At 71.1% G+C, this 56110-nt stretch carries 53 protein-coding genes (2 of these 53 cut by a window edge); 29 read left to right on the top strand and 24 right to left on the bottom strand.

Annotated elements, in window-relative coordinates; translation table 11 throughout:
- From ACTWPV_RS16300 to ACTWPV_RS16310, 3 genes are all read left to right on the top strand, one after another.
- On the top strand, nucleotides 1–176 hold the 3' end of the coding sequence (locus ACTWPV_RS16300; protein WP_443152389.1) for a sec-independent translocase. The gene continues 187 nt to the left of window position 1, outside the view; 176 of the gene's 363 nt are visible here — the last part of the coding sequence; its start codon lies beyond the left edge, outside the window; the stop codon is at nucleotides 174–176.
- A 159-nt stretch (nucleotides 177–335) separates the two neighbouring features.
- Nucleotides 336–803 (top strand): MarR family winged helix-turn-helix transcriptional regulator, encoded by a 468-nt coding sequence (locus tag ACTWPV_RS16305; protein ID WP_347646385.1) that lies wholly within the window; start codon nucleotides 336–338, stop codon nucleotides 801–803.
- A complete protein-coding gene (locus ACTWPV_RS16310; RefSeq protein WP_443152390.1) occupies nucleotides 800–1414 on the top strand; it encodes an NAD(P)-dependent oxidoreductase in 615 nt (204 codons plus the stop codon). Before ACTWPV_RS16305 ends, ACTWPV_RS16310 begins: the two co-directional genes overlap by 4 nt.
- 33 nt (nucleotides 1415–1447) lie before the next feature.
- Here ACTWPV_RS16310 and ACTWPV_RS16315 read toward each other — a convergent pair whose 3' ends face one another.
- Nucleotides 1448–2584 carry an Mrp/NBP35 family ATP-binding protein gene (locus ACTWPV_RS16315; RefSeq protein ID WP_347646387.1) on the bottom strand — a complete coding sequence of 379 codons (1137 nt, stop codon included), beginning with the start codon at nucleotides 2582–2584 and terminating at the stop codon, nucleotides 1448–1450.
- Between the two features lie 160 nt (nucleotides 2585–2744).
- Between ACTWPV_RS16315 and ACTWPV_RS16320 the strand changes: the two genes are divergently transcribed.
- Nucleotides 2745–3206, top strand: coding sequence for a MarR family winged helix-turn-helix transcriptional regulator (locus tag ACTWPV_RS16320; RefSeq protein WP_347646388.1), 462 nt, complete (start codon nucleotides 2745–2747; stop codon nucleotides 3204–3206).
- Here the strand turns inward: ACTWPV_RS16320 and ACTWPV_RS16325 are convergent.
- Nucleotides 3190–3657: a DUF1003 domain-containing protein gene (locus ACTWPV_RS16325; RefSeq protein WP_347646389.1), complete on the bottom strand. Its 468-nt coding sequence runs from the start codon at nucleotides 3655–3657 to the stop codon at nucleotides 3190–3192. The two genes, ACTWPV_RS16320 and ACTWPV_RS16325, sit on opposite strands and share 17 nt — an antisense overlap.
- Nucleotides 3647–4855: a magnesium transporter MgtE N-terminal domain-containing protein gene (locus tag ACTWPV_RS16330; protein ID WP_443152391.1), complete on the bottom strand. Its 1209-nt coding sequence runs from the start codon at nucleotides 4853–4855 to the stop codon at nucleotides 3647–3649. Before ACTWPV_RS16330 ends, ACTWPV_RS16325 begins: the two co-directional genes overlap by 11 nt.
- 96 nt (nucleotides 4856–4951) lie before the next feature.
- Between ACTWPV_RS16330 and ACTWPV_RS16335 the strand changes: the two genes are divergently transcribed.
- Nucleotides 4952–5917: an EamA family transporter gene (locus ACTWPV_RS16335; protein WP_443152392.1), complete on the top strand. Its 966-nt coding sequence runs from the start codon at nucleotides 4952–4954 to the stop codon at nucleotides 5915–5917.
- On the opposite strand, the gene ACTWPV_RS16340 is transcribed toward ACTWPV_RS16335, so the two are convergent.
- Nucleotides 5901–6269, bottom strand: a complete 369-nt coding sequence (locus tag ACTWPV_RS16340) for a hypothetical protein (protein WP_347646391.1) — start codon at nucleotides 6267–6269, stop codon at nucleotides 5901–5903. The genes ACTWPV_RS16335 and ACTWPV_RS16340 overlap by 17 nt on opposite strands.
- A gap of 50 nt (nucleotides 6270–6319) precedes the next feature.
- Between ACTWPV_RS16340 and ACTWPV_RS16345 the strand changes: the two genes are divergently transcribed.
- Nucleotides 6320–7252 (top strand): HpcH/HpaI aldolase/citrate lyase family protein, encoded by a 933-nt coding sequence (locus tag ACTWPV_RS16345; protein WP_347646392.1) that lies wholly within the window; start codon nucleotides 6320–6322, stop codon nucleotides 7250–7252.
- Here the strand turns inward: ACTWPV_RS16345 and ACTWPV_RS16350 are convergent.
- Together ACTWPV_RS16350 and ACTWPV_RS16355 are read right to left on the bottom strand one after the other, a co-directional pair.
- Nucleotides 7242–7787, bottom strand: coding sequence for a DUF6529 family protein (locus tag ACTWPV_RS16350; RefSeq protein WP_443152393.1), 546 nt, complete (start codon nucleotides 7785–7787; stop codon nucleotides 7242–7244). The two genes, ACTWPV_RS16345 and ACTWPV_RS16350, sit on opposite strands and share 11 nt — an antisense overlap.
- Nucleotides 7784–8515, bottom strand: a complete 732-nt coding sequence (locus ACTWPV_RS16355; RefSeq protein ID WP_443152394.1) for a hypothetical protein — start codon at nucleotides 8513–8515, stop codon at nucleotides 7784–7786. The genes ACTWPV_RS16350 and ACTWPV_RS16355 overlap by 4 nt, the downstream gene beginning before the upstream one ends.
- 98 nt (nucleotides 8516–8613) lie before the next feature.
- Between ACTWPV_RS16355 and ACTWPV_RS16360 the strand changes: the two genes are divergently transcribed.
- Both ACTWPV_RS16360 and ACTWPV_RS16365 read left to right on the top strand, forming a co-directional pair.
- Entirely contained in the window at nucleotides 8614–9600 is a 987-nt protein-coding gene (locus ACTWPV_RS16360; RefSeq protein WP_443152395.1) for a lysostaphin resistance A-like protein, read from the top strand.
- A gap of 140 nt (nucleotides 9601–9740) precedes the next feature.
- The gene (locus tag ACTWPV_RS16365; RefSeq protein ID WP_443152396.1) at nucleotides 9741–12689 is read left to right on the top strand and encodes a hypothetical protein; all 2949 of its coding nucleotides are present in this window, start codon (nucleotides 9741–9743) and stop codon (nucleotides 12687–12689) included.
- A gap of 7 nt (nucleotides 12690–12696) precedes the next feature.
- Here ACTWPV_RS16365 and ACTWPV_RS16370 read toward each other — a convergent pair whose 3' ends face one another.
- Nucleotides 12697–13092, bottom strand: coding sequence for an NUDIX hydrolase (locus ACTWPV_RS16370; RefSeq protein WP_443152397.1), 396 nt, complete (start codon nucleotides 13090–13092; stop codon nucleotides 12697–12699).
- 74 nt (nucleotides 13093–13166) lie between these two features.
- Here ACTWPV_RS16370 and ACTWPV_RS16375 point away from each other — a divergent pair, with 74 nt between their 5' ends.
- Genes ACTWPV_RS16375 through ACTWPV_RS16390 form a run of 4 tightly spaced genes read left to right on the top strand, consistent with a single transcriptional unit; the run spans nucleotide 13167 to nucleotide 16755 of the window.
- Complete coding sequence (locus ACTWPV_RS16375) at nucleotides 13167–13793, top strand: DUF6758 family protein (RefSeq protein WP_443152398.1); 627 nt, start codon at nucleotides 13167–13169, stop codon at nucleotides 13791–13793.
- A gap of 52 nt (nucleotides 13794–13845) precedes the next feature.
- The gene (locus ACTWPV_RS16380; protein WP_347646399.1) at nucleotides 13846–14565 is read left to right on the top strand and encodes an MBL fold metallo-hydrolase; all 720 of its coding nucleotides are present in this window, start codon (nucleotides 13846–13848) and stop codon (nucleotides 14563–14565) included.
- Nucleotides 14566–14619: 54 nt separating this feature from the next.
- Nucleotides 14620–15537, top strand: coding sequence for a RecB family exonuclease (locus ACTWPV_RS16385; RefSeq protein ID WP_347646401.1), 918 nt, complete (start codon nucleotides 14620–14622; stop codon nucleotides 15535–15537).
- A 42-nt stretch (nucleotides 15538–15579) separates the two neighbouring features.
- Nucleotides 15580–16755 carry an MFS transporter gene (locus ACTWPV_RS16390; RefSeq protein WP_443152399.1) on the top strand — a complete coding sequence of 392 codons (1176 nt, stop codon included), beginning with the start codon at nucleotides 15580–15582 and terminating at the stop codon, nucleotides 16753–16755.
- On the opposite strand, the gene ACTWPV_RS16395 is transcribed toward ACTWPV_RS16390, so the two are convergent.
- From ACTWPV_RS16395 to ACTWPV_RS16405, 3 genes are all read right to left on the bottom strand, one after another.
- A complete protein-coding gene (locus ACTWPV_RS16395; protein WP_443152400.1) occupies nucleotides 16706–17617 on the bottom strand; it encodes an oxygenase MpaB family protein in 912 nt (303 codons plus the stop codon). The genes ACTWPV_RS16390 and ACTWPV_RS16395 overlap by 50 nt on opposite strands.
- Before the next feature lie 13 nt (nucleotides 17618–17630).
- Nucleotides 17631–18521 (bottom strand): alpha/beta fold hydrolase, encoded by an 891-nt coding sequence (locus ACTWPV_RS16400; RefSeq protein ID WP_443152401.1) that lies wholly within the window; start codon nucleotides 18519–18521, stop codon nucleotides 17631–17633.
- 294 nt (nucleotides 18522–18815) lie between these two features.
- A complete protein-coding gene (locus ACTWPV_RS16405; RefSeq protein ID WP_443152402.1) occupies nucleotides 18816–20741 on the bottom strand; it encodes a DEAD/DEAH box helicase in 1926 nt (641 codons plus the stop codon).
- 353 nt (nucleotides 20742–21094) lie between these two features.
- Here ACTWPV_RS16405 and ACTWPV_RS16410 point away from each other — a divergent pair, with 353 nt between their 5' ends.
- Nucleotides 21095–21739 carry a ferritin-like fold-containing protein gene (locus ACTWPV_RS16410; RefSeq protein WP_347646406.1) on the top strand — a complete coding sequence of 215 codons (645 nt, stop codon included), beginning with the start codon at nucleotides 21095–21097 and terminating at the stop codon, nucleotides 21737–21739.
- A gap of 350 nt (nucleotides 21740–22089) precedes the next feature.
- Here the strand turns inward: ACTWPV_RS16410 and ACTWPV_RS16415 are convergent, their stop codons facing one another.
- The 5 genes from ACTWPV_RS16415 to ligD (ACTWPV_RS16435) all read right to left on the bottom strand — a co-directional run bounded on the left by ACTWPV_RS16415 (nucleotide 22090) and on the right by ligD (ACTWPV_RS16435) (nucleotide 25123).
- A complete protein-coding gene (locus ACTWPV_RS16415; RefSeq protein ID WP_347623185.1) occupies nucleotides 22090–22320 on the bottom strand; it encodes a DUF3107 domain-containing protein in 231 nt (76 codons plus the stop codon).
- A gap of 89 nt (nucleotides 22321–22409) precedes the next feature.
- Nucleotides 22410–23030, bottom strand: a complete 621-nt coding sequence (locus ACTWPV_RS16420; protein WP_165975053.1) for a TetR/AcrR family transcriptional regulator — start codon at nucleotides 23028–23030, stop codon at nucleotides 22410–22412.
- Between the two features lie 135 nt (nucleotides 23031–23165).
- Nucleotides 23166–23378: a hypothetical protein gene (locus ACTWPV_RS16425; protein WP_347646408.1), complete on the bottom strand. Its 213-nt coding sequence runs from the start codon at nucleotides 23376–23378 to the stop codon at nucleotides 23166–23168.
- Between the two features lie 33 nt (nucleotides 23379–23411).
- Complete coding sequence (gene ligD, locus ACTWPV_RS16430) at nucleotides 23412–24284, bottom strand: non-homologous end-joining DNA ligase (protein ID WP_443152403.1); 873 nt, start codon at nucleotides 24282–24284, stop codon at nucleotides 23412–23414.
- Nucleotides 24281–25123, bottom strand: coding sequence for a non-homologous end-joining DNA ligase (gene ligD / locus ACTWPV_RS16435; protein ID WP_443152404.1), 843 nt, complete (start codon nucleotides 25121–25123; stop codon nucleotides 24281–24283). Before ligD (ACTWPV_RS16435) ends, ligD (ACTWPV_RS16430) begins: the two co-directional genes overlap by 4 nt.
- Before the next feature lie 120 nt (nucleotides 25124–25243).
- Between ligD (ACTWPV_RS16435) and ku the strand changes: the two genes are divergently transcribed.
- The 3 genes from ku to ACTWPV_RS16450 all read left to right on the top strand — a co-directional run bounded on the left by ku (nucleotide 25244) and on the right by ACTWPV_RS16450 (nucleotide 27905).
- A complete protein-coding gene (gene ku, locus ACTWPV_RS16440) occupies nucleotides 25244–26110 on the top strand; it encodes a non-homologous end joining protein Ku (RefSeq protein ID WP_347646411.1) in 867 nt (288 codons plus the stop codon).
- 739 nt (nucleotides 26111–26849) lie between these two features.
- Nucleotides 26850–27155 carry a hypothetical protein gene (locus ACTWPV_RS16445; protein ID WP_443152405.1) on the top strand — a complete coding sequence of 102 codons (306 nt, stop codon included), beginning with the start codon at nucleotides 26850–26852 and terminating at the stop codon, nucleotides 27153–27155.
- Between the two features lie 444 nt (nucleotides 27156–27599).
- Complete coding sequence (locus ACTWPV_RS16450; RefSeq protein WP_347646415.1) at nucleotides 27600–27905, top strand: hypothetical protein; 306 nt, start codon at nucleotides 27600–27602, stop codon at nucleotides 27903–27905.
- Nucleotides 27906–28850: 945 nt separating this feature from the next.
- Here ACTWPV_RS16450 and ACTWPV_RS16455 read toward each other — a convergent pair.
- Complete coding sequence (locus ACTWPV_RS16455; protein ID WP_347646415.1) at nucleotides 28851–29156, bottom strand: hypothetical protein; 306 nt, start codon at nucleotides 29154–29156, stop codon at nucleotides 28851–28853.
- A 383-nt stretch (nucleotides 29157–29539) separates the two neighbouring features.
- A complete protein-coding gene (locus ACTWPV_RS16460) occupies nucleotides 29540–29872 on the bottom strand; it encodes a hypothetical protein (RefSeq protein ID WP_443152406.1) in 333 nt (110 codons plus the stop codon).
- Between the two features lie 694 nt (nucleotides 29873–30566).
- Here ACTWPV_RS16460 and ACTWPV_RS16465 point away from each other — a divergent pair.
- The 9 genes from ACTWPV_RS16465 (at nucleotide 30567) to ACTWPV_RS16505 (ending at nucleotide 40519) form a co-directional block, all read left to right on the top strand.
- Nucleotides 30567–31559: an alpha/beta fold hydrolase gene (locus ACTWPV_RS16465; protein ID WP_443152407.1), complete on the top strand. Its 993-nt coding sequence runs from the start codon at nucleotides 30567–30569 to the stop codon at nucleotides 31557–31559.
- A gap of 44 nt (nucleotides 31560–31603) precedes the next feature.
- Nucleotides 31604–32785: an adenylyltransferase/sulfurtransferase MoeZ gene (gene moeZ, locus ACTWPV_RS16470; RefSeq protein ID WP_443152408.1), complete on the top strand. Its 1182-nt coding sequence runs from the start codon at nucleotides 31604–31606 to the stop codon at nucleotides 32783–32785.
- A gap of 22 nt (nucleotides 32786–32807) precedes the next feature.
- The gene (locus ACTWPV_RS16475) at nucleotides 32808–33527 is read left to right on the top strand and encodes a hypothetical protein (protein ID WP_443152409.1); all 720 of its coding nucleotides are present in this window, start codon (nucleotides 32808–32810) and stop codon (nucleotides 33525–33527) included.
- A gap of 20 nt (nucleotides 33528–33547) precedes the next feature.
- On the top strand, nucleotides 33548–34756 hold the full coding sequence (locus ACTWPV_RS16480) for a S8 family serine peptidase (protein ID WP_443152410.1): 1209 nt from the start codon (nucleotides 33548–33550) through the stop codon (nucleotides 34754–34756).
- A 53-nt stretch (nucleotides 34757–34809) separates the two neighbouring features.
- A complete protein-coding gene (locus tag ACTWPV_RS16485; protein WP_443152411.1) occupies nucleotides 34810–35712 on the top strand; it encodes a hypothetical protein in 903 nt (300 codons plus the stop codon).
- The gene (locus tag ACTWPV_RS16490) at nucleotides 35706–36854 is read left to right on the top strand and encodes a S8 family peptidase (protein WP_443152412.1); all 1149 of its coding nucleotides are present in this window, start codon (nucleotides 35706–35708) and stop codon (nucleotides 36852–36854) included. Before ACTWPV_RS16485 ends, ACTWPV_RS16490 begins: the two co-directional genes overlap by 7 nt.
- A 48-nt stretch (nucleotides 36855–36902) precedes the next feature.
- On the top strand, nucleotides 36903–37262 hold the full coding sequence (locus ACTWPV_RS16495) for a hypothetical protein (protein ID WP_443152413.1): 360 nt from the start codon (nucleotides 36903–36905) through the stop codon (nucleotides 37260–37262).
- Nucleotides 37250–37564 (top strand): MGMT family protein, encoded by a 315-nt coding sequence (locus ACTWPV_RS16500; protein ID WP_347646425.1) that lies wholly within the window; start codon nucleotides 37250–37252, stop codon nucleotides 37562–37564. Before ACTWPV_RS16495 ends, ACTWPV_RS16500 begins: the two co-directional genes overlap by 13 nt.
- Before the next feature lie 207 nt (nucleotides 37565–37771).
- Entirely contained in the window at nucleotides 37772–40519 is a 2748-nt protein-coding gene (locus ACTWPV_RS16505; RefSeq protein WP_443152414.1) for a CDP-glycerol glycerophosphotransferase family protein, read from the top strand.
- Between the two features lie 15 nt (nucleotides 40520–40534).
- Here ACTWPV_RS16505 and ACTWPV_RS16510 read toward each other — a convergent pair whose 3' ends face one another.
- Complete coding sequence (locus ACTWPV_RS16510; RefSeq protein WP_443152415.1) at nucleotides 40535–41149, bottom strand: NUDIX domain-containing protein; 615 nt, start codon at nucleotides 41147–41149, stop codon at nucleotides 40535–40537.
- Nucleotides 41150–41322: 173 nt separating this feature from the next.
- On the opposite strand from ACTWPV_RS16510, the gene ACTWPV_RS16515 reads away from it, so the two are divergent.
- Both ACTWPV_RS16515 and ACTWPV_RS16520 read left to right on the top strand, forming a co-directional pair.
- Nucleotides 41323–44535 (top strand): ATP-dependent helicase, encoded by a 3213-nt coding sequence (locus ACTWPV_RS16515; protein WP_443152416.1) that lies wholly within the window; start codon nucleotides 41323–41325, stop codon nucleotides 44533–44535.
- A complete protein-coding gene (locus tag ACTWPV_RS16520) occupies nucleotides 44529–47825 on the top strand; it encodes an ATP-dependent helicase (protein ID WP_443152417.1) in 3297 nt (1098 codons plus the stop codon). Before ACTWPV_RS16515 ends, ACTWPV_RS16520 begins: the two co-directional genes overlap by 7 nt.
- Here the strand turns inward: ACTWPV_RS16520 and ACTWPV_RS16525 are convergent.
- From ACTWPV_RS16525 to ACTWPV_RS16540, 4 genes are read right to left on the bottom strand one after another with little or no spacing between them, the layout of a single operon-like run.
- Entirely contained in the window at nucleotides 47785–48855 is a 1071-nt protein-coding gene (locus ACTWPV_RS16525; protein ID WP_443152418.1) for a type III PLP-dependent enzyme, read from the bottom strand. The genes ACTWPV_RS16520 and ACTWPV_RS16525 overlap by 41 nt on opposite strands.
- Nucleotides 48852–50399 (bottom strand): IucA/IucC family protein, encoded by a 1548-nt coding sequence (locus ACTWPV_RS16530; RefSeq protein WP_443152419.1) that lies wholly within the window; start codon nucleotides 50397–50399, stop codon nucleotides 48852–48854. The genes ACTWPV_RS16525 and ACTWPV_RS16530 overlap by 4 nt, the downstream gene beginning before the upstream one ends.
- On the bottom strand, nucleotides 50400–51887 hold the full coding sequence (locus tag ACTWPV_RS16535; RefSeq protein WP_443152420.1) for an IucA/IucC family protein: 1488 nt from the start codon (nucleotides 51885–51887) through the stop codon (nucleotides 50400–50402).
- Entirely contained in the window at nucleotides 51884–53020 is a 1137-nt protein-coding gene (locus ACTWPV_RS16540) for a siderophore biosynthesis protein (RefSeq protein WP_443152421.1), read from the bottom strand. The genes ACTWPV_RS16535 and ACTWPV_RS16540 overlap by 4 nt, the downstream gene beginning before the upstream one ends.
- Nucleotides 53021–53163: 143 nt before the next feature.
- On the opposite strand from ACTWPV_RS16540, the gene nudC reads away from it, so the two are divergent.
- Nucleotides 53164–54138 carry an NAD(+) diphosphatase gene (gene nudC, locus ACTWPV_RS16545; RefSeq protein ID WP_443152422.1) on the top strand — a complete coding sequence of 325 codons (975 nt, stop codon included), beginning with the start codon at nucleotides 53164–53166 and terminating at the stop codon, nucleotides 54136–54138.
- Here the strand turns inward: nudC and ACTWPV_RS16550 are convergent, their stop codons facing one another.
- Nucleotides 54139–54387, bottom strand: coding sequence for a mycoredoxin (locus ACTWPV_RS16550; RefSeq protein ID WP_347646435.1), 249 nt, complete (start codon nucleotides 54385–54387; stop codon nucleotides 54139–54141). It abuts the gene before it with no gap.
- A gap of 91 nt (nucleotides 54388–54478) precedes the next feature.
- Complete coding sequence (locus ACTWPV_RS16555; RefSeq protein ID WP_443152423.1) at nucleotides 54479–55201, bottom strand: alpha/beta hydrolase; 723 nt, start codon at nucleotides 55199–55201, stop codon at nucleotides 54479–54481.
- Between the two features lie 346 nt (nucleotides 55202–55547).
- Here ACTWPV_RS16555 and ACTWPV_RS16560 point away from each other — a divergent pair, with 346 nt between their 5' ends.
- Nucleotides 55548–56110: the 5' portion of an ATP-dependent DNA helicase UvrD2 gene (locus ACTWPV_RS16560; protein ID WP_443152424.1), read on the top strand. The gene runs 1477 nt beyond the window's last position; the window shows 563 of its 2040 coding nt (coding positions 1–563); its start codon is at nucleotides 55548–55550; its stop codon lies off the right edge, out of view.

Genomic DNA, 56110 nt, shown 5'->3' on the forward strand with positions numbered 1-56110 from the left:
CCGCCGACCTCAACCCGCGCACGTTCGTCCGCAAGCATCTCCTCGACGACATCGAGGACGACTGGAACAACAAGCCGCGCGAGTTGGAGCCGGCGACCACGGCCCCCGCCACACCCGACCCGGTGGACGAGCTCGGCTACGGCGAGCTCCCCCCTTATGACTCCGAGGCCACCTGACGGCACCGGGTGACGCCGGCCGCCCCGGGCGATCCTGCTCGGCGGCGACGGTCGCGCCCTTGCGCCGGCCGTGGCCGGCGTGCTTTCCAGCGGTGATTGCGGCAACCCGTGCCGGGCAAATAGTTGCCACGGTTATAGTAATAGAGTTTACTACTTGATGTGGATCTCGAACGGGAGCAGGTGCCCTCGACCGGATGGCTGCTCTGGCAGGTGGCGTTGCGCTGCAGGACCGCGCTCGACCGGGCGCTGGCCCCCTTGGGGCTGACCAACGCGCAGTACGGCCTGCTGGCGGCCCTGTGCGAGCTGTCCCGTAACGGGGCGTCACCTTCCCAGCGCCGGCTCGCCGACTTCGCCGGCCTGGAACCGATGTACGTCTCCAAGCTCGCTCGCACGCTGGAACAGGCCGGGCTCATCGAGCGTCAGGACGACCCCGACGACACCAGGGCCGTCCGGCTCATCCTCACCGGCGCGGGCGCCGAGCTCGTCGGGGCCGCCCGGCAGAAGGTCGTGGCGCTCGACGAGCGCATGCTCGCTCCGTTCGGCGGAAGATCCAGTGACGACACCGCCGCCCTGCATGGCCTGCTGCTGACCCTGCTCCACCACCTCGACCAGGAGAAGCCATCATGAAGATCGTGGTTCTGGGCGCGACCAGCCGCACCGGGCTGTGCCTGCTGGCAGAGGCGCGGCGGCGCGGTCACCACGTCGTCGCGTTCACCCGACGGCCTGACGCGCTGGACGCGGTCGCTGCGCCGGCGGAGATCGTGCACAACGACGGCCGCGACCTCGACACGGTGCGCGCGGCCCTTGCCGGCGTCGACGCGGTGATCTCGCTGCTGCCCGGTGGCGGCCGTCGCGACCCCCACCTGGCGGCCGAGTCGGCGCATGTGCTCATCACCGCCATGGCCGACGCCGGTGTCCGCCGGCTGGTCGTCGTCAGCGCCTATCCCATTGTGGGCGTGCGGCCCCGCGTGCCGATCTGGATTCTGCGCCGCGTCCTGGCCACGCCGTACGCCGACGTGTCCCGGATGGAGCGGATCGTCTCCGCAGCCGACCTCGACTGGACCATCGCCCGCCTGAACCGGCTCGTCGACAGGCCCGCGACCGGCGCCATCACCACCGGCACCGGCCTGTTGGCGAAGCCCCGCCCGCACAGCCGAGCCGACACCGCCGCCATGCTCCTCGACCTCGCCGAGGACTCTCAGACGGCCCGGTCCGCGCTCAACGTCAGCGGTTCGTGAGCTCAGGCGCGGGCCGGGCGGCGGGGTCGCGGGTCAGCCGCGGGGCGCGAGGCCGAGCTGGAGGCCCTTGAGGCTCGAGGAGCGCTTGCTCAGGGCGCCGGCGATCGAGCGCAGCTCCGCGGCGGCCGGCGAGTCGGGGTCGGTCAGGACCAGGGGCTTGCCCTCGTCGCCGCCCTCGCGCAGCCGCAGGTCGATCGGCACTTGGCCGAGCAGCGGCACCCTGGCGCCGAGGGTGCGGGTCAGCGCGTCGGCGACCGTCTGGCCGCCGCCCTCGCCGAACACCGCGATGCGCTCGTCGCAGTGGGGGCACGGCAGCCACGCCATGTTCTCGATGACGCCGGCGATCTGCTGGTGCGTCTGCGCGGCGATGGAGCCGGCGCGCTCGGCCACCTCGGCGGCGGCCATCTGGGGCGTCGTCACGACCAGGATCTCCGCCGACGGCAGCCGCTGCGCCACCGAGATGGCGATGTCGCCGGTGCCCGGGGGCAGGTCGAGCAGGAGCACGTCGAGGTCGCCCCAGTAGACGTCGGCGAGGAACTGGTGCAGGGCCCGGTCGAGCATCGGCCCGCGCCACACCACCGCCGTGTTGCCCTCCGGCTTGAACATGCCGACCGAGATGACCTTGATGTCGTGGGCCACCGGCGGCATGATCATGTCTTCGACCTTGGTGGGCTTCTCGGCGGCACCCAGCATGCGGGGCACGCTGTGGCCGTAGATGTCGGCGTCGACGATGCCGACCTTGAGGCCGCTCGAGGCCATGGAGGCGGCCAGGTTGACGGTGACGGACGACTTGCCGACCCCGCCCTTGCCGCTGGCCACCGCGAAGACGCGGGTCAGCGAGCCGGGCTGGTTGAAGGGGATCTCCTTCTCCGGGCCCCGGTCGCCTCTCAGCTTGGTCTGCAGGGCCTTGCGCTGCTCGGTGCTCATCACGTCGAGCTCGAGCTGCACGTCTGTCACGCCGTCGAGCTTGGCGACGGCGTTCTTCACGTCGCGGCGGATGGTGTCCTTCATCGGACAGCCGGCCACCGTGAGGTAGACGCCGACGCGCACCGCGCCGCCGGAAGCGATCTCGATGCTCTTGACCATGCCGAGGTCCGTGATCGGGCGGCGGATCTCGGGGTCGATGACGGTGGCGAGAGCGGCCGTCACGGTTTCCTGGGTTAGTGCCATCGAAGTCTCGGCACGAGGGAGTGCCGTCCCTCCTTTGTCGGTATATGTGTGACAGGCGCTGGACGCCAGTGAGGATGCCCCTCCATCGTATGAACCGGCGGCCTCGCTGGGTTAATCCGAGCTGTTAGATGTTCGTGCAACAACGTCTTAAGGTTACTCCGTGACTCTTCTGCGCCACGAAGGCCTCACCGCCGACGAGCTGGCGGTCTGGCGGATGTTGCAGCGGGCCCAGGTGCGCATCACCCGTCACCTGGAGGCGGAGCTGCTGGTCGCCCACGACCTGCCGCTGGCGTCGTACGACGTGCTCATGCAGCTGGCCGAGGCGCCGGAGCGGCGGTTGCGCATGAACGATCTCGCCGAGCGCGTGCTGCTCTCCCGCAGCGGGCTGACCAGGCTCATCGACCGGCTGCAGCGCGACGGCCTGGTGGCGAGGGAGGCCTGCGCCGACGACGCGCGCGGGCTGTTCGCGGTGCTGACCGAGCGCGGGGAGGCCAGGTTGGCCGAGGCGACGCCGACCTACCTGCGCGGCATCAGGACCCAGTTCCTCGACATGCTGGGCCCTGACGAGATCGGCGAGGTGCGGTCGATGCTCGCCAAGCTCGACATCACCGGCGCTCCCTGAGCTCCTCCAGCAGGCGCCCGAGCTCGGAGCGCAGATAGTCGCGGGTGGCCACCTCGTTCAGGGCCAGGCGGAGCCCGGCGATCTCGCGGGTCAGATATTCGATCTCCGCCTGGTTGCGCTCGGCCGTCTCGCGGTCCTGCTCGTACTGGATGCGGTCGCGGTCGTCCTGGCGGTTCTGGGCCAGCAGGATCAGCGGCGCGGCATAGCTGGCCTGCAGTGACAACATCAGCGTGAGGAAGATGAACGGGTAGGGGTCGAACTTCAGGTGATCGGGCGCGGCCACGTTCCAGGTCACCCAGGTCGCCACGAAGACGGTCATGTAGACGATGAACCGGGCGGTGCCCAGGAAACGGGCGATCCGCTCCGACAGCCGCCCGAAGGCCTCGGGGTCATAGTGCGGCCGCAACGACCGCCGCAGGTCACGGGGCTGGTCGAGGCGTTCAGACGTCATGGTCGGCCCCTTCGCGCCAGTCTTCGGGAAGAAGGTGGTCGAGCACGTCGTCGACGGTCACCGCGCCGACGAGCCGGCCGAACTCGTCCACGACCGGGGCGGCCACGAGGTTGTAGTTGGCCAGGTAGGAGGTGACCTCGCGCAGCGTGAACTCCGGTTTGATGGGGTCGATCGAGGGGTCGAGCACGCCGCCGAGAATCGTGGACGGCGGCTCGCGCAGCAGCCGCTGGAAGTGCGAGACGCCCAGGTAGGTGCCCGTCGGCGTCTCCGTGGGCGGCCTGGTGACGTAGACCTGCGCCGCGACGGCCGGCGTCAGATCCTGCTGGCGGATGTGGGCGAGGGCCTCGGCCACCGTGGAGGTGGGCGGCAGGATCACCGGCTCGCTGGTCATCACGCCGCCCGCGCTGTCGACGGGGTAGGTCAGCAGGCGCCGCACCGGGGCGGCCTCTTCCGGCTCCATCAGCGCCAGCAGCCTGGCCGCCTGCTCCTGAGGCAGGTCGTGCAGCAGGTCGGCGGCGTCGTCGGGCGCCATCTCCTCCAGCACGATGGCGGCCCGCTCGGGCTCCAGCGTGCCGAGGATGCCGATCTGGTCGGCGGGCGGGAGCTCCTCCAGCACGTCGGCCAGCCGGTCGTCGTTGAGCGCGCGGGCGATCTCGACGCGGCGCTTGGTCGGCAGCCCGTGCAGCGCGCTGGCCATGTCGGCGGCCCTCAGCGACTCGAACGCGGCGATCAGACCGGCGGCCCCCTGGTCCTTCTGCAGCGTGTCGAACCCGGTCACCTCGGTCCAGTCGACGATCCGCAGGTCGCGCCGGCGGCCCCGGTGGAGCGCGACCTTGGTGATCTCCCACGTGGACGGCTTGACCTCCTCCATGGCCACGTCGTAGACGGTCATCGGCTGGTCGTCGCAGGTCACGGTGAGGTCGAGCATCTCGCCGATGACCAGTGTCTCCGTGGCCCGCTGCTCGAACCTGCGCATGTTGAGCCGGCCGGTGAAGACCACGGCGCCGGCCTCGATGCGGCGTACGCGGGTGATGGGCAGAAAGACCCGGCGGCGCGGCTGCACCTCGACCACCAGGCCGTGCACGTTGGGCCGGCGGGTGAGGCGCAGGCCCGCCACGACGTCGCGCACCCGGCCGATCTGGTCGCCGGCGGGGTCGAAGACCGGGGTGCCCTGCAGCCGGCCCACGAAGATCTGCACGTGGCCAGGCTAACAGGGCTATCCCGTTGCGCCCCGTACGCCGGACGTGTCAGTATCAAACCCGCTTAACGGTCATTACGGTTCGGATGGTGTGCGATGAGGTATGCGGGGCTGGCGCTCGCGTTCGTGGGGTCGTGGTGTTTCGCGTTCGCCGGGCCGATGGCCAAGTACCTCATCGCTGCCGGGCTGGCGCCGATGGAGGCCGTCTGGACGCGGATGGCGGGAGCGGGGCTGCTGCTGGTGGCCGTGCTCGCCGTGGTGAGGCCGAGCGCGCTGCGGATCGCCCGGTCCAAACTGCCGTTCTTCGGCCTTTACGCGCTCATGGGCGTCGCGGGCGTGCAGTCACTGTACTTCGTGGCCATCACCAGGCTGCCGGTGGGCGTCGCGCTGCTGCTGGAGTTCATGGCGCCGGTGATGGTGGTGGCCTGGGTGCGGGTCGTGCGCAGGATCAGGCTCGCCCGGGCCGCGTACGTCGGAGCGGTCGTGGCGGTCGTGGGCCTCGCGATCGTGGTCGAGGCCTGGCAGGGGCTGCGGATCGATGCGCTGGGCCTGCTGCTCGGCCTGCTGGCCGGGGCGTGCTGCGCCGGATATTTCCTGATGTGCGATGGCTTCGGCGACGACATCGACCCGCTGGGCCTGATCGCCTGGGGTCTGCTGGGCGCGGCCGTCCTGCTGATCCCGGTCTCGCAGCCCTGGAACATCCCCTGGGAGGCCTTCACGGTCTCCGCCACCCCGGAGGGCGCCGTCACGCTGCCGGTGATCGGGGCCTACCTCTGCATGGCGGTCGTCGCGACCTCGATGGCGTACATCCTGAGCATGTACGCCGTGCGGCGGCTGTCGGCCGCCGTGGGAGCCACGGTCGCGTCCCTGGAGGTCATCGCGGGCGCGGTGGTGGCCTGGGCGCTCGTCGGGGAGACGCTCGGCGTGTTCCAGATGGTGGGAGGGCTGATCGTGCTCTCGGGCGCGCTGCTCGCCCAGACCGCCACCGCCTCCGCCCAGCCCTCGGAGGCGCCCGAACCCCAGGTCATCGAGGAACCGGCCGCGGTCACCGCTCCGGGGTGAGGCGCACGACGGTGCACTCGCGGGCCCAGCGCTCGGTGAGGCCCTCGCCGTCGCGGGCGTTGAGCCGCTCCTTCGCCAGCACCGCCACGGCGTCGGCGTCCGAGGCCTGGTCGACGACCGACACCGCGGCGTCGAACTCCACCAGCCTGGCTCCGTTGTCCTTGCTGCGCAGCGTGACACGCACCCGGTCGAGCCGGTCGAGACCGGGCAACTGCTGCTCCTCGCCGCCCGTCACCACGTAGATCGCGCCGTCGTGCCAGGAGTGCCAGGCCAGCCGCGGGCGGTCGAGGGTGAGCCAGAGGATGCCCGACTTCTTCGCGCCCTCTTGGATCGCAGAGGTGTTGTCGCTCACAGCTCCGACTGTACGGCCGAGCCGGGGCCGCGGACGAGTACCGTGTGCGCATGCGCTCCCGTCGTTCGGTGCTCGCCGTGCCAGGCAGCAACCCCCGTTTCCTCGACAAGGCCCAGACCCTGCCCGTCGACGAGGTCTTCCTCGACCTGGAGGACTCCGTCGCGCCCCAGGCCAAGGAGGAGGCGCGCAAGAACATCGTGACCGCGTTGCGCGAGGGCGACTGGTCGGGCAAGACGCGGGTGGTCCGGGTCAACGACCTCACCACCCAGTGGACCTACCGCGACGTGATCGAGGTCGTCGAGGGCGCGGGGGAGTTCGTCGACTGCCTGATGCTGCCCAAGGTCCAGGACTCCACCGAGGTCGTCTGGCTCGACACGCTGCTCACCCAGATCGAGAAGGCCATGGGCCACGAGGTGGGCCGCATCGGCATCGAGGCGCAGATCGAGAACGCGCGCGGGCTGGTCAACGTCGACGCCATCGCGGGGTCGTCGCGGCGGCTGGAGACGCTGGTCTTCGGCCCGGCCGACTTCATGGCCTCGATCAACATGCGCACGCTCGTCGTCGGCGAGCAGCCGCCCGGCTACGTCGAGGGCGACGCCTACCACTACATCCTCATGCGCCTGCTCATGGCGGCCAGGATGCACGACCTGCAGGTGATCGACGGCCCCTACCTGCAGATCAAGGACGTCGAGGGCTTCGTGAAGGTGGCGCGCAGGGCGGCCGCGCTCGGGTTCGACGGCAAGTGGGTGCTGCATCCCTCCCAGGTCGACGCGGCCAACGAGGTGTTCTCGCCGGCGCAGGAGGACTATGACCACGCCGAGCTCATCTTGGAGGCGTACGACTACTACACCACGGTAGAGAAGCGCGGCGCGGTCATGCTGGGCGACGAGATGATCGACGAGGCCTCCCGCAAGATGGCGCTCGTCGTGGCGGCCAAGGGGCGGGCCGCCGGGCTGACCCGTACGACCTCCTTCACACCTTGAAGCCGATGGCGGTGAAGAACCAGAACGACGAGGTCAGCCAGAGCCCGACGAGCACCGTGAACGCCGCCCCGCCGAGCACCGGCAGCGTCCAGCCCGGCGCGCCGCGCTTGGGCAGGGCGAGCATCTTCGCGGTGAACACCCCGTAGAAGAAGCAGCCGAGCAGCGAGTGCACCAGCACCCTGGGCACGTCGTACTGCAGGCCCAGGGCATAGAGGCAGTGGAAGGCGACGGGGATCGTCAGCAGGAAGGCGATCCGGCCCGACCAGCGGTGCACGCCGGGCGGGACGGTGACGCCGAGCCTGCCCCACATCGACAGGGCCGAGACCACCTGCACGATCGCCAGGACGAACGCGCCCGTGGTGAGCCAGACCTTCATCGGCAGCGCGGCGGAGAAGCCGGCCACGCCGACCGCGAACCCGGTGGGCGTGTGGGCCCGCCCGAAGACGCCGAGCGCGACCACGACCAGCCCTCCGGCGATCAGCGGCCACAGCAGCGGGGTCAGGCTGCGGGAGGGCCGCTGGTGGATGGCTGTCATGACATCTCCTCGATGAAGCCGTCGACGTCCTTGGGGTAGACCGTGGTGTCGTCCACGGTGAGGGGGGTGGTGGGCCGCTCGCCGTCCAGCCGCGGGATGTCGAGCTGCTCCTCGCCGAGGACGGCGGCGCCGACCTGGGTGAAGCCGCCCTGCGGGTTCTTCAGGACGATCCAGCCCGCCCTGAGCTTGGCGCCCCTGACGATCGCGGTGGCGCGGTAGAGGCCCGACGGCTTGACGACCGTGGGCGCGACGAAGCTCCACTTCTCGCCGCCGAGGGCGACCGTGCCCCTGGCCTTGCCGCCTCCCAGCGCGGCCGTGACCTTGGCGCTGCCGAAGCCGGTCAGCGACAGCTCGCCCGCCGACTCCTTGCCCTTGAACCAGGCCTCGGTCCTTCCGTCGCAGAAGTAGCCGATGGCCTTGCCGTTCCTGATCGAGATGGCGATGAGGCCGCCGTTGCCCTTGACGCGCCCGCCGTAGTCGGCCCTGGTGATCTTCTTGGGCTCGGTGCGGGAGGGTGAGGGGGAGGGCTGCGCGGTGTTCGTCGCCGCGGGAGGCGACTCCGTGGTGTTCTCCTGCGCGGGGGTGGTCTCCTCTGCGGAGGGCGCCTCCGCGGCTGTGTGCGCGGCCGTGTTGTCGGCCGCGGGTGCCGCGTTGATGCTGGCGACACCGAGTCCCGCGGCGAGCACCGCGCCTGCCGCGAGGGTGATGACAGGTCCCAGCCTTGACATGGACTGCTCCCAGGTTCGAATGCCTACGATCCCGAGCATCCGCCTAAAAGAGCGCGCCGTCTGTGAACTAATGCTCACCAAGCGGACAGAATGGATGGATGCAGGAAAACCCAGGGCCACAGTTCCCGTACGGCGCGCCGCCGCCGGGCTACCCGTACCCGCCCCGACGCCAGCCCTGGTTCCTGCCGCCACCGCGTGGGGCCCGCTACGACCACATGGCCAGGACCGCCGCGTCCCATCCGTGGCGGGCGATCGTCGGGACGCTCACCATCGCCGCGGGGTTCTTCACGCTCGGCCTGGTGGTGGTGTTCGCGGGCATGCTGGTGTCGCTGCTGGCCGGCATCCCGTTCACGATCGAGCCCAGCGGGCAGCTCTCCGGCAATCCGGAGTTCGCTCTGGTGGTCCTGCTGCTGTCGCTCGCGCCGATGATCCTGCTCGTGCTCGGCACGGTGGCGCTCATCCAGCGCCGCCGCCCCGGCACGGTCTCGTCCGTGACCGGGCGGCTGCGCTGGTCCTGGATGGCGCGCTGCGCGGGGCTGGCGGTCCTGGCGCTGGCGGCCGGCCAGGGCACGCAGTTGCTGGTCATGTCGGCCTCGGGCGAGAGCAGCGAGATGTTCGGCTGGGCCGGTTGGGAGGGTTTCCTGCCGGCGTTGATCGTGATCGTGCTGCTGGTGCCCTTCCAGGCGGCCGCCGAGGAGTACGTCTTCCGCGGCTGGTTCGTGCAGGCGGTGGGCGCGCATGTGCGCAATCCGATCTGGTCGATCCTCATCGGGGCGGCGTTGTTCGCGTCGTTGCACGGGTATCAGCCGGCCGGGCTGGTCGACGTGTTCGTGTTCGGGGCGGTGATGGGATGGCTGACGGTGCGGACGGGGGGTCTGGAGGCGGCGATCGGGTTGCACGTCATGAACAACGTGCTCGCCTTCGGGCTGAGCGCGGCGGCCGGCAGCCTGGAGGAGGCCCTCGACCAGCCGAACGTGCCGGTGCCCTGGCAGGCGCTGCTGGGTACCGGGGTGCAGCTCGCGGTTTACGCGGGCGGTGTGTTGTATCTAGCCAAAAAGCGGTCAATAAGCACTGTTTCTGGATAAATCAGGCACGGGGTGCCGGGAATCTCGCTAGAGAGGTCTCGCTATTCCGGCCGAGTCATGCTGGTCTGGATCCTGTGGGGACGGCGAGGATTTCCCGGAGGTAGTCGTTTCGACCGTTCCCATGCCCGGACACGACCCGATTGATCGACGAGTTCCACCCGTACGACACGTTCGACGAGGAGGTACGGCGCGTGGCCTCCGGCCCCAGCGAACCGCCACGGCGACCGCCGGGTGACGACGACCCGCGTTCTGAGGGGGCGTCGGAACCGCAATCTTCTGAAGAGCCCAGGATCAGCCATGCGCCGCCGGGGCCCACCGACGACCGGGCCAGGGGATTACCGCTGGCATCACCGTGGGACATGCCGCCGTTCGCCGCTCCCGTCCCGGAGGACGAGCCGCAGGAACCGCCCAAGGGGCGCCGGCCGTACAGCTCGCCGACGGTGGATTCCGAGGTGGAGCCGCGCCGCCGCCCACGCCGCGTCGTCAACCGCCCCGACAAGCTCGTGGCGGGCGGCCCGCCCCCCGAACCGGAGCCGGACGCCGTCGAGGAGGAGGCGGAGGCGTTCCAGGGCACCCGCATCCCCCCGTACGTCCGGGTCTACCCCGTCGAGGAGCCCTCCGACGCCGAGCCGGTGCCCGAGCCGCGGGAGGAGCACCCGGAGGAGGGCGAGCCGGAGGTGCGGCGCGTCGGACGGCCGCCGTCGGGACGTCCCACACGCCCCGACCTCCTGGTCGCCACCGGACCGCCCCGCCCGCAGGGGTCGAGCGGCAGGCACCACAAGGGCCCGGCGCCGGCCGCCGTCCGCAGGGCGGGCCCCATGCGCCGCGGCAGCAGGGCGACCCCCATCGTCCTGTCAGTGGCCGCGGCGGTCCTGGTGGCCGCCGGCGTGCTCGTGTGGCAGTGGAGCGGCGACGAGGCCCCCGGCCTGCGCCTGGAGGCGGGCACCGGGCGTTCGGGCGACGAGTTGTTCACCGTGCCCGCCGCGGGCGACGGCGTCAACCAGAAGCTCAACGACATGGCCTCGGCGGGCCGGGCGGTGGTGGCGGTCGGCAGCGACACGACGAGCCCCACGCCGCGCCCGCTGTTCCTGTTCTCGCCGGACGGAGGCAAGACCTGGCAGCTCGGGCAGGTGAACGGCGTCTCCTCGCCCACGGTCCAGCGGGTTGTCGGCGGCGACGGGCGGTGGCTGGCCAGCGGCGGCGACGGCCTGGCGGGCGAGCGCGGCCTGTGGACCAGCACCGACGGGTTCAGCTGGACGGCCGTGGAGCAGCCGGGCGGGGCCGCGTTCCGGGCCGGTGACCACATTCACGACATCGCGCGGACGGCCTCGGGGTTCGTCGCGGTGGGGCGTACGACGGGGGAGGACGGCGGGTCCGGGCCCGCGGCCTGGCGCTCGGACGACGGCGCCAGGTGGGAGCGCGTCGAGACCAGAGGGCTGGAAGTGGGCGAGATCAGAGCCGTGGTGGCCAGGGGCGACATCGTCGTGGCCGTCGGGCAACCCGCGGTCGGCGAGGGATCGCGGGTGCTGCGCTCGGCTGACGGCGGCCGTCACTGGCAGGCGACCGGCTTCCAGCTCCCCGAGGCCGTGCCGCGCACCGGGACGCTGGGCCTGCTGCCCAAGCAGTTCGTCCTGGTGCCGACGCGGCAGCGCACGGTCACGGGTGACGTACGCGTCTACTGCTCGCCGACAGGGGCGCAGTGGAAGCAGTGCGGCACCATCGGCGGCCTGAGCGGCGAGAGCCCGGGCGTGGAGTCGCTGATCTCCCACAAGTCCGGCGTCGCGGCGATCACGCAGGCCGGCCTCGGCAGGTACACCGTGCTGACGAGTACGAACGCCCGCGACTGGGACAAGCGGGCCGACTTCGCGGACCTGCGGGGCGCGACCCTGCGCGGGTTCACGATCTCCGACAGCGGCACCCTGTTCGCCGGCGGCGACCAGGCGGCGTCCGACGTCGACAACCAGCTCGTGCTCATGGCCGCGCCTCCGCGCGGTGCGGCGGCGCGCGTCAAGCTCGGCGAGGTCGAGGGCCTGTCGCGGATCGCGCGCGAGACGACCGCGCTGGCCAGCTTCTCCGGCAGGTACGTCGCCGTCGGCTCGGCGTCCGGCGACGCCGGCCTGTGGACGATCAAGAACTGGCAGAGCTGGAAGTCGATGAGCCTCGGCGGGCCGGGCAGGCAGTCGCTGGAGGACGTCACGCATGGGGAGCGGGGCTGGCTGGCGGTCGGCGCCACCGAGACGAACGTGGCCGTCACCGACCCCCTCCTCGTCACCTCCGCCGACGGCGAGAGCTGGAAGAGGCTCGACGTCTCCGGCGACCTGGCCCGCGACAAGGACCACCCCTCGCTGACGACGCACGTGGTGACGGCAGGCAAGCAGGGGTACGTCCTGGTGGGCGAGTCCAAGGACCAGGCGGGCGCGTCGAGCACGGCCATCTGGTTCACCCCTGACCTGCGCAAGTTCACCAGATCGGAGAAGTTGCCGCACGGCGGCTCCGGCGTGCGGGTCCACGACGCGGTCGCCAGTTCCGACGGCTTCGTGGCTGTGGGCGGCTCGGGCGCCGCCGAGCAGGAGAACACCGTCGTGTGGCACTCCGACGACGGCGTCAACTGGACCGCTCGCGACGCGGTGTCCCCGCCCGGCGCCACCTCGGCGGGGCTGCGGCGGGTCACGGCGTACCAGGGCAAGCTGGTGGCGATCGGCACGGCGCTGGTGGACGGCGCGCGGCGGGCGTTCGCGGCCGCCTCCGACGACGACGGCGCCACGTGGCGTACGGCCTGGCTGCCCGCGAAGCAGGCGGCGGCGGTCTATGACCTGGCGGCGGCCGATGAGGGCCTAGTGGCGGTCGGCTGGCACGGCGCGCCCGGTGAGGGCGACAGCGCGGCCTGGACCTCGCAGGACGGGTTGTCGTGGAACCGGATGGAGCTGACGAAGGACAGGCTGGCGGGGCAGGGCATGCAGTGGTTGTCGGCGGTGGCGGTCTCGCGTGTCGACGCCTCAGGGGCGGAGGTGGTGGCCCTCGGCCGGTCGACGACGTACAACGCCGACCATCTGATCCTGTGGACCTCCAGCCTGTCCGCCAGCAGGTAGGAGCCGGCTAGCGCGGCAACACGCCCCAGCCCGTCAGCGTGTCGAGCAGTCCTTCGGTGAGCGGCAGCCGGGCCAGCTCGTCCATGCCGCACCACCGCACGTCCGCGGCGTCGTCACCGGCCGCGGGGGTTCCGCCGGTGACGGCCGCGAGATAGTCGCGGATCACGTACGTGACCCCGCCGGGTCCGGGGCGCTCAACCGTGCCGGCCAGGCGGCCCACCTCCACGTGCAGCCCTGTCTCCTCCAGGACCTCGCGCCGCAGTCCCGCGGCGTCGGTCTCGCCGGGCTCCAGCCTGCCGCCGGGGATGGACCACAGGCCCATGCCGGGCGGATGCCCCCGCTGCACAAGGAGAATTCGGTCAAAGGCATCAAAAACTATCGCCCCAATACAATTTACGCGCACATGACCAAGATTACGACGAGATAACGAGAACCGCCCTTGACGCAACGCCGCAGAAGGAAGCACCGTGGGTAGCTGTGAGAGCGGCTGCAACCTGCCCACGATGTTCTGGCCGGCTTCACGAGCCGAGCGCCTGGTCGAGTGCGTATCGATGCGACACGCACGGGGATGTCCTGCCCTATCAGCCTCCATGGCCGCCGACCAGCACGGCGCTGGAGGCGATCCGCAAGAGCTCCGTGGTTCCCGTGTGGCTGCCATGGCCGTTGCCGGCCGGCTGGCTGGTGACCGGTTTCGGCGAGGTGGGCGACCAGCGCACCGGCGGTCGCGCCAGCGTGGTCGCGCTGAGCGGGCCGTCGCTCATGGGAGGGCCCGCCGACCTGCTCGTGATCGCGGAGGAGCCGGGCATCGGGCTGGGCGCGGCGTTCGCCGGCCTCGACGGCCCCGACCCGGGCTCGGGGTTCGACGCCGGCCCGCCGAACGCCAAGATCCAGGTGCTCGGCCATCCCACCGCCATGTGGTGCGTGAACGGGCAGGCCGACCGGGCGGTCTACGCCGGCGAGGCGCTCGGCAACTGGTTGTGGACGATCGCCTGGCCGGCCGACGCCGGCTGCCTCATCGCGCTGACCGAGCTGTCGCTGATCGACGCGCGGGATCACGACCTGGATGTCCCTTTCGGTGCGTTCTCTCCCCGGCTCGAGGAGTAGGACGGGCGACGGCGATTCGCGCTCTCGTGTAGACGGGCTAGAGTTCGGAGGCGTGACAGCGCGTATCGAGCGAGTGGTGACCGAGGGCGTCGTCGACATCGACGGCACCGAGCACAAGGTCGAGAACAACACCTGGATCGTGGGTGACGACGACGAAGTGATCGTCATCGACGCGGCGCGTGACGCCGACAAGATCCTTGAGCAGGTGGGCGAGCGTGAGGTGCTGGCCGTCATCTGCACGGCGGGCCTGCCCGACCACGTCGGCGCCGCCATCGAGGTGGCCAGCAGAGACGAGGCCGTGGTCGCCCTGCATCCCAAGGACAAGCCGCTGTGGCGGGAGACCTGGTCGGAGACCTGGCCCGACATCGACATGGAGGACGACGGCGTCTTCGAGGTGGCCGACGTCCAGCTCGACGTCATGGAGACGCCTGGCGTCACGCCCGGCGGCGTGTCGCTCTACTGCGAAGGGCTCGGTGCCGTGTTCACCGGCAAGGCCCTGCAGGCCGACGGCCCCGGCAAGCTGGGCGGCGAATATCCCGCCCTGGCCGACCAGCTGACCTCGATCGGCGGGCGGCTGTTCACGCTGCCCGGCGAGACGCGGGTGCTGGCCGTCCACGGCGACGAGGTCACGGTCGGCGACCTGGAGCCGCACTTCGACGACTGGGTGTCCGGGTCGCTGACCCGCGTCGACACCGAGCCCGCCGACGACGACGGCCCGCTCACCGACGGCACCAAGATCTCCGGCATCCGCCTCGGACCCGGCGACGAGTGAGGCCATGAGCAGGGTGGGCGGGTCCCGTCCGGCCGCCTCGCGGGGTGAGGGCGGATGAACACGCAGCTTCCGCTGGAAGGGATGCCGCGGCGGCTCTACTCCTGCACGCCGTCGCGGCTGAACACCTGGCTCGACTGCCGCCGCCGCTACCGGTTCACCTATCTCGACCGGCCGCAGCCGTCAAAGGGCCCCGCCTGGGCGCACAACAGCGTCGGGGCGAGCGTGCACAACGCGCTGGCGGGCTGGTGGCGGGAGCCGTACGAACGCAGGACCCCGCTGACGGCGGCCGTCCTCGTCACGAACGGGTGGATCACCGAGGGGTTCAAGGACGCCGAGCAGTCGGGCCGGTGGCTGGGCCGCGCTCGCGACCTCGTGTCCGGATATGTCGCGACTTTAGATCCTGCTGACGATCCGGTCGGCGTCGAGCGCACGGTCGCCACCCGCACCAAGGTCGTCGCCCTGTCCGGCCGCATCGACCGGCTCGACCGGCGCGGCGACGAGCTGGTCGTGGTCGACTACAAAACCGGCCGCCGCCCGCTCACGCAGGACGACGCCCGTTCCTCGCTCGCCCTGGCCGCCTACGCCATCGCCGCCTCCACGATGATGCGCACGCCCTGCCGCACCGTCGAGCTCCACCACCTGCCGACCGGCGAGATCGTCCAGTGGCGGCACACCGACGAGTCGCTCACCCGCCACCTGCGGCGCGCGGAGGAGGTCGCGACCGAGGCCGCCGAGGCCGACGAACGCTACCGCGAGCTCGTGGCGGCGCCCGCGCGCAAACCCGCGGCCCCGCCAGGCGAGCGGCCGTCCACCAGGCCACCCGTCGGACCCGCCGCCGTGCCGGCGGAGGTCGACGAGCTGTTCGCGCCTGCCCCCGGCCCCATCTGCTCCTGGTGCGACTTCCGCCGCCACTGCCCCGAAGGGCAGGCCGCAGGGCCGGAGCGCCGCCCCTGGGACGGGCTTGCCGACTAGCCGGGCTCACCCCCTGGCGGCGAGGGCCGGACCGTGAAGGGCGTGGAGCGGTTACCGGCCGCGGTGGCGCTGGGCTCGCTGTTCAACCCGCTGAACTCATCGATGATCGCGGTCGCCCTGGCCGGCATCGAGGCCGAGTTCGACGTCGGGATCGCCGCCGTCACCTGGCTGGCCGGGGGCTTCTACTTCATCGGCATCATGGTGCCGCCGCTGATGGGAACGCTGGCGGACCGGTTCGGGCCGAGACTGGTGTTCTGCGCCGGGCTGGTGACGATGGCCGTCACCGGCGTGCTGGCCGCGCTCGTGCCCACCTACCCGGCCCTGGTGGCGGTGCGGCTCCTGCAGGCGTTCGGCAGCTGCGCCACCATGCCCGCGGGCATGGTGATCGTGCAGGCGGCGATGGCCGACGCCGACGGCAGGCCGCCGCCGCGCGTCATCGCGATGATCTCGATGGTGCTCACCGCCAGCGCCGCCATCGGACCCGTGCTCGGCGGATTCCTGATCTCCTTATGGGGATGGCGGGCGATCTTCCTGGTCAACGTGCCGCTCGCGGCGGTCGCGTTCGCCGCCGCCCTGCGGTGGCTGCCCAAGGTGCGCGTAGACGGTGCACGGCAGGCCCTGCTGCCGCGCCAGAACCCGCGGCTGCTGGCCACCTACGGCCAGTACGCGCTCGTCAACGTGGTCTTCTACCTGGCGTTCCTCGCGCTGCCGCTCTGGGCGCAACAAGTCGGCGGCGTGCCCGCGCACGTCGCCGGGCTGCTGGTGCTGCCGCTGTCCGTGCTGGCGATCGTCGCGACCCCCGTCGCGGTGACGCTGGCGGCCCGGCTCGGCATGCGGGCCGTGCTGATGGTGAGCGGCGCGCTGCTGGTGGCGGGATCCTGCGCGATGCTCGCGGTCGGCCCCGTCATGCTGGTGCCGGTGGTCGCGGCGCTGCTGGGCGTGGCGTCGGCCTTCAGCCAGTTCGGGCTCAACTCGCTGGTCTTCGTGCACGCGGGCGGGCGCGACACGGGCAGTGCGGTGGGTTTCTTCCAGGCGTCCCGCTACGTGGGTGCGGCGACCGCGTCCGCGCTGCTCGGCGTGCTGTTCGACGGGGCGAGCCTGGACACGGGCGGCTGGGCCATGGCAGGCGTGTCAGCCGCGGTGCTGGTCGCGGGCGTGCTCGCGCCCGTCAGGCGGCCGGGGACTTCGGCCAGCGGCGGGGATCGGTCAGCCCCTTGAGCCCTCTGCTCACGTCGTAGCCGGCGGCGCCGAGCCGCTCCCTGGAGGCCCGCAACATCCGCCGCGTGGCCGGCATGAACGCACGGTCGTGCACGGGCTCGGGCAGCGCGTTCATGGCCAGTCTGAACGCCACGAGCCCGGCCGTCACGGCCGCCGCGGGCACCTCGGGCAGCGCGCCGTACATGCGCCTGGCCCAGTCGGGCAGCGTGAAGTAACAGAGCGCGCCGAAGGGGAAGTAGCCGGGTTTGCCGGGGGATAGCAGCCTGAGCTCGCGCGGCAACCGCGGCCACATCAGGAAGCGCACGGTCGAGGCCGCCTCCTCCGTCACGCGCAGGCTGGGGCGCATCTGCTTGAAGTAGGCGTCCATCTCCGCGCACGAGCTGGGCACGTCGTCGAGATGCAGGCCGACGTACGTGGCGCTCTTGCGCTGCTCGCGCAGGTAGCGGTCGGCCTGCCGCTCGGTCAGCCCGAGCCCGCCGCGCCTGGCCACCTCGAGGTACGACGAGACCTCCGCGCAGTGCACCCAGAGCAGCAGCCCGGGGTCGTCGACCCGGTGCGTCCCGCCGGTGTCGGGATCGTGGACGCGCAGGGCCCGGTGGATGCCGCGCACCCGCCGGCCGATCTCGTCGGCCTCCTCCGGGCTGCCGAACGTCACCCGGCCCACGAAGTCGGCGGTGCGGCGCAGGCGGCCGAAAGGATCGTCCTGGAAGGTGGAGTTCTGCCAGACGCCGCGCATCGCCAGCGGGTGCAGCGCCTGCAACATGAGCCCACGTACGCCGCCGACCCACATCGAGCGGTCGAGATGCACCTGCCACGTCGCGCTCTGCGGCGGCTGGACGACGATGTTTTCGATGCCCCTCATGGTGAACGCAGGATTACACGGCAGTGGACCTTGTGTCCAAGTAATGTTTCTCGGCCGAATTCCAGAACCTCACCAGCGCCGCCGCCGTCGTCTCCGGCGCCTCCACGGCGGGGGAGTGCACCGCGCCCGGCACGACCACGGAGTCGGCTCCGAGCCTGGCCGCCATGTCCGACTGCGCCTCCGGCGGCCATCCGTCGTCGTGCTCGCCGTACAGGACGAGCGTGGGCACCTCGATCTGGCGCAGCTCATCGGTGCGGTCGCGCATGGTCAGCACCTGCTCGGCCATCCGTGCCAGGCCGGTCGGCGAGTTGCTGATCAGGCGCCTGTGCAGGAACTCCCTGATGTCGTCGGACACGTCGCCGGCCAGCGCCTCGGGCTCGAACCTGTGGTGCCACAGGTGTTCCAGGCCCAGCGCCGGCACCTCCTCGGTGATCGTCCTGGCGTTGCGCGCCCGCCGGCCCTCGATGGGGCCTGGACCCGAGCTCATCAGCGTGAACGACGCGAACTTCGTCACCCCGTCGATCACTGCCTCCCTGGCCACCAGGCCGCCGAAGGAGTGGCCCACCAGGTGCACGGGCTCGCCGCCGCCGACGACCTGGGCGAGCGTGTCGATGTCGGACCCGAGCGCGGCGCACGTGTAGGCCCCGGGATCGTCCGGGCCCGGCGTTTCGTACTGGCCGCGCAGGTCGACGACCACCACCCGGCGGCCCGACTGGGCCAGCGTCATCAGGACCGCGAGGAAGTCCTCCTTGCTGCCCGTCAGGCCGGGGACCAGCAGCGCGGGCCAGCGCTCGATCACACCACTGACCGGAACCGCCTCCAGGACCGCGAACGTGCCCTGTGGCGTTTCGATCTTCTGTGATGCGACGCCAGGCGGCAGGTCGAGGAATCGCGGCGTACTCACGTGGGGCAACAATACCCAGAGGTCAGCGCCTCGACACCGGCATGGCCACGACGCCGGTGCGAGTTCTCAGGAGAGACGAGCTGTGCGCGGTGCGGGAAACCCGCCCGTCTGAGGCCTGGGACGCCCCCCAGACCCCCGTGGCGGGCGCTGAGCGCCTCCTGGGGCCGCCTGCGTACGTGGGCGGGGTCATCGGGCCGGTGCGCTGCGGCATCGTATGAGGGGCCCTTACGGCCCGTCGCCCGGCATGCGAGAGGCGCGCACCCGCTCGGGGTGCGCGCCTCTCGCGTCGCCTCCTCAGCTGGTGCGGCGGCGGTTGCCGCCACCGCCGTTGCCGCCACGGGACTGGCGCCGCTGCTGCTTGCGCTCGGTCGCCGCGGACGGGGCGATGTCGTCGTCGTCCGTGGCCAGATCGGGTGACTGGAAGATCACCGCGAACGGGCTCGGCGGGATGATGCGGTCGGGCTCCTTGCGCGCCGGTGGCGGCGGCGTCGACAGGAAGCTCGGCTCGCCCGCGGCCGGCGTCACCGGCTCGGGCCCGGAGGCGGGCCCAGTAGCGGGTGCGGTAGTGGGCCCGGTAGTGGGCCCGGTAGTGGGCCCGGTGATGGGCTCGCTGACAGGCGCGGCGGGAGCGACCGGCGCTGACTCGGCTCCGGCGTCGCGCTTCGAGCGGGTGCCGGCACCGGTGTCGGGCCCGGTGATGGGCCCGGTGATGGGCCCGGTGATGGGCCCGGCGTCGGCCTCGGGCTTGGCGGACCGGCGTGAGCGGGTGGGCTTCGCCGGCGCCTCCGGCGAATCGGCCAGCGCCTGCTCGATCGCCGTGGACGCCGCCCCCCTGCGGGTGCGGCTCCGCTTCGGCTCGGCGGCCTGGATCTCGTCCGGCGAGAAGATGGCGGGAGTCTCCTCCGTCTTGGCCTTCACGGGCTCGACCTCCGTCGTCTCGGCGGGTGCGGTCTCCGCCAGCTCCCTGCCGCCGCGGGTGCGGCGGCGCTGGCGCGGCGTGCGGGCGGGGCGCTCCTCGCGCTCGTCGCGGCGGCGGCCGCCGCGCCCGCGGATCCTGCCGGTCTCACCGAGGTCCTCGATGCGCTCCGCGGACAGCCCCGCGCGCGAGCGGCTCGCGTGCGGCAGGACGCCCTTGGTGCCCTCGGGGATGTCGAGCTCGGTGTAGACGTGCGGCGAGGTGGAGTAGGTCTCCTCGGGTTCGGCGAAGTCGAGCCCGAGCATCTGGTTGATCATCTTCCAGCGGGTCAGCTCCTCCCACTCCACGAACGTGACCGAGATGCCCGTGCGCCCGGCCCGGCCGGTGCGGCCGATGCGGTGCACGTAGGTCTTGTCGTCGGTGGGGCAGTCGTAGTTGACCACGTGGGTGACGTCGTCGATGTCGATGCCGCGGGCGGCCACGTCGGTGGCCACCAGCACGTCGATCTTGCCGTTGCGGAACGCCCGCAGCGCCTGTTCGCGCTGGCCCTGACCGAGGTCGCCGTGCACGGCCGCGACCGCGAAGCCGCGGGTGTCGAGCTGCTCGGCGACCATGTCGCAGGCTCGCTTGGTCTCGCAGAAGACCATGGTGAGCCCGCGGCCCTCGGCCTGCAGCAGCCGGCCGAGGATCTCGATCTTGTCCATGCGGTGGACACGCCACACGAGCTGGCGGGTGAGCGGCGTGGTCTCGCCCTCGCCGCTTTCGAGCTCCGCGCGTACGTGTGTCGGGCGGTTGAGGTATTTGCGCGACAGCGCGACGATCTCGCCCGGCATGGTGGCCGAGAACAACATCGTCTGCCGCTGCGCCGGGATCAGCTTGAAGATCCGTTCGATGTCGGGCAGGAAGCCGAGGTCGAGCATCCGGTCGGCCTCGTCGAGGACGAGGGTGGTGACCTGGCTCAGGTCGAGATGCTTCTGCTTGACCAGGTCGAGCAGGCGGCCGGGGGTGCCGACGATGACGTCGACCCCGGCCTTGAGCGCCTCGATCTGCGGCTCGTACGCCCGCCCACCGTAAACGGTCAGAACCCGGGAACCGAGCTTGCCCGCGGCGGTGACGAGGTCTTCGCTGACCTGGACGGCCAGCTCGCGGGTCGGTACGACGACCAGCCCGCGCGGCTTCTTGCGGTTTTTGCGCGGCTTGCCGATGCCTTGCAGCATGGCGATGCCGAACGCGTAGGTCTTTCCCGTGCCCGTGCGTGCCTGACCGATGAGGTCCTGGCCGCTCAGTGCGAGCGGGAGTGCCATTTCCTGGATGGGAAACGGTGCGACGATGCCCTCGGTCTCAAGGGCATCGGCGATCTCTGGTGTGACTCCGAGGTCTCGGAAAGTCGTCAGCGTGGCCTGCCTCAGTCTCAAATGAAGGCGGGCCTGCCGGGACCGACGGGCGGAAAACAGCCCCCGTGTCGTGGGTCCGCGCGGTAGAGCCAGCCCTCTCGCGTCATCAGCGACCGCGCACCCGGGGAACGGGGGTCAATCGAGGGAAACCCCCCGAATTTACACAGTGCGGTCGCACTTTCACAGAGCAGTGTACTCGATACCACAACGCTGACCGAGCTTACGTATGTTCCCGAAGATTCCCCCCAGTACGCTGCCTTGTTATGAAGGAGTCTCCTGGAGTCGTCGACCTGCTCGGTGTGCTGGCCTACGCGGAGTTGAGCGCCCACGCGCGGATGACCGAGGACGCCGCGTCTCTTGCGCCCTCTCTCGCCGACCGGGCGGCGCTCAGCGAGCTGGCCGTCACCGAATTCGCCCACTTCCGCCTGCTGCGCGACCGGCTCGCCGAACTGGGCGCCGATCCCGCCGAGGCGATGACGCCGTTCGTCGCGGCGCTGGACGCCTGGCACGCGCAGACCAGGCCGGCCGACTGGCTGCAGGCGCTGGTCAAGACGTATGTGGGAGACGGCATCGCGCTCGACTTCTACCGGGAGGCGGCCAGGCACCTCGACCCGTCGATCGCCAAGCTGGTCGACGAGGTGCTGGTGGACGAGGGCCGGTCGAAGTTCGCGGTCGAAGGGGTGCGGGCGGGCATCCAGGCGGACCCGGCGGCGAGCGGGCGGCTGGCGTTGTGGGCGCGGCGGCTCGTCGGCGAGGCGCTCAGCCAGGGCCAGCAGGTGGCCTCGGCCCGGCCGGAGCTGGCGCTGCTGTTGATGGAGTCGGCCGGCGAGGGCCAAACGGATATATCCCGACTTTTCGCGAAGTTGACCGAGGCGCACAACAAGCGTATGGCGGCCATGGGCATCTGAGGCAGGCGCGTTGCCCGCATAAGGCGGCGCAAGGGCACGCAACGGTTGTACCGTGCCAGACATGAGGGCCTCGCGCCGCTACGGCAGTATCTTGACGAGATGTGAGCCGGCCCGCTGGACACCGCGGGCGGTGCTGCGGAGACAGAGCGCGGCCTGCCCGGCCACGGAGCCCAGGCGAGATGCCGTGCCCCGGCCGCGCAGGCCCCGGGGTTGCCTGATCGGCAAGCCGCCCGCGCAGGGCTGAGCCGGGAGCCGAGCCAGGAGAAACCGGTGCGGGCATGGCGGAGCCGCGCACGTGGGTGAGGGGGAGGCGGGGCACGGCGCGTGCGCCGCACCCCGCTCACAAGCCTTTAGAGCGTGCCGCCGAACCCGACCGGCCGCGACTCGTCCTCACCGATCTCGATGAACCCGAGCGATGCGACCGGCACGACGATGCGCCTGCCCTTGACGTCGGTCAGGGCGAACACGCCGCGCTCGACCGACAGTGCGTTTCTGATCTCCTCCTCCACCTGCTCTGCGGTGAGGTCGGTCTCGACAACGAGCTCGCGGTGCACGGAACGCACGCCGATCTTGATTTCCATCCTGGCTCCCTAGTCGACGGGGCTGGCTCACCCCAATGGTGACCGCTCGTCCCGGCGAGCACCGCCGGCGATCGCGCCCAGCGAACGGGTTATGCCGTACGCGGAAAACCGCTGATGCCGCGCCAGGCGAGCCGAGCCATGAGCTGCTCGGCCGCGTCCTTCGGGATCGAGCCCTGCGTGGTGACCCAGTAGCGGGCGCTCACCTCCGCCATGCCGACCAGGCCGACGCCGAGCAGGTGCGCCTCGTCGCTGGTGCACCCGGTGTCCTCCTGGATGACCGCGCTGACCATCTCGGCGCACTCGCGCAGCGACCGCTCCACCCGCTGCCGCACCGGCGCGACGTTGCGCAGATCGGACTCGAAGACCAGGCGGAACGCCTCGCCCTGGGTGGAGACGAAGTCGAAGAACGCGCTGAACGTGGCCTGCACGCGCAGTTTGTTCTCCTGAGTGGAGGCCAGCGCCTCGCGGCAGCGGTTGACCATGTCGTCGACGTGGAGGTCGAGCAGCGCCAGATAGAGCTCGAGCTTGCCGGGGAAGTGCTGGTAGAGCACCGGCTTGCTGACGCCTGCCCGGTCGGCGATCTCGTCCATGGCGGCCGCGTGGTAGCCGTTCTCGACGAACACTTCCTGCGCGGCGCTCAGCAGCTGCCGGCGTCGGGCGAGTCGGGGCAGCCGGGTGCCCCGGGGCTTCGCGTCCGGGGTTGCGGTCACGCGGGTCTCCATAGGTCTCTCAGCGGGGCTGTGCGGACATCCTACGGGCGCGTCAACGGGCCCTCGGTGACAACGGTCACAGACGAGCCGCCATCGCACAGGTCATAGCCGTGGAGCCGGCTCACCGGCACCGGCTCAGCGATAGTCGTCATCGTCGAGTTCCACGACGCGGTCCTGGTCGGCCGCGTCGGCGGGATCGACGTCGAGTGGCAGCTCGCTGCGCAGCCTGCCGACGGGGCGGATCTCACGTTGCTGCTCGGCCGCGTCGGCCTCGGGCGTCTCGATCGAGAAACGCTCCTCTTCCTCTTCGTAGGTGCTCGCGTCCCCGCGTATGTCCATCTCTGACATGTCGGTCCCCCTCTTGGTGCGGACGCGTCCAGACTACGCCCGGCTGAAAAGGTCGCCGCGTTTCTCCACTCGGGCGAGTACGTCCGGCGCCGTGAACACGAGTTCCTCGGCGTGCTCGCAGTCCTCGACCTCCTTCCACGACAGGGGGGTCGAGACCGTCGGCCGCTCCCTGGCCCGCAGCGAGTAGGGCGCCACGGTCGTCTTGGCCGGGTTGTTCTGGCTCCAGTCGATGAACACCTTGCCCGGCCTGGCCTTCTTCGCCATCACGCTGACGACCTCCTGGGGATGCTCCTTCTCCAGGCGTTGTGCCAGCCGTTTGGCGAAGGCGGAGGGCTCCTCGCGGCAGTCCCACTCGGCGTACAGCTGCATGCCCTTGTTGCCGCTGGTCTTCGGCACCGCGACGAGCCCTTCGCCCTTGAGCACCTCGCGGAGCATAAGCGCGACCCGGCAGCACTCGACGATCGTGGCGGGCGGGCCGGGGTCGAGGTCGAACACGAGCGTGTCGGGCGGCAGCGCCTCGCCGTCGTCGTCGACGCGCCACTGGGGAACGTGCAGTTCGAGCGCGGCCAGGTTGGCGTAGTAGACGAGCGTGGGCAGGTCCTCGACGACGGCGAAGTCGATGCTCTCGCGGTTCTTGGTGCTGCCGGGCGCGGGCAGGTTGACCCGCCTGACCCAGTCAGGGGTGTGGTCAGGGGCGTTCTTCTCGAAGAAGGACTGGCCGGTGACGCCGTTCGGGAACCGCTTGACGGTCAGGGGCCTGCCCGCGAGATGCGGCAGCAGGACAGGGGCGATGCGGCTGTAGTAGTCGATGATCTCGGCCTTGGTGAAGCCGTAGTCGGGATAGAGCACCTTGTCCAGGTTGCTCAGCGCCAGCTCGCGCCCGTCGACCTTGACCGGCACCTTCATGGCGTCACCTCCGAGGGGAGCTTGTCGGGGCGCAGCCCGCGCCACACGGGGTGCCGCAGCCGCTGCTCGTCCGTCCACATCGTGTAAGCCACCTCCCCGACGAGATCAGGCCTAACCCACCGGTTCCGCCACGGAACCTCGTTGCAGAACGGGCTGCGCGCGACCTCCAGCGGGCGCAGCCTCCCGTGAAGATCGTCCAGTACGGCGTCCGTGAACCCCGTGCCGACGTGCCCCACGTACGTCAGGCCTGCGCCGGTGAACATCCCCATGGCCAGCGACCCGATCCCGCCGGACCGGCGGCCCTTGCCGGGCTTCCAGCCGCCGATCACGACCTCCCTGGTGCTCAGGTTCTTCACCTTGACCCACCACGGTGAGCGGGTGCCCGGCCGGTAGGGCGCGTCCAGCCGCTTGGCGACCACACCCTCAAGACCCTGCTCGTACGTGGCCGACAGCAGGTCGGAGTCGCCGGGGAAGTACGGGGGCGCACCGATGTCCAGCTCGTCGAGGAGTGCCCTGCGGTCGCGGTAGGGCAGGTCGAAGAGGGGCATGCCGTCGAGGTAGAGCAGGTCGAACGGCATGTACGTGACGGGATACCGTTTCAGCATGGCCGGGTCGGGATCGGTCAGGTGCATCCGGTGTTGCAGCCGGACGAAGCTGGGCCGGCCCTGCGGGTCCAGCGCCACGACCTCGCCGTCGATGATCGCGTGCTTGACCCCAAAGCCCGAAATCTCCGGATAGCGCCGCGTGTACTCGACCCCATGCCGCCCCGTCACCCGTACGCCGTCCTCGATGTGTACGAGAGCCCGGATGCCATCCCACTTGACCTCAAGCCCGTACATGTCGCGATCAGAGGATAGTTCCCCGGGCACAGCCAACATCGGTTCGACCGGGTATGGCATTGGTTGCCCCATGACGGGTATGTGCCCATCGGTGGACCGTTGAGTGCTGAGGAGTTGCGTATGCGCAGCATCTGGAAAGGTGCGATCTCCTTCGGGCTGGTCACCATCCCGGTCAAGCTCTACTCGGCGACCGAGCAGAAGGACGTGACGTTCCACCAGGTGCACCGTGAGGACGGCGGGCGGATCCGGTACAAGCGGGTGTGCACGGTCGACGGCGAAGAAGTCCCCTACTCGGACATCGCCAAAGGGTACGAACTCGCCACCGGCGAGGTGGTCGTGCTGACCGACGAGGACTTCGAGGACCTGCCGCTCAGCAGCTCGCGCCGGATCGACGTGCTCCAGTTCGCCCCCGCGGACCAGATCGACCCCATCTACTTCGCCAAGTCGTACTACCTGGAGCCCGACGCGCAGGGGGCGAAGCCGTACGTGCTGCTGCGCGACGCCCTGGAGAGCTCCGGCCAGGTGGCCGTGGTCAAGGTGGCCCTGCGCCAGCGGGAGTCGCTGGCCACGCTGAGGGTCAGGGACGGCATCTTCGTGCTGGAGACGATGCTCTGGCCCGACGAGATCCGCACACCCGACTTCCCCTTCCTGGAAGAGGACATAGAGGTACGCGCGCAGGAACTCAAGATGGCCGAGTCGCTGATCACCACCATGGAGTCCGACTTCGACCCGAGCGAGTATCACGACACGTACCGCGAGGCCCTGCAGCAGGTCATCGAGGCGAAGGTGGCGGGCAAGGAGGTCGTCGCCGCCCGCGAGGAGGAAGAAGCGGGACCCGCCGTGGACCTCATGGCCGCGCTGAGGGCGAGTGTCGAGGCGGCCAAGAAGGAACGCGAAGGCGAACCGGCCAAGCAGAAGAAGGCCGGCGGCAAGTCGAAGGACGAGGACAAGGCCGCTTCCAAGCGCAAGACCCGCAAGTCCGCGTAGCGATCCACCCGGGCCGAGGAGCCGCCTGAGCGCGGGCCGGGACGCGCCCTACCTGTCGACGTGGCAGGCCGCCTCGTCAGCGGAACCTGGTTCGCTCTGGCAGCGCGCCTGGACGCGGGCGTAGCGGATGGGGCTCAACACCGGCGGCAGACGGCGGCCGTTGACCGGCGAACCGCGGTCGGCGAGCACCTTCCCTCGGTGACGGCGGCCGGTGATGTCACCGTCCCACCCTGGCCCTGGCCCGCCATCGTGTACGGCGCGCGGCCGTGCCCCGTCGCCGGGGTGCGAGGTTCACCACCTGACGTCTCCGTCCTGTGCCCGGAGGCGCTGCGGGCCGGAGACGGTTCCGGCGGCGGGGACCCTTCGGGCGGAGCCGGTGTCCCGGGCGTCGCGCAGGTGCGCGCTGGACGGACACACGCCCGTCAGGGACCGCGCCGGACCGCCGGCCCTGCCTGGCCATGGCCGTGCGCCGGCCCGACGCGGAAGTCGAAAACGAACCCGCCGCCATGATCAATCATCGAATCGGACAAACCGGATAATTCATAGCATTTCATTGGATAAATGTTTAATAGAAGCAATAACATTGTTAATGCCTAGCAAAATGGGGCGATAGCTGTTTGTCTCCCTTCGTGGCGGAAATGACATTCCGTGGATGACTCTTCAGCAGCCGTCCAAGACTGTTTTCTGTTTATCGGGAAACGCGAGAACGGGGCAATCGATCCTTTAGGGGGAAAACGCAATGCCCAAGCTCAAGAGTGCTATCGCAGGCCTCGCCATCAGCACGGCCCTGACTGGTGGTGCGGTCGCCGTTGGTGCGGCGACGACCTCGTCCGCCGCTGGTGCCGCAACCCAGGTCAACACCGGCACATCCGTGGTCGCGGGTGGCTGCCATGGCTGGTGGCGCTGCGGATGGCGCCGTCACCACCACCACAGGATGCATGTGAGGGTCAAGGTCCACAACAGGAACCGCAACATCAACAGGTTCCCGCGTCCGACTCCGACTCCGACGATCACCATCACCGCCACTCCTGCAGAAGACGAGTAGGGTGATCCGCCGGACGGCGCAGAAATGAGGAGTCGTCTTTCACGTACGGTCGCCGCTCGCGGGGAGCTGGAATTGGCCGGGTGAACTCTCGACTCTCGGGAACGGCCCGTGCATTCATCGCACGGGCCGGTCCTGAGCTTTGTTTCTAGGTCCTACGGCAATCACTGGGGAGGGCTCTGCCGGCATCCGTCGCGGGGCCCTCGCTGCCGTCTTACAAGTGGTGGGCCAAGAGCTCTGTTACATAATGCGTGGCTTAAAAGCCATGACGATGGATGTGGCCGGAAAAGGCTTGCTAATTCCAGTTAGATGGACATTGTCTCGGTTAGATGCAGGATGCGGATGAGCCGCTAGTGGGGAATCCGTGCCGCTTCCCGGCATTCTGGTATCTGCTGGTTATCCGGGAGCACAAAGAACGGGGCAATCGATCCTTTAGGGGGAAACGCAATGCCCAAGCTCAAAAGTGTTGTCGCAGGCCTCGCCGTCAGCACGGCGCTGACCGGTGGCGTGGTCGCCGCGGGCGCGACCACGACCGCTGCCAGTGCCGCCACCCAGGTCAGCGCGGACACGTCCGTCCTGGCGGGCGGTCACTGCCACAAGCGCCGCTGCGGTTGGGGCTGGGGCCGCGGGGCCCGGTGGGGCGGCTGGGGCAAGTGGGGCCGTCACCGCCACCACGGCCACGGCCGCATCCGGATCGTCATCGTCAACCGGAACCACAACGTCAACCGCTTCGACCACGACCGGTTCAGGTGATCGGCTCGCTCATGGTCTGAGCCCGTGGCGCAATTTCCCTGCGCCACTGTAGGAGTCCGCTGAATGCGATGTACTCCTGCATGGGAAAGGGTGCCCGCATTTGACGGGATCGACGTCATCTCTCCGTAGAAAACGACGTCCTCCCACAAATGCGGGCACTCGACTTCTCTGCCGCGCCTCCACCACCGACCGCTCACCCCCGCCATCCCCCACCCGGCCATCCCCACCCTGGCAGCTCCCCGCCGCTCCACCCTGACCGCCTCCCCACCCCGCTCGGGCCGGTTCCCCGCCGCTCCACCTGGTCCGCAGCGCCCTGCTCGACCAGTGCCGCCGGCCTTCACCACCGCGCGTCGACGCTTCCACCGCAGCCACCCCAGGCGGCCGGCACACGCAGGTGGGCATGTCGGCCGCCCGGCATGGGCACGATCGAGGGCGCCGGCCCGGCTCCGGCCGGGGGCATGGTTCCCAGAGCACGGACGAGGGACGGTGCCGGAGCAAGAGGGGCCGAGAAGCACGGCGCCCGAAGCGAGGCGGGACGCAGCGTGCGCGGTGGATCTCAGGTGACTGGATGGTGAGCGGATGGCTCACGCGGCGATGACCACAGCCTGCGTGCCCGACCCGCTGGTGCGTCGGCCTGCTCGTGTGTGCGCCGGTGGCAGGCGCGCCCGTCGGCCCGCCCGTGTGTCCGTGCGGCTGCCCGCCCGCTCGTGCGCCTGCTCCCCAGCCCGTCCGGTGTTCGTCGCCGGCGACGAGGAGGCTCCCGGAGCGCGGTACGAGGAACGTGAAGTGCCCGCATCCGCTGGGTGGACGTCGAGACTCCGAAAGGAGGACGTCGGTCGCCGCGAATGCGGGCACTCTGTGGTGAACCGGAGTTCATCGCCTTGGCGGACTCCGGGGGTGGCGCAGGGAGCGCGCCACCGGGCTCAGGCTATGGCGTGAGCCCGATCACCTGAACCGGTCGTGGTCGAAGCGGTTGACGTTGTGGTTCCGGTTGACGATGACGATCCGGATGCGGCCGTGGCCGTGGTGGCGGTGACGGCCCCACTTGCCCCAGCCGCCCCACCGGGCCCCGCGGCCCCAGCCCCAACCGCAGCGGCGCTTGTGGCAGTGACCGCCCGCCAGGACGGACGTGTCCGCGCTGACCTGGGTGGCGGCACTGGCAGCGGTCGTGGTCGCGCCCGCGGCGACCACGCCACCGGTCAGCGCCGTGCTGACGGCGAGGCCTGCGACAACACTTTTGAGCTTGGGCATTGCGTTTTCCCCCTAAAGGATCGATTGCCCCGTTCTCCCATTTCCTGCGATCGCAAGGATCGGCGGGAAGCGGGATCGGATGTCTCGCTAGCGATTCATCCGTGGTCTACATATATCCGAATCAATGACCAACTAACCGCAATTGTCCAGTTTTGCCGGATAGTAGAGACCTGTATGGCTTTTGTGGGGATGGCTGCCACAGCTATGTGTCGTACAAATGCAGCGAGGGCCCCCTGGCTGACGCCAGTGGGGCCCTCGCCGGGAGTGCCGTGCGAGATGCGGAGAATGAGCCCGATATTCGCTGGTCGTGTTCACGTCGCTGTGTACGACGACCATTCACGGATAACGGGTGCTCATTCCTGCTCCATCAATTCGCGGTTATGTCACCAGTCACGGTTGTGGTGGTGGCGGTGGCGACGCTCGCCGTTCTCGTTGCGGTTGTCATTGCGGATGACGACGCAGATGTTGCCGCGGTGGTGACGGCGGTGTCCCCAGCCCCAGCCGCCACCGTGGTGGCCGTGACGCTTGCAGCTTTGGCGGTGGTGACGCCGGTGTCCCCAGCCCCAGCCCCAGCCGCCGTCGTCCCCAGTGACGACGGACGGGCCGGTGCGGACCGGGGTGTTGGCCTCGGCGCTGGTCGCGCCCAGGCCGACCACGCCGCCGGTCATCGCCGTGCTAAGGGCGAGGCCTGCGATAACACTCTTGAGCTTGGGCATTGCGTTTTCCCCCTAAAGGATCGGTTGCCCCGTTCTCGACGTTTCCGGGTGACCTGAAAGCAGGTCTTGGACGGCTGCTGAAGAGTCATCCGTGGAAAGTCATTTCCTGGGCTGTGGGCGGGCAAACAGGAATCACCCTATTTTGCTGTGCATTAACAATCTTATTGCTCGGCTTAAACATCTATCCAATGAAATGACATGATATGTCCGATTGTGCCGTTATCCAGAGGATCGCAGCACGGAATGGCGGATACTGCCCGTCCTGGCGTCCGGTGTCCTGGGCGCGCGGGCGCAATACCCTGATCGGTATTTGTGGTGCACGTATTCGCCGACACGATGGAATGGCGCGATCGACCGGCGGCACTCATTCGTGCGTCGGCGGGCATGCCCGAATGGGCGCGGCGTTGCCGCCCCTTCGTTGATCCCGCCATTAACGATAAGTGCTACGGCGATTACGCTGGGTGTTGCTGGTCTGATGCTTTCCAGTCAGGCCTGCCATAAACGGCAAACGATGGCTTTTGCCGCAGTCTTGGGGTGCCATGAGATCCCTTAGATGCCTATGAAGCGATATATGCCGAAATGTCCATATCGACGGGCCCGGCATGCCCGCCCGCCGCGGCGCCGGCTGCCTCAGGAGAGCGTGGTTATCGTTGAGGAGAGGGAAGAGAAGCTCCAGCGCGACCAAGGAGGCTCGATGATGACCGCGGAGCCGGTCCCGCACTGGCCGGGACGCATGATCGGCTCGGTGCACGTCCGATCCACCCAGCCGGCCCCGGGCGAGACCTGGGCCGGTTCCTCCACCGCCAGGCCACCCCACGGCGAGGGACCGGGCGCGGCGCACGCGCACGCGGTCAGGGAGGGCCCGACGGAGCAGGCCGTCTTCGTGCACGGGCTGGCGGGTTCGGCGACCAACTGGACCGATCTCATGGACGAGCTCAAGGACGAGGTCACCTGCCACGCCCTCGACCTCCCCGGCGCGGGTCACTCGCCGGTCCCCGCCGACGGCGACTACACCGTCGCGGGCCATGCCAAGGCCGTGATCGGTCTGCTGGAGCGGACGGGACCCGCCCACCTGTTCGGCAACTCGCTCGGCGGCGCGGTCTCCGTCAGGGTCGCCGCCTGCCGTCCCGACCTGGTCCGCTCGCTCACCCTCATCTCGCCCGCCCTGCCCGACCTGCTCCCCAGGTACGGTCCCGTCCGCGTGGCCGCCGCCGCGCTGCCCAGGCTGGGCGAGTGGGCGGCGAGCACGATGCGGCTGTTCCCGGCGGAGCAGCGGGTCAGCGCCTCGCTCGCCATGGTCTACGCCGACGCCGACGCCGTCCATCCCGAACGCCTGCGCAACGCCGTCGACGAGCAGCGCAGGCGCGACGACCTCCCCCACGCCGGTGAGGCCGTGATCGCCTCCGCGCGGGGCATCGTCGCCGAATACTTCCGCTTCGGCGAGGACAACCTCTGGCGCCAGGCGGCGAAGATCGAGGCGCCGACCCTGATCGTGCACGGGCGGCACGACCGTCTGGTCCGCCCGGCCATGGCCGCGAAGGCGTACCGTACATTCCGGAAGGTCAGGCTGGTGTTGCTGCCCACGGCCGGGCACGTGGCGATGATGGAGACACCGCAGGTCGTGGCGGCGGAGGCACGCCGTCTGATCGGTGAGACTCGATTGGGGAATGCCCGACTCGCCAGCTAGGTTTCAAGGTGAGATAAGACCCCCTGCAAACGGGAGCGTAGAAAGTGTCGTTGCCACCGCTGGTCGAGCCGGCCGCAGAGCTGACCGTCGACGAAGTGCGCCGCTACTCGCGTCACCTGATCATTCCCGATGTGGGCATGGCGGGGCAGAAGCGGCTGAAGAACGCCAAGGTGCTGTGTGTGGGCGCCGGAGGCCTGGGCTCGCCCGCGCTGCTCTATCTCGCGGCGGCGGGCGTCGGCACCCTCGGCATCATCGACTTCGACGTGGTCGATGAGTCCAACCTGCAACGCCAGGTCATCCACGGCCAGTCCGACGTGGGCAGGCTGAAGGCCGAGAGCGCCGCCGCGTCAGTCCGTGAGATCAACCCGCTGGTCGACGTCGTGATCCACAACACGGCGCTGAGCACGGAAAACGTCATGGAGATCTTCTCCGGCTTCGACCTCATCGTCGACGGCACCGACAACTTCGCCACGCGCTACATGGTGAACGACGCCGCGGTGCTGCTCGGCAAGCCGTACGTCTGGGGGTCGATCTACCGCTTCGACGGGCAGTCGAGCGTGTTCTGGGCCGAGCACGGGCCCTGCTACCGCTGCCTCTACCCGGAGCCCCCGCCTCCCGGCATGGTGCCGTCGTGCGCCGAGGGCGGCGTGCTCGGCGTGTTGTGCGCGTCGATCGGCTCCATCCAGGTCAACGAGGCCATCAAGCTGCTGACCGGCATCGGCGATCCGCTGGTCGGGCGACTGATGATCTATGACGCCCTGGAGATGAAATACCGCGACGTCAAGGTCCGCAAGGACCCCGAGTGCGTGCTGTGCGGGAAAAACCCGACGGTCACGCAGCTGCTCGACGACTACGAGGCCTTCTGCGGCGCGGTCTCCGAGGAGGCCGCCGAGGCCGCCAGCGGCTCCACGATCACGGCGCTCGAGCTCAAGGGCATGATGGACCGCGGCGAGAACATCTATGTCGTCGACGTCCGCGAGCCCAACGAATATGAGATCGTCTCCATCCCCGGCGCCAAGCTGATCCCCAAGGGCGAGTTCCTCAACGGCTCGGCCCTGGAGAAGCTGCCGCAGGACAAGAAGATCGTTCTGCACTGCAAGTCGGGCGCGCGCTCGGCCGAGGCGCTGGCGGTCGTCAAGGACGCAGGTTTCTCCGACGCCGTCCACGTCGGCGGCGGCGTGCTGAGCTGGGTCAAGACGGTCGACCCGAGCCTGCCCAGCTACTGACGGTCTCAAAGGGGCGCTCGCCGTGGATTCCGCACGCCCCTGGCCCACCCTGGTGACGGCCTCCGCGCTGACGCTGATCTGCGCGGTGGCCGCCGGGGTGGCCGGCAGCGCGGCGGGCACGGAGCTGACCCGCGGGCCGAGCACGGCCGAGTTGCACGCGGCGGCCCAGCGCGAGATCGCCGAGCGCTGGCGCGCCTGGCCCACGGGCCGCATCTTCCCCACCACGCTGGCCTACGCCGCTGAGCAGGGCGGGCGAGAGCGCGCGAGGAGGATCGGCATCTCGCCGCACACTTCGTGCGCGGACTCCGTGGACGCCGGGGCCGCCACGGCGTTGCGCGCGGCGGGCTGCCGGGGCGTGCTGCGGGCGACCTACATCGACGCGCTGCGCGGGGTGCTCGTGACGATCGGCGTTGTGGCCATGCGCGACGAGCGGGGTGCCCTGCAGGCCAAGTCCGCCTTCTCCGACAGCGGCGAACCCGAGCCCGGGCTGCGGCCGCTGGCCTTTCGCGGTACGGTGGCCGACCGGTTCACGCCTGCCGTACGCCAGGCGGGTTCTGTCCGCCAGGCGGGCCCCTATCTCGTGCTGACCACGGCCGGCCAGGTGGCCGGGCGCCCCGCCGACACCGTGGGCGAGCAGCGGCCCGCCATCTTCGCCTTCGCCACAGAGATCTCCGAGCACGTGCTGTCGAAGCTGAGCACGCCACGGATGCCCGACTGCACGGCCGAGGAGTGGGTGTGCTGAGGCGGGGCAGAGGCGGGGCTGTGCTGAGGCGAGGCGCGGTGGTGGCGGCGCTCGGGTCGTTGCTGCTCGCGACGCCGCCCGTCTGGGCCGACGACGTGCGGGGCGGCCAGCAGGCGGTGATCGAGACGCTCGACCTCGCCAAGGCGTGGCGCACCACCAGGGGCGCGGGGGTGCTGGTGGCCGTGCTCGACTCCGGTGTCGACCGTCGCCATCGTGACCTGGCCGGCTCGGTCCGTGTGGGCAAGGATTTCACTGTGGGCGCAAACCCGCGGGGCGTGACTCCGCGCAGGTTGCACGGCACGTACATGGCCTCGCTGATCGCCGGGCACGGCCACGGGCCCGAGGGAAAACGGGGGATCATCGGCGTCGCGCCCGAAGCGCACGTACTGTCGGTAAGGGTCATCCTCGAGGATGAAGAGCCCGGTTTCCGGGAGTTCAACTCCGCCGAGCGCTTCGAGGACGTGGTGGCCCGTGGCATTCGCTACGCGGTGGACGAGGGAGCAGACGTGATCAACATGTCGATCTCCAAAGAGCTGGCGACCCGGCAGGAGCGTGCGGCGATCCGTTACGCCATCTCCAAGGGTGTCGTGCTGGTGGCCGCCGCCGGCAACCACGGCGACAACAAGATCGACGGCGACTTCGCGCCCTACTCCTACCCGGCGGCGTTCCCCGGGGTCGTCTCGGTGGGGGCGACGGATCGGCGGCTGCGGCGGGCCGCGTTCTCCAACCGCAACTCCTCGGTGCTGGTGTCCGCGCCGGGCGTGGACATCATGGGCGCGGGCCCTGGCGGCCAATACTGGGTCGGCAGGGGCACCTCGCAGGCGACCGCGCTGGTGTCCGGGGTAGCCGCCCTCATTAAAGCGAAATATCCGGATATGTCGCCGCCGCTCGTCGCCCGCGCCCTCTCCACCGGCGCCACCGACCGCCCGCCCGGCGGCTACGACACCGCCACCGGCTTCGGCGTCGTGAACGCCACCAGGGCGCTGGCCGAGGCCGGCAAGCTCGCCGGGCACACCGAGACAGCCACCGGCGCCGAGGTCCACGACCCGGCCAAGCCGCTGGCCGGCGGCGACGCGGGCCCCGTCAGGGTCATCACCAGGGACCAGCGGCAGGTGACGCTCTACTCCGCCATCGCCGCAGCGGCGGGCGCCGGCGCGCTTCTGTCCCTGGCCGTCATCTTCGTCCTGGTCAGGCGCGTACGCCGGGCGCAGAGCTCACAAGAGGCATGATCCGCCTACTTAGGGGGACGAAATAGACAAGCGAACGCGGGAACGAGGCGGTGGTGAAGGCACGTAGGACGACCTCAGGGCTTCCGCGCGCCGGGGGAGAGGCCACGCAGCGACGGAGCAACCCGCTCGGCGCCGCGACCGGCCGCAGGTCACGCGTCCGCGCATGGCCTGCGGCCAATTCCCGCACGCGCACGGCGGCCCGGCAGCGCGCCCAGATGGACGACCTCAGGCAGGGCATCCGCTACCGGCGCATCTTCGTCGTGCTGCTCGGCGTCATCCTCGCCGTCTCGGCCATCGTCGTGCTGCTGGGCTCGGTCGGGCTGGTCGCCGAGACCCGCTCGCGCCCGCTGACCGCCGCCGAGCAGAACCAGTACAAGGACGAGGAGATCGCCAGGCGCTGGCAGGCATGGCCGGCCACGGGCGTCTTCCCGGAAGAGGTGAAGTACGTCGGCCTCGACCGCGCCCAGCAGTACGCCAGGCGCGTCGGCATCGCACCGGAGACCGACTGCGGCAAGGGCGTCGACGCCTCCGTGGCCGGGGTGCTGCGAAGCCACGGCTGCGTCACCGTGCTGCGGGCCACGTACACCGACCAGACGGCCGCGTTCGTCATCACGGTCGGCGTCGCCGTGCTGGAGGACGAGGAGTCCAGGGTCTCGGCGACGGACGAGCTCACCAAGGACGATCGCGTCGGTGTGCTGCCGGTCGCCTTCCCCGGCACGGTGACCGAGCGCTTCGGCCCTCAGCAGCGCCAGCGCACCGGCTGGGTGGGCGCGGGGCCGTACATCGTGTTCTCGACGGCGGGCTACGCCGACGGGCGCACCAGGGCCGCGGTCCCGCCCGAGGAGATCCTGCACAGTGAGTTGTGGCCGGCGGCCAGGTCGGTCGGCAACCAGATCGCCTACTTCCTGGCGGACCCGCCCAAGGTGCCGCCCTGTACCCAGGGGAACGTGTGCTGAACGCCGTACGCACGCTCACGGCCGCGCTGCTCGTCCTGGCGGGACCCGCCGCCGACCCCGTACGCGACCAGCAGCAGTGGGTGCTGGACGCGCTCAACATCGAGCGGGCCTGGTCGGTCACCAAAGGCGCGGGCGTCACCGTCGCCGTCGTGGACAGCGCGGTGGACGGCGAGGTCAAAGAGCTCAAGGGCCGCGTGACCGCCGGCCCCGACATGACCTCGGGCGCGGTGAGCCGCGAGGTGTCGCCGGGCAGGCACGGCACCGCCATGGCCGGGTTGATCGCCGGCTCGGGCGAGGACGGCGGGTTCACCGGCGTCGCCCCGGAGGCGCGCATCCTCTCGCTGCCCCTGGTCACCGACGAGGAGCCCACGATGGCCACGCCGGCGCCGGACGCGGGGCGCTCGCGGGAGAGCCCGCTGGCCCGCGCCCTGCGCTACGCCGCCAACCACGGCGCCCAGGTCGTCAGCATGTCGATCGGCTCCTACGGCCCGCTCAGGTCCGAGCGCGAGGCCGTCTCCTACGCGCTCGGCAAGGGCGTCGTGCTGGTGGCGGCCGTGGGCAACGACGGCCAGACCGACTACGCCAAGAAGGAGGACACCTCCTACTGGAGCTTCCCCGCCGGCTACCCGGGCGTCATCGGCGTGGCGGCCACCGACAAGCAGGGCAGGCGGGCGACGTTCAGCAGCGACAACCTGTCGGTGATGGTCGCGGCGCCCGGCGTCGGCGTGCCCGTGGTCAAGCGCAAGAGCGGCTACGAGATGTCGCAGGGCACCAGCTCGGCCGCCGCGCTCGTGGCGGGGGTGGCAGCGCTGATCAAGTCACGCCATCCGAAGATGCGGCCCGAGCAGGTGGCCCAGGCGCTGTCGTCGAGCGTCAGGGGCCGGCCCGCCGCCGGTTACGACGACCAGACGGGGTTCGGCGTGGTCGACGCGGCGGCCGCGCTCAACGCCGCGGGAAGCCTGACCGGCGCGAAACGCAGCGTCGTGCCGGGGATGGAGCACTTCGGGGAGGGCGAGGACTCACCCGTCCCGGCGCCTCCAGGGCCCGACCCGCTCCGCCTGGTGTTGTACGGCGGCGGCGTGCTGGTGGCGCTGGTGGCGTTCTGCGGCGCGATCATCATGCTCAATCAGCGCAAGGAGTGAAAGGCTCCGTACGACGGGAGGAGTGAACATCCGCTATGGTCCCCCGTCATGGGATACGAGCTGCGGGTGGTGCGTGAGTCACCACTCGCCTTCGCGGAGCTCGCGAAGGCCATCGCTCCGGCCGGTTTCGAGCTGCGCGGATCTGACGAGATCGTGGCCGGTCACGGGGGCGCCGCGCACGCGGTGGCACGCTGGGACGACCAGCTGATCGGCGAGCCGGGCTCCGACTGGCAGGTGGCACAGCTCCTGCGGTTGTCGGCCGCGCTCGGCGCTCGGCTCGTGGGCGAGGACGGCGAGGTCTACGCTGTGCGTGACGGCGTCATTGAGGTCGAGGCGGGCGGCGGCACGGTGGAGATCGGCAAGTTCGACGAGATCATCGACGCCGGGCCGGCCTCATGGACTCCATGAACCCGTTCGCGGAGAAGGTGCTCGATCTCGTGGAGCGCATCCCGCCGGGCAGGGTCATGGCCTACGGCGACATCGCCGAATACCTCGGCGAGGGCGGTCCGCGTCAGGTCGGCGCGGTGATGTCGACGTGGGGCGGAGGCGTGCCGTGGTGGCGGGTCGTGCACGCGGACGGCAGCGGCGCCGCCCCTGACCACCTGCGGAGATGCCTGGCTCACTGGCGCGAGGAGGGCACTCCGCTGCGCGGCGAGCGGGTGGACATGCGGCTGGCCCGCTGGGACGGGCGTTCAGCGGATTTTCAGTAAGCGGCTTGACCAGCACTTTCGCCGAACGGGCGATTCTGTGACATGTGACGCGCATTACCATGGGCAGAACACTGATGGCGGCCCGAAAGGCGGTGCCTCCCCATGGCCACCGGCGTTACAGCCCAAAGCCAGGGCGGCGATTCGCTCGCCGACCGCCTGAAGGCTGTCCAAGATCTTTGTGATCGTGGCGAGCCTCTCGAAGCGGTCATGCGAGCGGTCGGTCCAGGCGGTCGCGACGCGGTGTTCGACACCGAGGTGCTGAGCGGCCCTCTGGGGAACCGCATGGACCTCGCGGTCAAACGCGGCGCGGCGCGCCGGCGCGAGATGCTCCAGCTCATCCGCCCCTACCTGGCGGGCGTCGACGCGCGCGTCAAACGTGACCTGCCGGTCGCGCGCCGCGTCATCTGTCACCTGATCGAGCACCGCCCCGACGATGAGCTCGTCGAGGGCGAGACGCTCACCACGGTCGTGGCCGCGGCGGCCGAGCCGTCCAAGCGCATCCGCAAGGGCCTGCGCTGGTACGCCGAGCTGCCCTTCAGCGACGAGCTGCCGTCCGACCTGCTCCGGCTGCGCCGTTCCGACCTGGTCCCGGTGACCCACATCGACGACATCGTCTGGGTCGACGGCAGGCTGCGCGTCACCGGCTTCGCCTACCTGGCGGGCCTGTCCGTGCGCAGCCGCAGGTTCAACTGGGCGACCGTGGTGCTGCGCGGCCCGCGGTGGTTGCCGCCCATCCGCATGCGCACCCGCCGGGTCCTCGCCCCCGAGGCCACCCACGGAGCGCGCGAGCCCGGCTGCAACTACGACTGGTCCGGATTCACCGCGGAGCTCAGCCCGTGGTCGCTGCGCTGGCGCGGCGCCGTGCGCGGCGCGGTGTCCGCCGTGCGGCGCCGGATGCGCCACCGGCCCTCCGTGCCCGACGCCACGACGTGGCGCGCGGAGATCGTGTTCTGGAGCCGGGGAGCGCGGGCCACCGGCCTGCTGCGCGGCTTCTCGATCGGCAGGGCCGAGCGCCCGGCCGGGCGCCTGCTGAAGCCCGGCTGGTGGGCCAGGCCGGTCTGGACGTCCGACAGGGCGCTGCAGATCGTGCTCCAGCCCAACCGGGCCGAGCTGAAGGGCGTGTCCCTCGACGGCGAACGCCTCGAGCTCAAGATCTCCCTGCCCGGCCGTACGGTGACCAAGGGCCACGCCAGGCTGGGCGGTCACCGCATCGCCGCCGACTTCACGCCCTCGGGCGACGGCACGCAGGTCGTCGTCGGGCTGGCCGTGCCCGCGCTGCTGCAGGAGAAGGACGGCCGGCGGCTCTGGGTCGAGCCCAAGGGCGACCCCGCCGCGTCGGTCATGCTCGCCGACCTTGTCGAGACCCGCACGACCGTGGGCGACCGCGAGATCACCGTGCTCGGCGACCGGCGTGACCGCGTCGTCGTCTCCGCCCACCGCATCCGGCCGGTGATCACCTCGGCGGACTGGGAAGGGCCGGTGCTCGTCCTGCGCGGCGACTATCCCGACGCGCCCGGTCCCCGCACGCTCACGTTGCGGCACAGGTCAGGGCTTTCCTACTGGATCCCCATGGATCGGTCCGGCGACGCGTTCACCGTACGCGTCGAGCCGGCGGCCATGGACCGGTTCGGCGATGCCGTGCCGCTGGCGTCCGGCACCTGGAACATGTCGGTGCGCCACCCTTCGGGTGAGATCGTGCCGCTGCGCGTCGACCACGCCGCGCTGCCCGCGTTCGACGAGGACCCGCGCACGTTCGACGGGCGCACCTTCCGGATGATCTCCACGCGGTTCGACGTGCCGGTGGTGACGGTCGAGGAGGACCGGCCCGCCGACGAGCGCGGCGTGGCGGGCACCCACGTGCTGCGTCGCGTGTTCTACCCGGCCCAGCGCACCGAGCCCCTGACGGACGCGACCGCCTACGTCGTCAACGACGGGCGACTCTACGCCGACAGCGTCCGCGCCATCTACGAGGAGCGGCTGCGGCGGGGCGACGACCGCGAGCACATCTGGATCGTCAAGGACGGCGCGTTCGTGCCGGAGGGCGGCGCGACCGTCGTGCGTGCCGGCAGCCGCGAGCACCACGCGGCGCTGGCCAGGTCGCGCCACATCATCACCAACGCGTTCCTGCCCACGTGGTTCCGCGCCCGCGAGGACCAGGTCGTGGTGCAGACCTGGCACGGCACCCCGGCCAAGCACCTCGGCAACGACCAGCCCCACATGCAGCGCGACCCGAAGCCGCCGATCTGGTACCGGCAGGCGGCGGAGGTGCGCGGCTGGGACCTGCTGCTGTCGCAGTCGCCGTGGGCCACGCCGGTGCTGCGCAAAGCGTTCGGTTACAAGGGCGAGGTGCTGGAGAGCGGCCTGCCCCGCAACGACGTGCTCACCTCGCCCGACCGCGACGCGCTCGCGGCGGCGGTGCGCGAGCGTCTCGGGCTGGCCCCGGGCAAGCGGGTGGTGCTGTACGCGCCGACGTGGCGTGACTACGACCGTAAGAACGCCATGGTCAAGCTCGACCTCGCCAAGGCAAGGGAGGCGCTGGGCGCCGACCACGAGATCCTCGTACGCGCCCACCCGATGCAGGCCATGCCCGCTGTCCCCGACATCGCCCGCGACGTCACTACATATCCGGACATCGCCGAGTTGCTTCTGGTGACCGACGTCCTGGTGACCGACTACTCCTCGGTCATGTTCGACTTCGTCTGCACCGGCCGCCCGATCGTGTTCTACGGCTACGACCTGGCGAAATACTCGTCGAAGCGGGGCCTCTACCTCGATCTGCCCGAGCAGGCGCCGGGGCCGGTGCTCTCGACGTCGGCCGAGGTGATCGACGCGCTGAGGTCGATCGACGAGGTGGCGGCGGCACACGCGGACCGTTACGACGCCTTCCGCGCCACGTTCGCGCCCAAGGACGACGGCAAGGCCACGGCGCGCGTGGTGGACCACCTCTTCCCCTGACGGGGCGGCCGGCCGTCAGAAGAGGTCGGGCAGGTCGGGCAGGAGGAGGCGCCTGCCGGGATCGTGTGCGGGCTCGGCGGGCGGCCGTGCCGAGCCCTCGTGAGGGGTGTGCTCCACCAGGAGATAGAGCAGCGCCGCCACGCTGGTGCCGCAGACCATCTCCCCGTCGGCGATGAGCCCGCGGACCAGGGAGAGGTGGAGCCACTCCACCCGCGTGGCCTCCGGAGGATCGGCGGGCGGCGCGAGGCGGGTGGCCGACTCGGCGCGGTAGACGTGGTGCAGGCTGTCGGAGAGCCCGTTGAACGGCTGGACGGACAGCAGCGGGCGCAGCGGGCCGGGCCGCCATCCGGTCTCCTCCTCGACCTCGCGGGCCGCCGCCGCGATCGGCATCTCGCCCTCGTCGATCCGCCCGAGCGGGATCTCCCAGCCCCAGGTGTCGGTGATGAAGCGGTGCCGCCAGACCAGCAGCACCCGGTCGTGGCCGTCGGTGACGACGGCCCCCGCGCCGGGCGCGGTGCGGACGAGCCGGTGGTCGAGGTGGCGCCCGTCGGGCAGCTCCACGTCGGCGACCCTGAGGTCCAGCCGCTCATCGGAGTAGAGCGACGTCTCGGAGTGGACCAGCCAGCGCATGACTAGAGGTTACTGGACATCACTCTGCGTAGGCAGGATGAAGCCCGGAGCGAACGGCGGGGCGGCGTGTCGCCGGGGATCTGGATATTTGCCTCGATACGGTAGGCGGATCGCGCGAGGAGACCGGGCAAGTCGGCACGATCTACCCCTGTGGTCTGGTGGAATCTAGTGTTGTGAGTGGTCAGACCTGGCGGCTGGTGCGTCGCGGCAACGGCGGCCCTGTTGTGCCTCCTGTGCTCGACGAGCACCAGTGTGCCGTGGTCGAGCACGGGAGCGGGCCCCTCCTCGTCCTCGCCGGGCCCGGCACCGGCAAGACCACCACGATCGTGGAGAGCGTCGTCGACCGGATCGAGCGGCGGGGTCTCGATCCCGAGCGGGTGCTCATCCTCACCTTCAGCAGGAAGGCCGCCGAGGAGCTGCGCCAGCGCGTCACCGCCCGGCTGCGCCGCACCACCCGCACCCCGCTCGCCCTCACGTTCCACTCCTACGCCTATGCCCTCCTGCGCCGCGAGGCCGTGCTCGAAGGCAAGCCTCCGCCGCGCCTGCTCACCGGCCCCGAGCAGCTCCTGGAGATCCGCCGCCTGCTCCACGGCGAGCTGGAGAACGGCGCGCTCGACTGGCCGCCGTCGCTGCGCGAGCCGCTCAGGACCCGCGGGTTCGCCGAGGAGCTGCGCGACTTCCTGTCGCGGGCCAACGAGCGCGGCCTCGACGCCGAGCGCCTCGTCGCGCTCGGCCGGCGGCACGGGCGCGCCGACTGGGCGGCGGCCGGCCGGTTCGCCGAGCGCTATCAGGACAGGTTCGACCTCGATCCCGAGGAGACCTACGACTACGCCGAGCTCGTCAGGGCCGCCTCGGCGCTGCTGGCCCGGCCCGGGGTGCTGGCGCGCGAGCGGGCCGCGCACGACGTGGTGTTCGTCGACGAATACCAGGACACCGACCCGGCCCAGGAGCTGCTGCTCGCCCAGCTCGCGGGCGACGGCCGTGACCTGGTCGCGGTGGGAGACCCCGACCAGTCGATCTACGGCTTCAGGGGCGCCGACGTGCAGGGCATCATGCAGTTCCCCGAGCGTTTCCCGGCCCGCGACGGCCGCCCCGCGCCGGTGCTGGCGCTGCGGGTGTGCCGCAGGAGCGGCGCCGACCTCCTGGAGGCCTCGCGCCGGGTCGCCGCCCGGCTGCCGGTCGCCCCCATGCCCGACCACGCGTACGGGCACGAGCACGACCACCGCGACCTGACGCCGCTCCCCGACGCGGAGGCCGGCGACGTGCGGGTGCTGCTGGCCGACAGCACCAGCCAGGAGGCCGCCATCGTGGCCGACACCCTGCGGCGGGCCCACCTGATCGACGGCGTGCCGTGGCGCCGGATGGCGGTGCTGGTCCGCTCGGCCAAACGCCAGGTGCCGTTGCTGCGCCGGGCCCTGGTCAACGCGGGCGTGCCGACGATGATCGCGGGCGATGAGGTGCCGATCGCCCAGGAGCCCGGCGTGCGCCCGCTGCTCACGATGTTGCGGGTCGCGCTCGACCCGGCCCAGCTCGACGAGCCGGTGGCGGAGGAGCTGCTGACGGGCCCGCTCGGCGGCACCGACATGATCGGCGTACGCCGGCTCCGCCGCGCTCTCAAGATCGCCGAGAACGACGCCGTGGCCGCGCTGCGCGAGGCGGGCGCCGGCGACGACGAGCGGCCGTCAGCGGCACGCTCGTCCGGCGAGTTGCTCGTCGCCGCCGTGCAGGACGCGCGCGAGCTCACCCGCGTCGAGCCCCACATCGCCCTGCCCGCCGAGCGGGTCGCGGGGCTCCTCGCCACCGCCAGGGAGGCCGCACAGCAGGAGGGCACCGCCGAAGACCTCCTGTGGGCCGTGTGGCAGAGCAGCGGCCTGGCCGCGCGCTGGACCGACCTGAGCCTGGCGGGAGGCGCCAGGGGCGCGCAGGCCGACCGTGACCTCGACGCCGTGGTGGCGCTGTTCGACCACGCGGCCAGGTTCGTCGACCGCATGCCCAAAGCGGGCCCCGAGGTGTTCATCGACGACTTGGCCGCCCAGGAGATCCCCGGCGACACGCTGGCCGACCGGGCGCCCGACGGCGACGCCGTGCGCGTGCTGACCGCCCACCGCTCGAAGGGCCTCGAGTGGGACGTCGTCGTGGTCGCGGGTGTGCAGGAGGGCGTCTGGCCCGATCTGCGCCTGCGCGGGTCGCTGCTCGGCGTCGAAGACCTCGTCGAGGTGGTCGAGGGCGCCGAGCCGAGCGCCGCGTCGCTGGCCTCCAAGCTGCTGGCCGAGGAGCGCCGGCTGTTCTACGTGGCCGCGACCAGGGCCAGGCGCAGGCTCGTGGTGACGGCCGTGGGCGGCGACGACACCGACGAACGGCCGTCCAGGTTCCTGAGCGAGCTGATGCCGGGCGCGGTGGAGACGGCCACGGTCGACGACCGCGCCCGCTGGCTCACCATGTCCGCGCTCGTGGCCGACCTGCGCAGCGCGGTGACCGACCCCACCAAGCCGGCGAAGATGCGCCGGGAAGCCGCGAGCCAGCTCGCCCGTCTGGCCGCAGCGGGGGTCCAGGGAGCCCACCCCAACGACTGGTACGCCCTCACCCCCATCTCCGACGATCGTGCCCTGAGCTGGCCCGACGGGGTCGTCAGCATCTCGCCGTCGGCGGTCGAGAGCTTCACGAAGTGCGGCCTGCGCTGGCTCCTGGAGACGGCGGTCGGGGCCGCGGGCACCAGCACCGCCCAGGGCCTGGGCAACGTCATCCACGCGCTGGCCGTCCTGGCGGCCACCGACCTGCCCAGCGAGGATCTCCTCGGCGACCGCCTCGACCAGGTCTGGAACGATCTCGACTTCGGCGGCGTCTGGTACAACCGCAAACAGCGCCAGGTCGCCGAGCAGATGATCGGCAAGTTCCTGCGCTGGCACAAGGAGAATCCGCGCGAGCTGGTGGCGCTGGAGGAGGCGTTCACCGCGATGCTCTCCGACGGCGTGCAGATCAAGGGCCGGGTCGACCGGGTCGAGCGCGACGGCGACAACCGCGCGGTCATCATCGACCTCAAGACCGGCGGCGCCAAACCCAGGGCGGGTGATCTCGACCGCCATCCGCAGCTGGGCGTCTACCAGCTCGCGGCGCTGCTCGGCGCGTTCGCCCGGCACGGCATGGCCGAGCCGGGCGGCGCCGCGCTGGTGCAGCTGGGCAAGGCGGCGGGCAAGAAGGACGCGCTGGAGCAGCGGCAGGGAGCACTGGCCGACGACCGCGACCCCGGCTGGGCCGCGGACCTGGTCGACACCGTGGCGACCGGCATGTCGGGCCCGTTCTTCCAGGCCAAGGTCAACGACGGCTGCCGCACCTGCGCGGCCAGGGCGAGCTGCCCGGTCAACGACAACGGGGGCCAGGTGTGCTGACCCCGGCCGAACTCGCCGGCAAGCTCGGCATCCTGCCCCCCACCCGCGAGCAGGCCGCGGTCATCGAGGCGCCGCTGGAGCCGACCGTCGTCATGGCGGGCGCGGGCTCGGGCAAGAGCGAGACGATGGCCGGCCGCGTGGTCTGGCTGGTCGCCAACGGCCTGGTCAAGCCGGAGAACGTGCTCGGCCTGACGTTCACCCGCAAGGCGGCGGCCGAGCTGGCCACGAGGGTCAGGGAGCGGTTGTCCGGCCTGGCGGAGGCCGGCCTGCTCGCGCCGGGCGCCCTCGACAACGAGCCCACCGTGTCCACCTACCACGCCTACGCCTCCCGCCTGGTGACCGACCACGCGCTGCGCGAAGGGCTGGAGCCGACCATGCGCCTGGTCACGCCCGCCGTGTCGTGGCAGCTCGCGTCGCGGGTGGTGGCGATGTACGACGGGCCGATGGACAAGATCGAGCTGGGGCCGCCGTCGGTCACGGCCGCCGTGCTGGAGCTGGCGGGGGAGCTGTCGGAGCACCTGCGCTCGCCCTCCGACGTCAGGCGGCTGGGCGGGTGGCTGAAGGACCGCCTCGCCGCGCTGCCCGGCCGCACCACGCTCGCGCAGCGCAGGCCGCTCGGCGTCCAGGAGGCCAGGGAGCAGCTGCTGCCGCTGGTGGAGGCGTACGAACTGCTCAAGCGCCGCCGCGAGGTCATCGACTACGGCGACCAGATGTCGCTGGCCGCCAGGATCGCCTCCGGTCACAAGGAGGTCGGCGAGATCGAGCGCGCCCGCTTCTCCGTGGTGCTGCTCGACGAATACCAGGACACCAGCCACGCCCAGCTCGTGCTGCTGCGCTCTCTCTACGGCGGCGGCCATCCGGTGACCGCGGTGGGCGACCCCTGCCAGTCGATCTACGGCTGGCGCGGCGCCTCCTCCGGCAACCTTCGCCGCTTTTCCCGAGATTTCCGGACAAGCTCGGGCGAGCTTGCCCCGGTCCGCCAGCTCAGCGTCAGCTTCCGCAACGGCGACCGCGTCCTCGACGTCGCCGCCCGCGTCCAGCTCCCGCTGCGCATGGAGGCCCGCGAGGTGCCGGTCCTCGTCCCCGGCCCCAACCGCGTCGACCGGGGCCGCGTCACCTGCGCCTTCCACGAGACCGCCGACGACGAAGCCGCGTGGATCGCCGACGGCATCGCCAGGATCCTCGGCCAGGAGGTCGCCCCCGACGGCATGCCCTGGGGCGAGCAAGAGCGCAAGAAGACGCTCGCCGTGCAGCCCCAGGACGTCGCGATCCTGGCGCGCAAGCGCTCGCAGTTCCCGGCCCTGCGCAGGGCGCTCGAGGATCGCGACATCCCGGTCGAGGTGGTCGGCCTCGGCGGCCTGCTCACCGTGCCCGAGGTCAGCGACATCGTGGCCACCCTGCGCGTCCTCTACGACGCCACGGCCGGCGACGCGCTGGCCAGGCTGCTGGCCGGGCCGCGCTGGCGCATCGGCCCCGCCGACCTGCGGGTGCTGGGGGAGCACGCGAGAGACCTGGCCCGCGAGCTGAGCGAGAGCCACCGCGAGGACGACCCGCTCGACCAGGTGGTGGCCGACCTGGCGGAGGAGCGCGGCAGCCTGGTCGACGCGCTGGACGAGCTGCCTGACAGGGAGGGGTGGCTGGAGGCTTTCTCGCCGCTGGCCCGCACCAGGCTCGTCGCGCTCGCCCACGAACTGCGCCAGCTCAGAGCCCACACCGCGCAACCGCTGCCCGACCTGATCTCCGAGGTCGAACGGCGGCTCGGTCTCGACGTCGAGGTGGCCGCGCGCAGCGGCACGGTGAGCGCGTTCGCGGCGCGGGCCGACCTCGACGCGTTCCTCGACGCGGCGTCCAGATTCGCGGGCGACTCCGAGGACCCGACGCTCGGCGCGTTCCTGGCCTACCTGCAGGCGGCCGAGAGCGAGGAGTTCGGGCTGGAGGCCGGACGGGTCGGTGAGAGCAACAGCGTCAAGCTGATGACCGTGCACGCCTCCAAGGGGCTGGAATGGCCGATCGTGGTCGTGCCGGGGTTGTCGCAGCTCGTCAGCTCGAAGGGGACGATCGCCACGGGCAGCGTGTTCCCCGCCACCCCGGTCACCAACAGCCGCTGGACGGACAACCCGCGCAAGCTCCCCTACTCCCTGCGCGGCGACGCCGCCGACCTGCCCAGGCTGGGAGGGTTGAGCAAGGAGGAGCTGGCCGCGTTCGACGAGCGCTGCCGCGAGCGCGACCTGATGGAGGAGCGCAGGCTCGCGTACGTCGCGGTGACCCGGGCCCACTATCACCTGATCGCCTCCGGCTACCGCTGGGGCACCGCGACGAAGCCGCTGGAGCCGTCCGACTTCCTGCTGGAGATCCGCGACACCGCCGACCGCGTCTCGTTCTGGGCCGGCGACCTCGCGGAGGGGGCCACCAACCCGCTGCTCGCCGAGCCCGCCGAGGCCGTCTGGCCCGTCACGCCGGAGGGGCTGCGCTACGAGTCGGTGCTCGACGGCGCCCGCCTGGTCGAGGACGCCCTTTCGGGCAGACTCGCCGGCTCACCCGCCGAGGAGGAAGAGGCGGGGGAGCCGCTGCGCTCGTTCGAGGAGGAGCGCCTGCGCGCCTGGGAACGCGACACCGACCTGCTCCTGCGCGAGCGCGAGCTGCACCGGCGCCGGCCCGCGACGACCGTCGAGCTGCCCGCGAAGCTGACCGTGTCGTCGCTGGTCACGCTGGCCGCCGACCCGCGCGAGCTGGCCCGCAGGATCCGCCGTCCCGTCCCGGCCAAGCCCGCGCCGCTGGCCCGGCGGGGCACGTCGTTCCACAAGTGGCTGGAGACGCGCTGGGACCAGCAGCGGCTGATCGACGACTTCGAGCTCGACCTGTACGACGAGCTCGAAGAGGCCGACGTGCGCCTGGCCGAGCTGCAGGAGCGGTTCGAGGAGAGCGAGTGGGCCGACCGGCGGCCGGTGGAGCTCGAGGTGCCGTTCGAGACCATGATCGCCGACCGGCTGGTGCGCGGGCGGATGGACGCCGTCTTCGAGCGGCCCGGCGGCTACGAGGTCGTCGACTGGAAGACCGGGCAGCCGCCCAGGGGCAGGAAGGCCAGGGCGGCGTCGGTGCAGCTGGCGGCGTACCGGCTGGCCTGGTCGCAGCTGGCGGGCGTGCCGCTGGAGCGGGTGGGCGCGGCCTTCCACTACGTACGCGCGAACCGCACGGTGCGCCCGGTCGACCTGCTCGACGCTGACGGCCTGGTGGCGCTCGTCGAGAGCGTCAGGATCGCAGATAGTGGAAAGCCGGCTTCGGGTGCATGAGGAAGTCGTGGTGCGAGATGTTCCAGGCGTAGGCGCCGGCCATCTCGAAGACCACGGTGTCGCCCACGCGGGCCGTGGTCACAATATTTCGGGCGAAAACGTCTTTCGGGGTGCACAGCTGGCCGACGAACGTCAGCGGCTCGCCGGCGACCCCCGGCCCTGACCCCGTGGGAAGCATCGTGAAGGGCTGGTCGTGGCCCTTGGTGGCCGGCGTGCGCAGGTGGTGCGTGCCGCCCAGCACGATCGCGTACGCCTCGCCGCGCACCCGCTTCACGTCCACGACCCTGGTCACGTAGAAGCCGCAGTAGACGGTCAGCGCCCGGCCCGGCTCGATCCGCAACCGCCGCCCTTGGCCCAGCGCCGCCAGCCCCGCCCCGTACGCCTCCCAGCCGAACCTCGTCTCAGGCGCGGCGTACGAGACCGCCATGCCGCCGCCCAGGTTGACCTCGTCGTACGCGCCCCCGAGCAGGATCCCGGCCAGCCGCAGCAACTCGTCCGCGTCCAGCCCGCTGGCCAGGTGAGCGTGCAGGCCGCGCAGCCGCACCCGCTCGCCGAACAGCGGCAGGCACTCGGCCACGCCCTCCTCGTCCATCCCGAACGGGCCGCTCATCGTGAGTGCCGCCCCCTCCACCGACAGGTCGGGATTGAGCCGGAGCAGCACGTCGGCCTCCAGGCCCGTGGCGAGCAGGCGGCGCAGCTCGTTCGGCGACTCCACGTGGAGGCGGTGGTGCGGCAGGCGCAGTTCCGCGTCGGTCTTGCCCGGGCCGCCGAGCGCCACCGGCATGCCCGGGAACAGGCTCGTGACGTGGGCGTGCTCGCCGCCCGACGACACCTCGAACCCGTCCACGTGCCCGGCCAGCACGCGCAGCAGCTCGGCGTCGGGGTTGGCCTTGACGGCGTAGTACAGCTCGACCGCCCCCAGCGCCCGCCGTACGGACGCGACGTGCTCGTCCAGCGCGGGCAGGTCATAGAGGTAGGCCGGGACGGCGGGCAGGCTCGTGGCGGCGTCCTCGACGCGGGCGCTGATCATGCGAGCGGGTTCGCGATCGGGACGTAACCGGCGGCCCGGTCGGCCGCCCTGGCCCAGCGCACGCCCAGGTTCGCCTTGGCCGGCAGCGGCGCCCCTGCCAGCAGGTCCGACAGGGGCAGCGGCCGGCCCAGCTCGCCGGCCTGGCGGGCCAGCAGGTCGCGGGCGACGCGCCACAACGCGCGCAGCAGCGCGTCGTCGGGTCCGGCGAGCGTCGCGGCGATCTCGGTGAGGTGGTTGACGAGCAGGCAGTAGACCACCCGGGCCCAGCCCCGTTCGGCGTCGTAGGTGAGAGCCCTGGCGACGTCGGGGTGCAGGCCGCCGAGGTCGTGCCGGCCCTCGACGAGCTTGGTGCCCTCCAGGTCGCGGAAGACGGCCTGCGCGGGCAGCCCGGAGGTGTCCAGGCCGACCAGGACGTTCTGCAGGTGGGGCTCCAGCACCACGCCGTGCGCGAAGTACAGCTCCAGCACCGGCAGCGCCACCACCCGCACGTACGCCTCCCACCACGGCAGCGGATCCAGGGCGGGGGCGTCGAGGGCGAGGGCGGCGGCCAGCACCGGGGTCACGCCGGGGGAGCAGGCGGCCCACGGGCTCTGCCTGACGATCACGCCCAGCCCTTCGCGCAGCCTCAGGCTGAGGGTGGCCGAACGGTAGCCGGGTTCTGGCAGCCAGCGGGTGGCGGGATGCCGGGCCGACACGTCACGAAAGAGGGGTTCGAGTCGCCTGGTCAGCTCCACGGCCCCGGCCAGCTCGTACCAGGCGTTCTTCCGCACGCAGTTCGTGATCCGTACATCCAGGGAGAACTTCAGGCAGACCTCCGCCTCCGGGGCGTACACCGTCCGTACGGACGAGGTCGGCTGCACCACGGGACCCGGTCCGAGGTCGACCAGCTCGGCCCCGAACGCGGGCCGCAGCAGGTCGAGCTGCCACGGATGCGCGGGCAGCAGCCGGTAGCCCGCCGGCGCGTCGCCCATCGCGTCGAGCGCCGACGCGTCCCCGTCCTGCGCGACGAGGTCCGCCCGCACGCCGAGCAGCCTCAGGGAAAACTCGGCGTGCGCCTCCGGCGCGTACCGCAACCAGCCGGACCCGTCCCGCGCCTTCGGGCTGGGGTGGAACGGATGGCCGAACACGAGCGCCTGCTCCGACGCCAGCCACGGATCGGCGGGCGGCACGGCCGCGCCCCTGGCCGTCAGGATCGCCGCCACGGCGTCCCTGCTGGCCGCCACCTGACCGGCGAACTCGCCGTTGCACCCGAGCCCTCCCAGCTCGGCCTCGACCAGCCCGATCAGCTCGTCCGTGGTCAGCGCCTGCCACGCGCCGCCGGCCAGGCGCTGCGGCGGGCCGTCGAAACGCAGCGCGGCGCCGCCGTGGGCACGCACGCGCAACAGCGTGCCCGCGACCCGCAACAGCAGGTACGGCGGCGCCGGCCACACCAGGCCGCGCGGCCCGGCCACCTCCCGCACGCAGCAGCGCAGCAGGGCCGCCAGCGTCGCCTCCTCGGCCAGGGCGGAGGGCGCCGCCACGGCCAGTCCCTCAAGGCTCGGCATTCACGCTCTCCTCAGATAGTTGGGCCCGCTGGTCCCGTAGAACTTGTTGATGTCGCGGGCGCCGGACCGCTCCTTCGACACGAGCGTCCCGGCTGTGATCATGGACTTGCCGGTCAGCCTGGCGGCGTCGAGCGTCCGGGCGCGCAGGAGCCTGGCCATGGGGTCGTCGCCGTACTCGGCGAGCGCCTCGGCCAGCGTGTCGCGCAGCAGCGCGGACGCGCGGGCGTGCGGCAGCGCCCCGAACGTGACCGCCGCGGCGGCCAGGTGCAGCGTGATGGTCACGAACACGTCGGCCAGCGCGTGCGGATCGTCGTTCAGCATGCGCCTGTCCCCGAACTCCGGCACCGCCACCCCGGCGGCGGCCAGCCGCGCCGGTGAGGCCAGCAGCCCGTCGTTGTCCTTGACGAGCAGCTGCATGCGGTCTCCCCCGAGGACCAGGGCGAGGTTCTGCTGGTGGGCCTCCAGCGCGACGCCGTAACGCACGAAAAGCCGTACGTTCCACCGCAACAGCAGCCGCAGATAGCCGGGCAGCACGTCGCCCACCTCGTCGAGCACGCCGGGAGCGGTCAACGCGGCGACCGGCACGAGCTCGCCCGAGGGCAGCCGCCTGGCCATCCACGCGAGATGTTCGTCCCCGGTCTGCGCGTAGGTCTGCTCGTCGGCCAGCAGCACGTCCGGATCGGCCAGCTCGCGCAGCAGCAGCTCGGCTCTGGCGCCGTCGGCCAGCGTCCCCGGCTTGATCGAGCGGCGGTTCCTGGCCCCCAGCGTGCTGATCGGCAGCGGCAGCTTGAGATGCAACAGGGGGGTGACCTCGACCGTCCGCATGGACAGGGTGGGCCGCACGGTGACCGCGGCCTGGTCGAGCAGGCGTACGCCGTCGATCTTCCGCACCTCGCCGGTGGTCAGCGGGTGCACGGGGAACAGCGCCTCGTGCGGCCCCACGGGCAGCCCGGGGTCGGCCTCCGCGGGAAGGCGCACGGCGGAGCCCGGCGCGAGCGCGTCGTGCGGCACGGCCGCCCACCGCAGCTCGAAGGCGGGCCCGAACTCCGGCGCGTAGGCCACCAGCTCGTCCTCGGACAACCCCGGCCGGGCGCGGGAGGTCGGATAGACCGGATGGTCCACGAACGCGGCCCGCGTCTCGTACGACGGCCGCCGCCCCAGCACCTCGTCCGCCCGGGAGTCGTGCGCCTCCAGCGCGGCCATCGCCGCCAGGCACTCCTCGAAGAACGCCGCCACCCCTTCGGCGTCGGCGGGGTCGGCCACCTCCACGAGCGTCTCCAGCACCTGCTCCAGCCCCAGCCGCTCGCTCTCGGCGACCACGAAGTCCTGGAACAGCAGCCCTGGCGCCAGGCGCACCCAGCGGCCGTCCGCCAGCAGCAGCCCGACGCCGTCCCTGGTCCTGGTGACGCGGGAGGACAGCCCGCCGTAGTCCTCGCGCAGCAGGGCGTTCAGCACCCGCGCGGCGAGGTACGCCTCCCTGGCGCTCATCCGAGCACCCACGGCCGGCGGGCCCGGTAGTCGGCGATGGCCGCGTCGACCCGCGCCCGGTCGGGCCCGACCGCGCGGACGACGCCCAGGTAGTCGCGGTTGGTGTGGGTGAGGGAGACGACGTCGCCGACGGCCCGCAACGGCCGGTGCCAGAGCCGTACGTCACCGGCGACGACGCAATCGTGGCCGGGCGCCTGCTTGACCGTCCCGGGCCGGTCGGCGACCAGGCTGACCGCGCTGCCGTACCCGGTGGCCTCGGGGGCCGCGGGCGCCGGCTCGCCGAGGTGCACCCGCAGGATCCACGCGAACAGCGGCGCCCCGAGCACGTCGCCCAGCAGGAAGTCGCAGTGGTCGCCGATCACCCGGTAGTTGACCTCGACGATCCTCGGCCCGCGCGGGGTGACGACGTACTCGGTGTGGCAGGCCCCGAACCCCGCTCCGAGCGCCCGCAATGCCTCCAGCACGTGCTCGTGCGGCCCGTCGGGCGCCCAGTCGAGCCGCTCCTCCACGAAGTACGGCAGCGGCCCCAGCGTCGTCTCGAACCCGCCGAGCACCTGCAGCCCGGTGCTGTCACCCAGCGTCTCCAGCGTGCGCAGCGGCCCTTCGAGGTATTCCTCCACGACCAGCGCCTCGCCTGGCCGCCGCTTCCTGAGCTCGGCCACGGCCCGGTCCAGGTCTCGCTCGACGAGCATGACGTCCTCGCTGGCCACGCCCTCGCGCGGCTTGAGCACGACCGGGTAGGGCGGGTCGCCGGGGACCGGGTCGCCGGGCGCGAGCCGTACGGTGAAGACCCGCTCGACCCCCGCCTCCCGCAGCCGGCGCCGCATGAGGAACTTGTTCTTGGCCGCCACGCACGCCCGCCAGTCCTTGCCGGGCAGCCCGAAGTAGTCGGCGGCCAGAGCCGTCTCCGCCTGCAGGTGGTCGGAGTTGGAGAAGATCGCGTCGGGTCTGCCGAGCTGCTCGACCGTGTCGATCAGCGCGCGCGGATCCCGCACGTCGCACGCGACCGCGTGCGGATGCTGCTCGGGCCGGTCCGTCAGGATCGTCACCTCGCAGCCCAGCGCGCGTGCCGCGGGCAGGAAGCCGTCCGTCACGGAGTCGGTCGGTTTGAGCGCGGTCAGGTAGAGCCGCAACGCGAGGACCCCCAGAAGAATCAGGTAAGCCTTACCTAACTCATCGATCGTAGCTCAGAGAGATCATCGCGTCGCCCGGATAGGTTAATCGGCCGCCAACTGCGAGGTCATAGGATGACATGGAATTCGGGAGGGGACGATCGGTGGAGACGACCGCGGAAGAGCAACTCATCGGACCACTGCTTCTGGCGCGGGGCACCGTCGACAGATCCGTGCTGCTGCGGGCCGACGAACGCCGGCTGGAGCAGGCGTGGTCCGATCCGGCGACCAGGGTGCTGGTGATCGACAACGGTCACACGCTGGTGCGCCGGCAGGGAGATGAGGTGCAGGCGGTGCTCTTCACCACCGCGGAGGCGCCCCCGGGGCCGCGCTATCTCCTCGGCGTGGAAAGCGGAGCCGCCTACTTCGCGGTCGCCGCGCCGCTGCCCGGCGTCTCCGGAGGCGACGGAAACGGCCGCGTGACCGTCCCGCTGAGCCTGCGTGACACGCCCGACGGCGTGCCGGTGCCGGCCGGGCTGCGCCAGGCGGGCGGCCTGCTCGGCGACCGCGACGCGGGCCTGCTGGTCTACGCCGTGGCGCTGGAGGCCTGGCACGCGACCCACGAGTTCTGCCCGCGCTGCGGCACCCGCACCATGATCCAGGCGGGCGGCCACATCCGCGTCTGCCCGCAGGACTCCAGCCAGCACTTCCCGCGCGTCGACCCAGCCGTGATCATGCTGATCCGCGACCCCGACGACCGCTGCCTGCTCGCCCGCGGGCCGCAGTGGCCGCAGGGCCGCCTGTCGATCCTGGCGGGGTTCGTCGAGCCGGGCGAGTCGCTGGAGGCCGCCGTCGCGCGCGAGGTGGCGGAGGAGGTCGGCATCACGATCGCCAACCCGCGCTATCTCGGCAGCCAGCCGTGGCCGTTCCCGCGCAGCCTCATGCTCGGCTTCTTCGCCGACGCCACGACCACCACCCTGACACCCGACGCCGACGAGATCGCCGAGGCGCACTGGTTCTCCCGTGAGGAGCTGGTGCGGGCGCTCGACTCGGGCGAGCTGCGCCTGCCGCCGCCGGTGTCGATAGCCCGCCGCCTGATCGAGACGTGGTACGGCGGCGAGCTGACCGGCGACTGGTGATCAGGCGGGCGCGAGCAGGGCCTTGACCTCGATGGCCGACGGGTTGGTGCGCACGACGCGGCCGGCCGGGGTGTCGATCACGACGGTCGGCACCACCTGGTTGCCGTTGTTGACGCTCATCACGAACTCCGCGGCGGCGGGGTCACGCTCGATGTCGACCTCGTCGTAACTGATGCCCTCGCGGGTCAGCTGAGACTTGAGCCGCTTGCAGGGGCCGCACCACGTGGTGCTGTAGATCGTGAGCGCCATGTTGGGAAATCCCTCCAAGGTCAGGAAGACAGGCGCTCGGTGCAACAACGCGACCCTGCGGCTTAATCCCGGCCGCCTGATCCCCGGCCGTCTAGCCGATGCGCTCGGCGATCCAGGCCTGCACGCGCTCGGCCACGCCGGGCATGCGGTAGAGGGGGGCGCTGTGGTTGCTCCCCGGCGCGGCGTAGACCGTCACGGGGACTCCGACCTGGCCCAGCATCTGCTTGAGCAGCTGGCTCTGCACCGGCGGCACGAACTCGTCCTTCGAGTGCACGGCCAGCACCGGCGCGTCCTTGCGGCTGGCGTGCCAGGCCACCTCCATGCTGGCCCACACGCGCGAGCACTTGCCCTTGGGATGGCAGTTGCCCGCCAGGCGGATGGCGGCGGTGCGCAGCTTGCGCTTGTTCCGCTCGATGGCCTTCGCGCCGTCGGCGTACGCGCGCAGCGGCGAGATGATCGGCGACAGGCCCACCACGCCCTTGAGGCCGGCCATGCCGTCGCCGTAGGTGCCGACGGCGGCCGCGATGTGGCCGCCGGCGGAGAAACCGACCACCACGTAGTTGCTCGGATCGAACGCCCACCTGTCGGCGTGCTTGCGGGCCGTCGCGATCGCGGCCAGCGCGTCGGTGCGCTGCGCAGGCCAGGCGGCGTCGCCGGACAGGCGGTAGTTGAGGTTGAAGACCGTGTAGCCGAGCTCGGCGTAGCTCCGGGTGATCTCCTTCATGTATCTCTTGTCGCCGCTGGACCACCAACCGCCGTGGATCAGGAAGACACCCGGGCGCTCCATGCCGTCGGGAGTCCACCACACGTCCATGCTCTGGCGCTTGTGGCGGCCGTACGCGACGGTTTCTAACGCAAGACCCCCAAGCCCATCCGGATACAGGGGATTACTCACCGTAGGGCCTGGTGTGGGCTCCCTGGTCGCATTCGCGGCGACGACCGGTGTGAGCACAACGGCAGCGAGCGTCAGAACACCCACAGTGACCGCAGTTCGCACGGCCTTCCTTTCCCCCATGCAGATGGTCGGCCCCATTGTGGGGGAAGAGACCAGTAGTTTGCATCTTGTTGGCTATGAACATACGCCGGCAGGCATGTTGCCAGAATAAAGCGCATGGCCGCCACTCCTTGGGAATATGTACGGGTGAACAACGGTGAACAACGTGGATGACGTTCTGATCGGTCTCGATCCCGAGCAGCGGGCGGTCGCCGAGGCCGTGCGGGGGCCGGTGTGCGTGCTGGCCGGCGCGGGCACGGGCAAGACCAGGGCGATCACCCACCGCATCGCGTACGCGGTCCGCAGCGGCGTCGTCGAGGCGCGGAGCGTCCTGGCTGTGACGTTCACCACGCGCGCGGCGGGCGAGCTGCGCCAGCGCCTGCGCGCGCTGGGCGCGCCCGGGGTGCAGGCGCGCACCTTCCACGCGGCGGCGCTGCGCCAGCTCACCTACTTCTGGCCGCGGGTCATCGGCGGCGAGGCGCCTTCGGTGATCGAGTCGAAGTTGCCGGTGCTGGTGGAGGCCTGCCGACAGGTCCGGAGGAATCCCGACAGGTCCGAGCTGCGAGACATCGCCGCCGAGGTCGAATGGGCCAAGGTCACCCAGATCGGCCCGGAAGACTACGTCGCGGCCGCGGCCAAGCACCACCGCGCCCCTCCCGTGCCGGCCGAGGAGGTGGCCCGCCTCTACGACACGTACGAGCAGATCAGGCGCGAACGCCACCTGGTCGA

It is taken from the genome of Nonomuraea sp. KM88, from assembly GCF_052245635.1.
Lineage (GTDB): Bacteria > Actinomycetota > Actinomycetes > Streptosporangiales > Streptosporangiaceae > Nonomuraea.

What these genes read in the sequence shown, in the direction of transcription:
- ACTWPV_RS16310 (WP_443152390.1), top strand. Translation starts at nt 800, where the DNA reads ATGAAGATCGTGGTTCTGGGCGCGACCAGCCGCACCGGGCTGTGCCTG.
- ACTWPV_RS16315 (WP_347646387.1), bottom strand. Translation starts at nt 2,584, where the DNA reads ATGGCACTAACCCAGGAAACCGTGACGGCCGCTCTCGCCACCGTCATC.
- ACTWPV_RS16325 (WP_347646389.1), bottom strand. Translation starts at nt 3,657, where the DNA reads ATGACGTCTGAACGCCTCGACCAGCCCCGTGACCTGCGGCGGTCGTTG.
- ACTWPV_RS16335 (WP_443152392.1), top strand. Translation starts at nt 4,952, where the DNA reads ATGAGGTATGCGGGGCTGGCGCTCGCGTTCGTGGGGTCGTGGTGTTTC.
- ACTWPV_RS16345 (WP_347646392.1), top strand. Translation starts at nt 6,320, where the DNA reads ATGCGCTCCCGTCGTTCGGTGCTCGCCGTGCCAGGCAGCAACCCCCGT.
- ACTWPV_RS16350 (WP_443152393.1), bottom strand. Translation starts at nt 7,787, where the DNA reads ATGACAGCCATCCACCAGCGGCCCTCCCGCAGCCTGACCCCGCTGCTG.
- ACTWPV_RS16355 (WP_443152394.1), bottom strand. Translation starts at nt 8,515, where the DNA reads ATGTCAAGGCTGGGACCTGTCATCACCCTCGCGGCAGGCGCGGTGCTC.
- ACTWPV_RS16360 (WP_443152395.1), top strand. Translation starts at nt 8,614, where the DNA reads ATGCAGGAAAACCCAGGGCCACAGTTCCCGTACGGCGCGCCGCCGCCG.
- ACTWPV_RS16385 (WP_347646401.1), top strand. Translation starts at nt 14,620, where the DNA reads ATGAACACGCAGCTTCCGCTGGAAGGGATGCCGCGGCGGCTCTACTCC.
- ACTWPV_RS16395 (WP_443152400.1), bottom strand. Translation starts at nt 17,617, where the DNA reads ATGAGGGGCATCGAAAACATCGTCGTCCAGCCGCCGCAGAGCGCGACG.
- ACTWPV_RS16405 (WP_443152402.1), bottom strand. Translation starts at nt 20,741, where the DNA reads ATGGCACTCCCGCTCGCACTGAGCGGCCAGGACCTCATCGGTCAGGCA.
- ACTWPV_RS16410 (WP_347646406.1), top strand. Translation starts at nt 21,095, where the DNA reads ATGAAGGAGTCTCCTGGAGTCGTCGACCTGCTCGGTGTGCTGGCCTAC.
- ACTWPV_RS16415 (WP_347623185.1), bottom strand. Translation starts at nt 22,320, where the DNA reads ATGGAAATCAAGATCGGCGTGCGTTCCGTGCACCGCGAGCTCGTTGTC.
- ACTWPV_RS16425 (WP_347646408.1), bottom strand. Translation starts at nt 23,378, where the DNA reads ATGTCAGAGATGGACATACGCGGGGACGCGAGCACCTACGAAGAGGAA.
- ligD (WP_443152403.1), bottom strand. Translation starts at nt 24,284, where the DNA reads ATGAAGGTGCCGGTCAAGGTCGACGGGCGCGAGCTGGCGCTGAGCAAC.
- ligD (WP_443152404.1), bottom strand. Translation starts at nt 25,123, where the DNA reads ATGTACGGGCTTGAGGTCAAGTGGGATGGCATCCGGGCTCTCGTACAC.
- ku (WP_347646411.1), top strand. Translation starts at nt 25,244, where the DNA reads ATGCGCAGCATCTGGAAAGGTGCGATCTCCTTCGGGCTGGTCACCATC.
- ACTWPV_RS16445 (WP_443152405.1), top strand. Translation starts at nt 26,850, where the DNA reads ATGCCCAAGCTCAAGAGTGCTATCGCAGGCCTCGCCATCAGCACGGCC.
- ACTWPV_RS16450 (WP_347646415.1), top strand. Translation starts at nt 27,600, where the DNA reads ATGCCCAAGCTCAAAAGTGTTGTCGCAGGCCTCGCCGTCAGCACGGCG.
- ACTWPV_RS16455 (WP_347646415.1), bottom strand. Translation starts at nt 29,156, where the DNA reads ATGCCCAAGCTCAAAAGTGTTGTCGCAGGCCTCGCCGTCAGCACGGCG.
- ACTWPV_RS16460 (WP_443152406.1), bottom strand. Translation starts at nt 29,872, where the DNA reads ATGCCCAAGCTCAAGAGTGTTATCGCAGGCCTCGCCCTTAGCACGGCG.
- ACTWPV_RS16465 (WP_443152407.1), top strand. Translation starts at nt 30,567, where the DNA reads ATGATGACCGCGGAGCCGGTCCCGCACTGGCCGGGACGCATGATCGGC.
- ACTWPV_RS16495 (WP_443152413.1), top strand. Translation starts at nt 36,903, where the DNA reads ATGGGATACGAGCTGCGGGTGGTGCGTGAGTCACCACTCGCCTTCGCG.
- ACTWPV_RS16500 (WP_347646425.1), top strand. Translation starts at nt 37,250, where the DNA reads ATGGACTCCATGAACCCGTTCGCGGAGAAGGTGCTCGATCTCGTGGAG.
- ACTWPV_RS16505 (WP_443152414.1), top strand. Translation starts at nt 37,772, where the DNA reads ATGCGAGCGGTCGGTCCAGGCGGTCGCGACGCGGTGTTCGACACCGAG.
- ACTWPV_RS16510 (WP_443152415.1), bottom strand. Translation starts at nt 41,149, where the DNA reads ATGCGCTGGCTGGTCCACTCCGAGACGTCGCTCTACTCCGATGAGCGG.
- ACTWPV_RS16525 (WP_443152418.1), bottom strand. Translation starts at nt 48,855, where the DNA reads ATGATCAGCGCCCGCGTCGAGGACGCCGCCACGAGCCTGCCCGCCGTC.
- ACTWPV_RS16530 (WP_443152419.1), bottom strand. Translation starts at nt 50,399, where the DNA reads ATGCCGAGCCTTGAGGGACTGGCCGTGGCGGCGCCCTCCGCCCTGGCC.
- ACTWPV_RS16535 (WP_443152420.1), bottom strand. Translation starts at nt 51,887, where the DNA reads ATGAGCGCCAGGGAGGCGTACCTCGCCGCGCGGGTGCTGAACGCCCTG.
- ACTWPV_RS16550 (WP_347646435.1), bottom strand. Translation starts at nt 54,387, where the DNA reads ATGGCGCTCACGATCTACAGCACCACGTGGTGCGGCCCCTGCAAGCGG.
- ACTWPV_RS16555 (WP_443152423.1), bottom strand. Translation starts at nt 55,201, where the DNA reads ATGGACGTGTGGTGGACTCCCGACGGCATGGAGCGCCCGGGTGTCTTC.